The sequence below is a fragment of the Streptomyces sp. NPDC052773 genome, from assembly GCF_044547145.1.
In the GTDB taxonomy this organism is placed as follows: Bacteria; Actinomycetota; Actinomycetes; order Streptomycetales; family Streptomycetaceae; genus Streptomyces.
The window spans coordinates 1-55,885 of record NZ_JBITZX010000002.1 but is presented as its reverse complement, the minus strand read 5'-3'; the positions used below and the strand labels follow the sequence as shown (position 1 = coordinate 55,885).

Annotated in this window: 56 protein-coding genes and 2 tRNA genes (1 of these 58 cut by a window edge); 35 read left to right on the top strand and 23 right to left on the bottom strand. The window is 73.5% G+C overall.

The window, feature by feature from the left end; translation table 11 throughout:
* On the top strand, positions 1-60 hold the 3' end of the coding sequence (locus ACIG0D_RS05405; protein ID WP_399796415.1) for an MFS transporter. The gene continues 1,185 nt to the left of window position 1, outside the view; the window shows 60 of its 1,245 coding nt (coding positions 1,186-1,245); its start codon lies beyond the left edge, outside the window; it ends in the stop codon at positions 58-60.
* 51 nt (positions 61-111) lie between these two features.
* Here ACIG0D_RS05405 and ACIG0D_RS05400 read toward each other — a convergent pair whose 3' ends face one another.
* Entirely contained in the window at positions 112-846 is a 735-nt protein-coding gene (locus tag ACIG0D_RS05400) for an ArsR/SmtB family transcription factor (protein WP_399796414.1), read from the bottom strand.
* A 65-nt stretch (positions 847-911) separates the two neighbouring features.
* Between ACIG0D_RS05400 and ACIG0D_RS05395 the strand changes: the two genes are divergently transcribed.
* The gene (locus ACIG0D_RS05395) at positions 912-1,619 is read left to right on the top strand and encodes a flavin reductase family protein (protein ID WP_399796413.1); all 708 of its coding nucleotides are present in this window, start codon (positions 912-914) and stop codon (positions 1,617-1,619) included.
* Positions 1,620-1,735: 116 nt separating this feature from the next.
* Positions 1,736-3,427: an adenosine deaminase gene (locus tag ACIG0D_RS05390; protein WP_399796412.1), complete on the top strand. Its 1,692-nt coding sequence runs from the start codon at positions 1,736-1,738 to the stop codon at positions 3,425-3,427.
* 87 nt (positions 3,428-3,514) lie between these two features.
* On the opposite strand, the gene ACIG0D_RS05385 is transcribed toward ACIG0D_RS05390, so the two are convergent.
* Positions 3,515-4,357, bottom strand: coding sequence for a hypothetical protein (locus ACIG0D_RS05385; protein WP_399796411.1), 843 nt, complete (start codon positions 4,355-4,357; stop codon positions 3,515-3,517).
* A gap of 587 nt (positions 4,358-4,944) precedes the next feature.
* Between ACIG0D_RS05385 and ACIG0D_RS05380 the strand changes: the two genes are divergently transcribed.
* From ACIG0D_RS05380 to ACIG0D_RS05300, 17 genes are all read left to right on the top strand, one after another.
* Complete coding sequence (locus tag ACIG0D_RS05380; protein WP_399796410.1) at positions 4,945-6,741, top strand: sensor histidine kinase; 1,797 nt, start codon at positions 4,945-4,947, stop codon at positions 6,739-6,741.
* Between the two features lie 276 nt (positions 6,742-7,017).
* Positions 7,018-7,452, top strand: coding sequence for a roadblock/LC7 domain-containing protein (locus tag ACIG0D_RS05375; protein WP_399796409.1), 435 nt, complete (start codon positions 7,018-7,020; stop codon positions 7,450-7,452).
* Complete coding sequence (locus tag ACIG0D_RS05370; RefSeq protein ID WP_365762866.1) at positions 7,449-7,823, top strand: DUF742 domain-containing protein; 375 nt, start codon at positions 7,449-7,451, stop codon at positions 7,821-7,823. Before ACIG0D_RS05375 ends, ACIG0D_RS05370 begins: the two co-directional genes overlap by 4 nt.
* Entirely contained in the window at positions 7,801-8,532 is a 732-nt protein-coding gene (locus ACIG0D_RS05365; RefSeq protein WP_399796408.1) for a GTP-binding protein, read from the top strand. The genes ACIG0D_RS05370 and ACIG0D_RS05365 overlap by 23 nt, the downstream gene beginning before the upstream one ends.
* Before the next feature lie 67 nt (positions 8,533-8,599).
* Positions 8,600-9,160 carry a GAF domain-containing protein gene (locus tag ACIG0D_RS05360; protein WP_399796407.1) on the top strand — a complete coding sequence of 187 codons (561 nt, stop codon included), beginning with the start codon at positions 8,600-8,602 and terminating at the stop codon, positions 9,158-9,160.
* 165 nt (positions 9,161-9,325) lie between these two features.
* Positions 9,326-10,354 carry an L-threonine 3-dehydrogenase gene (gene tdh / locus ACIG0D_RS05355; protein ID WP_399796406.1) on the top strand — a complete coding sequence of 343 codons (1,029 nt, stop codon included), beginning with the start codon at positions 9,326-9,328 and terminating at the stop codon, positions 10,352-10,354.
* Positions 10,355-10,382: 28 nt separating this feature from the next.
* A complete protein-coding gene (locus ACIG0D_RS05350) occupies positions 10,383-11,576 on the top strand; it encodes a glycine C-acetyltransferase (RefSeq protein WP_166003510.1) in 1,194 nt (397 codons plus the stop codon).
* A gap of 95 nt (positions 11,577-11,671) precedes the next feature.
* Entirely contained in the window at positions 11,672-12,574 is a 903-nt protein-coding gene (locus tag ACIG0D_RS05345) for a LysR family transcriptional regulator (protein WP_399796405.1), read from the top strand.
* 36 nt (positions 12,575-12,610) lie between these two features.
* On the top strand, positions 12,611-13,984 hold the full coding sequence (locus ACIG0D_RS05340; RefSeq protein ID WP_399796404.1) for a B12-binding domain-containing radical SAM protein: 1,374 nt from the start codon (positions 12,611-12,613) through the stop codon (positions 13,982-13,984).
* Between the two features lie 46 nt (positions 13,985-14,030).
* Positions 14,031-14,594 (top strand): helix-turn-helix domain-containing protein, encoded by a 564-nt coding sequence (locus tag ACIG0D_RS05335; protein WP_399796403.1) that lies wholly within the window; start codon positions 14,031-14,033, stop codon positions 14,592-14,594.
* On the top strand, positions 14,591-15,112 hold the full coding sequence (locus ACIG0D_RS05330; RefSeq protein WP_399796402.1) for a GNAT family N-acetyltransferase: 522 nt from the start codon (positions 14,591-14,593) through the stop codon (positions 15,110-15,112). Before ACIG0D_RS05335 ends, ACIG0D_RS05330 begins: the two co-directional genes overlap by 4 nt.
* A 30-nt stretch (positions 15,113-15,142) precedes the next feature.
* Positions 15,143-15,502 (top strand): MmcQ/YjbR family DNA-binding protein, encoded by a 360-nt coding sequence (locus ACIG0D_RS05325; RefSeq protein ID WP_399796401.1) that lies wholly within the window; start codon positions 15,143-15,145, stop codon positions 15,500-15,502.
* A 250-nt stretch (positions 15,503-15,752) separates the two neighbouring features.
* Positions 15,753-17,006, top strand: a complete 1,254-nt coding sequence (locus tag ACIG0D_RS05320) for an MFS transporter (RefSeq protein WP_399797051.1) — start codon at positions 15,753-15,755, stop codon at positions 17,004-17,006.
* A gap of 93 nt (positions 17,007-17,099) precedes the next feature.
* A tRNA-Pro gene (locus tag ACIG0D_RS05315) sits at positions 17,100-17,173 on the top strand.
* 192 nt (positions 17,174-17,365) lie between these two features.
* Positions 17,366-17,686: a hypothetical protein gene (locus ACIG0D_RS05310; RefSeq protein WP_399796400.1), complete on the top strand. Its 321-nt coding sequence runs from the start codon at positions 17,366-17,368 to the stop codon at positions 17,684-17,686.
* A gap of 148 nt (positions 17,687-17,834) precedes the next feature.
* Positions 17,835-18,482, top strand: a complete 648-nt coding sequence (locus ACIG0D_RS05305; protein ID WP_399796399.1) for a hypothetical protein — start codon at positions 17,835-17,837, stop codon at positions 18,480-18,482.
* A 103-nt stretch (positions 18,483-18,585) separates the two neighbouring features.
* Positions 18,586-19,170, top strand: a complete 585-nt coding sequence (locus tag ACIG0D_RS05300) for a sigma factor (protein ID WP_399796398.1) — start codon at positions 18,586-18,588, stop codon at positions 19,168-19,170.
* 368 nt (positions 19,171-19,538) lie between these two features.
* On the opposite strand, the gene ACIG0D_RS05295 is transcribed toward ACIG0D_RS05300, so the two are convergent.
* The 5 genes from ACIG0D_RS05295 to ACIG0D_RS05275 form a co-directional block, all read right to left on the bottom strand.
* The gene (locus ACIG0D_RS05295) at positions 19,539-20,711 is read right to left on the bottom strand and encodes a GTP-binding protein (RefSeq protein WP_399796397.1); all 1,173 of its coding nucleotides are present in this window, start codon (positions 20,709-20,711) and stop codon (positions 19,539-19,541) included.
* A 6-nt stretch (positions 20,712-20,717) separates the two neighbouring features.
* A complete protein-coding gene (rpmF, locus tag ACIG0D_RS05290; RefSeq protein ID WP_399796396.1) occupies positions 20,718-20,888 on the bottom strand; it encodes a 50S ribosomal protein L32 in 171 nt (56 codons plus the stop codon).
* An 85-nt stretch (positions 20,889-20,973) separates the two neighbouring features.
* On the bottom strand, positions 20,974-21,393 hold the full coding sequence (locus ACIG0D_RS05285) for a (2Fe-2S) ferredoxin domain-containing protein (protein WP_399796395.1): 420 nt from the start codon (positions 21,391-21,393) through the stop codon (positions 20,974-20,976).
* A complete protein-coding gene (locus ACIG0D_RS05280; RefSeq protein WP_166005456.1) occupies positions 21,390-21,917 on the bottom strand; it encodes an NUDIX hydrolase family protein in 528 nt (175 codons plus the stop codon). The genes ACIG0D_RS05285 and ACIG0D_RS05280 overlap by 4 nt, the downstream gene beginning before the upstream one ends.
* Before the next feature lie 124 nt (positions 21,918-22,041).
* Positions 22,042-22,854, bottom strand: coding sequence for an SAM-dependent methyltransferase (locus ACIG0D_RS05275; protein WP_399796394.1), 813 nt, complete (start codon positions 22,852-22,854; stop codon positions 22,042-22,044).
* Positions 22,855-23,117: 263 nt separating this feature from the next.
* On the opposite strand from ACIG0D_RS05275, the gene ACIG0D_RS05270 reads away from it, so the two are divergent.
* Positions 23,118-23,996, top strand: coding sequence for a Cof-type HAD-IIB family hydrolase (locus tag ACIG0D_RS05270; protein WP_399796393.1), 879 nt, complete (start codon positions 23,118-23,120; stop codon positions 23,994-23,996).
* A gap of 527 nt (positions 23,997-24,523) precedes the next feature.
* Entirely contained in the window at positions 24,524-25,483 is a 960-nt protein-coding gene (locus ACIG0D_RS05265) for a Dyp-type peroxidase (RefSeq protein ID WP_399796392.1), read from the top strand.
* Between the two features lie 47 nt (positions 25,484-25,530).
* On the opposite strand, the gene ACIG0D_RS05260 is transcribed toward ACIG0D_RS05265, so the two are convergent.
* The 6 genes from ACIG0D_RS05260 to ACIG0D_RS05235 all read right to left on the bottom strand — a co-directional run bounded on the left by ACIG0D_RS05260 (position 25,531) and on the right by ACIG0D_RS05235 (position 30,843).
* Complete coding sequence (locus ACIG0D_RS05260) at positions 25,531-26,997, bottom strand: serine/threonine-protein kinase (RefSeq protein ID WP_399796391.1); 1,467 nt, start codon at positions 26,995-26,997, stop codon at positions 25,531-25,533.
* 310 nt (positions 26,998-27,307) lie between these two features.
* Positions 27,308-28,120, bottom strand: a complete 813-nt coding sequence (locus tag ACIG0D_RS05255) for an SAM-dependent methyltransferase (RefSeq protein WP_399796390.1) — start codon at positions 28,118-28,120, stop codon at positions 27,308-27,310.
* 62 nt (positions 28,121-28,182) lie between these two features.
* A complete protein-coding gene (locus tag ACIG0D_RS05250) occupies positions 28,183-28,830 on the bottom strand; it encodes an endonuclease (RefSeq protein ID WP_399796389.1) in 648 nt (215 codons plus the stop codon).
* Positions 28,827-29,159: a DUF3140 domain-containing protein gene (locus tag ACIG0D_RS05245; protein ID WP_399796388.1), complete on the bottom strand. Its 333-nt coding sequence runs from the start codon at positions 29,157-29,159 to the stop codon at positions 28,827-28,829. The genes ACIG0D_RS05250 and ACIG0D_RS05245 overlap by 4 nt, the downstream gene beginning before the upstream one ends.
* 35 nt (positions 29,160-29,194) lie before the next feature.
* Positions 29,195-29,677 (bottom strand): Dps family protein, encoded by a 483-nt coding sequence (locus ACIG0D_RS05240; RefSeq protein WP_399796387.1) that lies wholly within the window; start codon positions 29,675-29,677, stop codon positions 29,195-29,197.
* Positions 29,678-30,021: 344 nt separating this feature from the next.
* Positions 30,022-30,843 carry a lysophospholipase gene (locus tag ACIG0D_RS05235; protein ID WP_399796386.1) on the bottom strand — a complete coding sequence of 274 codons (822 nt, stop codon included), beginning with the start codon at positions 30,841-30,843 and terminating at the stop codon, positions 30,022-30,024.
* Between the two features lie 173 nt (positions 30,844-31,016).
* Between ACIG0D_RS05235 and ACIG0D_RS05230 the strand changes: the two genes are divergently transcribed.
* The 3 genes from ACIG0D_RS05230 (at position 31,017) to ACIG0D_RS05220 (ending at position 34,749) form a co-directional block, all read left to right on the top strand.
* Positions 31,017-32,204: a thiolase family protein gene (locus ACIG0D_RS05230; RefSeq protein WP_399796385.1), complete on the top strand. Its 1,188-nt coding sequence runs from the start codon at positions 31,017-31,019 to the stop codon at positions 32,202-32,204.
* 104 nt (positions 32,205-32,308) lie between these two features.
* On the top strand, positions 32,309-33,814 hold the full coding sequence (locus ACIG0D_RS05225) for a long-chain fatty acid--CoA ligase (RefSeq protein WP_399796384.1): 1,506 nt from the start codon (positions 32,309-32,311) through the stop codon (positions 33,812-33,814).
* 164 nt (positions 33,815-33,978) lie between these two features.
* A complete protein-coding gene (locus ACIG0D_RS05220) occupies positions 33,979-34,749 on the top strand; it encodes a sulfite exporter TauE/SafE family protein (RefSeq protein WP_399796383.1) in 771 nt (256 codons plus the stop codon).
* A 30-nt stretch (positions 34,750-34,779) separates the two neighbouring features.
* On the opposite strand, the gene ACIG0D_RS05215 is transcribed toward ACIG0D_RS05220, so the two are convergent.
* Together ACIG0D_RS05215 and ACIG0D_RS05210 are read right to left on the bottom strand one after the other, a co-directional pair.
* Positions 34,780-35,628, bottom strand: coding sequence for an HAD-IIA family hydrolase (locus ACIG0D_RS05215; protein WP_399796382.1), 849 nt, complete (start codon positions 35,626-35,628; stop codon positions 34,780-34,782).
* 64 nt (positions 35,629-35,692) lie between these two features.
* Positions 35,693-36,121 (bottom strand): MarR family winged helix-turn-helix transcriptional regulator, encoded by a 429-nt coding sequence (locus ACIG0D_RS05210; RefSeq protein WP_399796381.1) that lies wholly within the window; start codon positions 36,119-36,121, stop codon positions 35,693-35,695.
* Between the two features lie 116 nt (positions 36,122-36,237).
* Here ACIG0D_RS05210 and ACIG0D_RS05205 point away from each other — a divergent pair, with 116 nt between their 5' ends.
* Positions 36,238-37,227: an MBL fold metallo-hydrolase gene (locus ACIG0D_RS05205; protein WP_399796380.1), complete on the top strand. Its 990-nt coding sequence runs from the start codon at positions 36,238-36,240 to the stop codon at positions 37,225-37,227.
* Positions 37,228-37,239: 12 nt separating this feature from the next.
* On the opposite strand, the gene ACIG0D_RS05200 is transcribed toward ACIG0D_RS05205, so the two are convergent.
* Complete coding sequence (locus ACIG0D_RS05200) at positions 37,240-37,713, bottom strand: DUF6174 domain-containing protein (RefSeq protein WP_399796379.1); 474 nt, start codon at positions 37,711-37,713, stop codon at positions 37,240-37,242.
* 174 nt (positions 37,714-37,887) lie between these two features.
* Between ACIG0D_RS05200 and ACIG0D_RS05195 the strand changes: the two genes are divergently transcribed.
* Entirely contained in the window at positions 37,888-38,649 is a 762-nt protein-coding gene (locus tag ACIG0D_RS05195; protein WP_399796378.1) for a cobalt-precorrin-6A reductase, read from the top strand.
* A 7-nt stretch (positions 38,650-38,656) separates the two neighbouring features.
* On the opposite strand, the gene ACIG0D_RS05190 is transcribed toward ACIG0D_RS05195, so the two are convergent.
* The 3 genes from ACIG0D_RS05190 to ACIG0D_RS05180 all read right to left on the bottom strand — a co-directional run bounded on the left by ACIG0D_RS05190 (position 38,657) and on the right by ACIG0D_RS05180 (position 40,475).
* A complete protein-coding gene (locus ACIG0D_RS05190) occupies positions 38,657-38,797 on the bottom strand; it encodes a hypothetical protein (protein ID WP_399797109.1) in 141 nt (46 codons plus the stop codon).
* Between the two features lie 238 nt (positions 38,798-39,035).
* On the bottom strand, positions 39,036-39,809 hold the full coding sequence (cobF, locus tag ACIG0D_RS05185) for a precorrin-6A synthase (deacetylating) (protein ID WP_399796377.1): 774 nt from the start codon (positions 39,807-39,809) through the stop codon (positions 39,036-39,038).
* 42 nt (positions 39,810-39,851) lie between these two features.
* On the bottom strand, positions 39,852-40,475 hold the full coding sequence (locus ACIG0D_RS05180; RefSeq protein ID WP_399796376.1) for a DUF309 domain-containing protein: 624 nt from the start codon (positions 40,473-40,475) through the stop codon (positions 39,852-39,854).
* A gap of 98 nt (positions 40,476-40,573) precedes the next feature.
* Between ACIG0D_RS05180 and ACIG0D_RS05175 the strand changes: the two genes are divergently transcribed.
* From ACIG0D_RS05175 to ACIG0D_RS05140, 8 genes are all read left to right on the top strand, one after another.
* Positions 40,574-40,647 (top strand) — tRNA-Pro (locus tag ACIG0D_RS05175).
* Positions 40,648-41,481: 834 nt separating this feature from the next.
* Positions 41,482-41,955: a hypothetical protein gene (locus ACIG0D_RS05170; RefSeq protein ID WP_399796375.1), complete on the top strand. Its 474-nt coding sequence runs from the start codon at positions 41,482-41,484 to the stop codon at positions 41,953-41,955.
* A 287-nt stretch (positions 41,956-42,242) separates the two neighbouring features.
* Positions 42,243-43,505 (top strand): CynX/NimT family MFS transporter, encoded by a 1,263-nt coding sequence (locus tag ACIG0D_RS05165; RefSeq protein WP_399796374.1) that lies wholly within the window; start codon positions 42,243-42,245, stop codon positions 43,503-43,505.
* Between the two features lie 187 nt (positions 43,506-43,692).
* Positions 43,693-44,934 (top strand): aminotransferase class III-fold pyridoxal phosphate-dependent enzyme, encoded by a 1,242-nt coding sequence (locus tag ACIG0D_RS05160; RefSeq protein WP_399796373.1) that lies wholly within the window; start codon positions 43,693-43,695, stop codon positions 44,932-44,934.
* Positions 44,931-46,313: an aspartate aminotransferase family protein gene (locus ACIG0D_RS05155; RefSeq protein WP_399796372.1), complete on the top strand. Its 1,383-nt coding sequence runs from the start codon at positions 44,931-44,933 to the stop codon at positions 46,311-46,313. The genes ACIG0D_RS05160 and ACIG0D_RS05155 overlap by 4 nt, the downstream gene beginning before the upstream one ends.
* Positions 46,314-46,337: 24 nt before the next feature.
* Positions 46,338-46,976, top strand: coding sequence for a thermostable hemolysin (locus ACIG0D_RS05150; RefSeq protein WP_399796371.1), 639 nt, complete (start codon positions 46,338-46,340; stop codon positions 46,974-46,976).
* Complete coding sequence (locus ACIG0D_RS05145) at positions 46,963-48,564, top strand: AMP-binding protein (protein ID WP_399796370.1); 1,602 nt, start codon at positions 46,963-46,965, stop codon at positions 48,562-48,564. The genes ACIG0D_RS05150 and ACIG0D_RS05145 overlap by 14 nt, the downstream gene beginning before the upstream one ends.
* Before the next feature lie 109 nt (positions 48,565-48,673).
* Entirely contained in the window at positions 48,674-49,591 is a 918-nt protein-coding gene (locus ACIG0D_RS05140) for a TauD/TfdA family dioxygenase (protein WP_399796369.1), read from the top strand.
* A gap of 77 nt (positions 49,592-49,668) precedes the next feature.
* Here ACIG0D_RS05140 and ACIG0D_RS05135 read toward each other — a convergent pair whose 3' ends face one another.
* From ACIG0D_RS05135 to ACIG0D_RS05120, 4 genes are all read right to left on the bottom strand, one after another.
* Positions 49,669-51,249, bottom strand: a complete 1,581-nt coding sequence (locus tag ACIG0D_RS05135) for a carboxylesterase/lipase family protein (protein WP_399796368.1) — start codon at positions 51,247-51,249, stop codon at positions 49,669-49,671.
* Between the two features lie 31 nt (positions 51,250-51,280).
* Positions 51,281-54,343 carry an ATP-binding protein gene (locus ACIG0D_RS05130; RefSeq protein WP_399796367.1) on the bottom strand — a complete coding sequence of 1,021 codons (3,063 nt, stop codon included), beginning with the start codon at positions 54,341-54,343 and terminating at the stop codon, positions 51,281-51,283.
* A gap of 76 nt (positions 54,344-54,419) precedes the next feature.
* The gene (locus ACIG0D_RS05125; protein ID WP_399796366.1) at positions 54,420-55,169 is read right to left on the bottom strand and encodes a FadR/GntR family transcriptional regulator; all 750 of its coding nucleotides are present in this window, start codon (positions 55,167-55,169) and stop codon (positions 54,420-54,422) included.
* Between the two features lie 78 nt (positions 55,170-55,247).
* The coding region (locus tag ACIG0D_RS05120) for a 3-dehydroquinate synthase family protein (RefSeq protein WP_399796365.1) at positions 55,248-55,885 on the bottom strand (638 nt) is incomplete at its 5' end.

Sequence of the window (55,885 nt, the reverse complement as noted above, 5' to 3'; positions counted from 1 at the left end):
GAAGCCGGCGTGGCTGACACCGGGGAGTCCGGGGCGGTGAGCGGGCGCGGGCCTTCGTAACGGTCGTCCCGGCCCAAGTGTCGTACGGCCGTAACGGTCGTCGCGGCGGCCTCAGTCCCCCACGCCCAGCGCCTCGTCCGGCACGCCCAAGCGGACGCGGAACGCCTCGCGGCCCTCCTCCGTCAGCCGTACGACGCGGGAGCCCTCGGCCGGAACCAGCCAGGACCGGTCGAGGGCGTGGCGGAACATCCCGGCGGCCACCGCGCCCGCCAGGTGCAGGCGGCGCTCGGTCCAGTCCAGGCAGGTCCGCACATGCGGGGTGGTACCGCCGGAGACGCCCAGGTCCGCGAGCCAGGCGATGCCGGACGGGGTGAGGGACGGGCCGAACTCCCAGTCCAGGAAACCCCCTTCGGTCATCGCGTCGGTGAGTGCCACGGACAGGGCGCCGCCGAGGTGGTCGTAGCAGACCCGGGCGAACGCCACGGCGCGGTGCCGGCGGGCGGCGGCGAGCGAGCGGATGGGCACGTGGGTGTGCGGGGCCCGGGCAGCCAGGGCCTCGATCATCTCGGCGATGCCGGGGTCCGCCAGCCGCACATGGCGGTGCCGGCCCGCGCGTTCCTCGGTCAGGAGGCCGCCGGCCACGAGCCGGTTGAGGTGGCTGGTGGCCGTGGAGGGCGCGACTCCGGCGAGCCGTCCCAGTTCCGTCGCCGTCCAGGCGCGGCCGTCGAGCAGCGCGAGGCAGAAGGCGGCACGGGTCCGGTCGGCGAGCAGCGCGGCGAGAGCGGCGAGGTCCGGTTCCCGGGCGTCGGGGGCGGGCTCTCGGGGGTGGGTGTCGGGGCTGGTCACTCCGCCATTGTCCGCCGACGACACTTCGACGGCCGGCGAAACGTCCGGCACCTAGCGTCTGCGGCATGACGACCGACATCCACCGGACCCTTCATCAGGCTCAGGCTCAGACGCAGACCGGCACCCATCGCGTGATCCGGCCCAGCATCCTCTACTTCGGCACCCCTGTCGTCCTGCTGACCACGGAGAACGACGACGGCACGGCCAACCTCGCCCCCATCTCCTCCGCGTGGGCGCTGGGGCAGTACGTCGTGCTGGGCCTCGGCAGTGAGAGCCGGACCGTGCGCAACCTCGCCGAGCGGCCCGAGCTGGTGATCAACGTCGCCTCGCCGGAGCTGTGGGAGCGGGTCGAGCGCCTGGCGCCGCTCACCGGGGCGCACCCGGTGCCGGAGAGCAAGCGGGCGGTGTACCGCTACGAGCCCGACAAGTTCGCCGCGGCCGGGCTCACCCCCGTCGACTCCCATCTCGTGACGCCGCCGCGGGTCGCCGAGTGCGGTCTGCAACTGGAGGCGCGGATAAGGGCGTTGAATCCCGGCGGAGAGGGCCTCTTCCACGCCGTCGAGTGCGAAGTGCTGCGCGTCCACGCCGACGAACGCGTCATCGTGCCCGGCACCCACCACATCGACCCCGCGCTCTGGAGCCCTCTCATCTACAACTTCCGCCACTACCACGGCCTCACCCCGGAGCTGGGCCACGGCTTCCGCTCGGAGACCCCGCGGAAGCGTTCCACCGCCGAGGTGGCGCCCAACTCCTCTGTGTGTTCGTCGGATTGACGCCAGTTCGCGACACGGCGGCCCGATGTTGCGGCGGTCCTCCGGTCGGGTGGCATCGCCGTACGACTCGACCGGAAACGGCCCCCGGCCGGCCGCCGGCTCGCGATCATGCGGCGATGACTGCCGAACATCACCGCCCCACCCGCCCCCGCCGGTTGCCGCTAGTGGCCGGTCTGGGCGCGCTGGGCCTGCTGCCGCTGCTGTCCGCGCTGCCCGCCTCGGCACAGCCCGCCGAGGCCCGCACCGCCGACCGCACCACCACCCTCCGCACAGCCACCGCCACGGGCCACACCGCCGCCACGGGCCACACCGTCTCCGTCGGCGGCCCCGGCTCCGCGCGCATCGTCACCACCGGCGAGGCCCGCACCGACGTCTATCTGCGCACGATCCGCGAGAACCCGCGGGCCCTGCGCGAGTTCTTCGAGCGCCTGCCCAAGGGCGGCGAGCTGCACAACCACCTCTCCGGTGCGGTCCGGACCGAGTACCTGATCGAGCTGGCCGCCGAGGACGGCCTGTGCATCGACACGGCGACGACGACCGCCGTACCCCCGCCCTGCGGACCGGGCACCCGGCCCGCCGCGGACGCCCGCACGGACCGGGCCTACCACGACACGATCCTGCGCGCCTGGTCCATGCAGGACTTCCCGGCGGACGGCAACGGCCACGACCACTTCTTCGCCACCTTCGGCAAGTTCGGCGAGGTGACCTGGCGGCACTCCGGCAAACTCCTCGCCCAGGTCGCCGACGATGTGGTCCGCCACAACCAGTTCTACCTGGAGACCATGACCACCCCCGCCTCCGAGGGCGCCAAGCGGCTCGCCGCGGAGGTCGGCTGGAACGACGACCTCGCCGTCCTGCACCGCGCGCTGACCTCGGACGGCAGGCTGGACAAGCTGGTGGCCGAGGCCCGCAAGGAGGCCGACTCCGCCACCGCCGAGTTCCGCGCAGAGGCCCGCTGCGACACCGACCGCCCCCGCCCGGCCTGCAAGCTGCCGGTGCGCTGGATCTCCCAGGTGTCCCGCAACAGCGCGCGGGAGCGCGTCTTCGTCCAGATGGCCCTCGCGATGCGGCTCGCCGAGCGCGACCCGCGGTTCGTCGCCGTCAACCTCGTCCAGCCCGAGGACGGGGAGACCTCGCTGCGCGACTACCGCCTGCACATGCGCATGCTGGCCTTCCTGCGCGACACGTACCCACGCGCCCATGTCACCCTGCACGCGGGCGAGTTGTGGCCGGGACTGGTCAAGCCCGAGGACCTGAAGTTCCACATCAAGGAGGCGGTGAACGTCGCCGGCGCCGAACGGGTCGGCCACGGCGTCGACCTGGTCCACGAGGACGACTGGCAGGGCACGGCGCGCACCATGGCGGCCCGCGAGGTCGCCGTCGAGGTGCCGTTCACCAGCAACGCCCAGATCCTCGGCGTCAAGGGCGCCGACCATCCGTTCCAGACGTACCGGGCGTACGGCGTACCCGTCGTGCTCGCCACCGACGACCCCGGGGTCTCCCGGATCGACATCAGCCACGAGTACCGGTACGCCGCCGCGAGCTACGGCCTGTCCTACCCGCAGCTGAAGGACCTGGCGCGGGCGTCCCTCGAGTACGCCTTCCTGCCCGGCGACAGCCTGTGGCGCGGCAACCCGACCGCGCAGGGCTACCGCGCCGTCGACGCCTGCCGCGGCGAGCGCCCCGGCACGACCAGGCCCGGCCACGCCTGCCGTCAGCTGCTGGAGAGCAGCCCCAAGGCGGCCGTCCAGTGGCGCCAGGAAGCCGCCTTCGCCGCCTTCGAGTCCGACTTCCGCCCCGGCCGCTGAACCGCGGCCGGTAAACCGGGCCGGTGAGCCGCGGCCGGTCACCTCCGGCCGCTGACCCTGAGGCCGGCCCCCACCAGGGCAGCCCGTCTACGCCCCCTCCCGCCCCTCCCGCCCCGGCTGCCACGGGGCACCGGGGCGGGACTCGTACCGCACGCTGTGGAAGCGCCCGGCCTCCTCCAGCCCCGCCGGATCGCCGCCGAGCGCCCGCACCGCCTCGATCGCGTACCGCCGCTCCCGCTCGTCCGTGAACCGCCGCTGCGGATAGGTGCGGGAGGTGTCGGACGTGGTGCGCAGCCCGCGGTCGGCGAGCGCGCGGACGACGGGTTCGTACGACACGGTCCGCAGCACGAACGCGCTCACCCACACCGGACGCCGCGCCCCGTCCAGCAGGCGGGCGAAGGTCCGCTCCGTGATGTAGCTGCCGCCGCCGGTGAGCGTGATCAGGCCGACGTCGGCGAGCGCGCGGGCCAGGTCCGGGCCGGGCGGGGACTGCTCCAGGTCATCGCTGAAGGCGGCGTCCAGCAGGCCCACCTCACGGGCGTAGCCCACCGCGGGTGCCGAGACGTCCAGGCCGTACACCGGCAGCGCGTCGGGGCGGCGCCGCTCGGCGTAGAACCGCTTGTCCCAGGCGGCCAGCTCGGCCGTCGACATCTCCCGCACCGCCGGGGACGCGTAGCGCTGGTACAGCTCGGCCAGGGTCACGTCGTGGTTGAGCAGCGCCGCGTTGATGCCGTAGGAGCAGCACAGGTCCAGCACCGCCGGAACGCCGGGCAGGCCGTCGTCGAGCGCGGCCCGCTCGGCGGCCACCCGCCGGAAGACCGGCTGGGCGTGGTGCGGGATCTCGTACTCCAACGGGCCCAGCCGCGTGAAGTACGCCCGCGGATCCGCCTGGCCGTAGATGTCGTCGAAGCGTGCCTTCCCACTCGCCATCACGTGCCGGCTCTCGCTAGTAGGACACCGTTGCGTCTGCTGTGGCTGCTGCTGCCTCTGCTGTATCTCCTGCGTCTCCCATGATGTCCCCGACCGGCGCCCGGTGCGTCCTGAAGGAATTCCGCGCGTGCGTTCACCCGCGGTGGTCCGTGACGCTGTGTGATGCTCACCCCCAGGCCTTCGCCTCCCGCTCCCGGGGCGGGGTGAGGGGGCGGGCGGTGGTGAACGGCCCGGCGACCGGTTGCGCGCCCGGGAGGGGTGGGGCCGGAGCGGGGAAGGGGGCACCGACCCCTGGTCCGATGTCGACTGCTCCTGGCCAGGTCCGATCGACCTTCTTCGAATGGTGATCGGTCCGGTCAGGGCCTTATCGGTCTGTCGTACGAGGCCTCATACCAGAGCGGGACGCTTTGCGAGGGACTTTGTCAACTGCCCACCGCACATGATGCGTTGGCGACTACTGTGAGTGTCCGTCGGGCGACGCAGGGCCGCTTCTCCGGTCCCGCCGACCGGCATCTCCATGGCGCATGCCCGCAGCACGCGACACCGCGCTTCCGGGCCCCGACCGACGGACCAGTACGAGGACACCGATGTCACACCTCCGCGCACCGGCCGCACGCGCAGACCGCCGTGAAGGCGGACGGCACGGACGACCGGTCGCCCGCACTGCCCCCGCACTGCCCGAGGCCCACATACGGTCCCAGTTGCTGCGCCTGGCGGTCCTGCCGCCCGTCGCGGTCGCCCTCGGCGGCTGCGCGGCCGTGCTGTTCACCGTGCGCTCCACCGGCGTGCGCACCAGCCACACCCTGTGGGCCGTCCTCGCCGGAGCGGTCTGCGTGGCGCTCGCGGGCATCGTGATCGCCGCCGTCGCCGCCGGGCGCGCCGCCCGGACCGTGCACGAGCGCGTCGGCGCGCTGCGCCGCGCCAGCGCCCGCCGGGAGGCCGATCTGCGCTCCCTCGTCGAGGGACTGCGGCGCGGCGAGACACCGCCCCGCCGCACACCGCGCGAGGTGCCACCCGACGACGCCGACGACTTCGACCTGCTCGCCGCCGACCTCGCCCGCGCGCACGACGGGGCCGTCACCGCCGTCGTCCAGGCCGCGCAGCTGTCCAGCCAGACCCGCAGCGAGCAGAAGCTGGAGGTCTTCGTCAATCTCGCCCGTCGGCTCCAGTCGCTGGTGCACCGCGAGATCGCCATCCTCGACGAACTCGAGAACGACATCGAGGACCCCGACCTCCTCAAGAGCCTCTTCCACGTCGACCACCTAGCCACCCGGATCCGGCGCCACGCCGAGAACCTGGCCGTGCTCGGCGGCGCCGTCTCGCGCCGGCAGTGGAGCAACCCGGTCTCCATGACCGAGGTGCTGCGCTCGGCGACCGCCGAGGTGGAGCAGTACTCACGCGTCAAGATCGTCCCGCCGATCGACGGCACCCTGCGCGGGCACGCCGTCGCGGACGTGATCCACCTGCTGGCCGAACTCATCGAGAACGCCACCGTGTTCTCCGCCCCGCAGACCCAGGTGCTGCTGCGCGCCAGCCTCGTCACCTCGGGGCTCGCCGTCGAGGTCGAGGACCGTGGCCTCGGCATGCCGGTCACCGAGCAGGACCGGATGAACGCCCTGCTCTCCGACCCCGACCAGGTCAACGTCGCCCGCCTGCTCGCGGACGGCCGTATCGGGCTCTACGTCGTCTCCCAGCTCGCCCGCCGGCACGGCATCGGCGTGCGGCTGCAGAGCAACATCTACGGCGGGGTGCAGGCCGTGCTCGTCGTGCCGCAGGAACTGCTCGGGGCGACGGCGACGGAAGCGACGGCGGCCGGGACGGAGACGGCGGCGGCCCCGGGTGCGGGTGCGGGTGCGAGTACGGGTACGGCGGCGCCCGCCGGGTCCGCTTCCGGCATGGGCGTGGGGAGTGGCACGGATTCGCTGGTCGCCGGACCCTCCCAGACCGGCCGGTCCGCGCAGGCGGCCCCGGGGTCCCCTTCCGCCCCCCACCGCGTCACCCCCGCCCCCGCACCCCTGCCCCTGCGCGGCGGGCGCGAGGAGCGGCCGAACCCCGCCGAGGCCGTGCCCGGTATCCGGCCGGAGGACCAGGCGCTGGTGAACGAGCGGGAGGGCGCGCCGCCGGTGCCGCGGCGGGACGGAGTCGTACGGGGCACCATGGGCAAACCCCAGCTGCCCCGGCGCCGCGCCCAGGAGCACATCGTCCCGCAGCTGCGCGGCGGCCCCGCCCCCCGCCAGGACGACGACCGGCACGTCGGCCACGACCCCGGCCTGATGGCGGCCTTCCAGCGGGGCATCGGCCTCGCCGAGGCCCAGCAGAGCCTGGAACCGGCGGACATCGCCACCGCCCGGCCCCGGCACGACGGGAGCGCACCGCCCCGATGACCCCGCCCGCCGTCCACGCCACCCCGGCCGCCCCGTGGCCAGTGCCGTCCCGGAGACCCCGGTGGGCCGGGAGACCGCGGAGACCCCGGTGAGCCCGGAGACCCAGAGACCCAGAGACCTGTGAGCCCGAAGACCCCAGAGACCCCGGCCGGCCCGGTGGGCCCGGACACCCCCGTGGCCCCCGCCGCCCCCAAGACCACCACGACCCCCCGCACCACCCCCACCCCGCCTCCCGGCGCTTCCCCGTACCTTCGTATTCCAAGGAGTCGATCCACCATGGCGAGCGATGCCCCCACCGGCCATGTATCCGATCTCGACTGGCTGATGAGCGGCCTCGTGCAGCGCGTCCCGCACACCACCAGCGCGGTCCTCCTGTCCTGCGACGGACTCGTGAAGTCCGTCCACGGCCTCGATCCCGACAGCGCCGACCACATGGCGGCGCTGGCCTCCGGCCTGTACTCCCTCGGCCGCAGCGCCGGGGTCCGCTTCGGCGACGGCGGCGACGTCCGGCAGGTCGTCGTCGAGCTCGACTCGACCCTGCTGTTCGTCACCACCGCCGGCTCCGGCACCTGCCTCGCCGTGCTCGCCGGCCGCGAGGCCGACGCGGCCGTCCTGGGCTACGAGATGGCGATGCTGGTCAAGAGCGTGCGCCCGTACCTGGTGACCGCGCCCCGGCAGCAGGCCGTCGAACCCACGGCGATGAGGCCTTGAGCGCGGCGGTCGGCGACGGGCCCTGGCTCGACGACGCGGCCGGACGGCTGGTGCGCCCGTTCGCGGTCAGCAACGGCCGCACCCGCCCCACCGTCCAGCTCGACCTGATGTCGCAGGTGATGGCCACCGGGGCGACCCCCCTCGGCTACCTCGGCCCGGAACACGCGCAGGTCCTCGACCTGAGCCACGCACCCGTCTCGGTCGCCGAGGTAGCCGCCCACCTGAAGCTGCCGGCGGCGGTCACCAAAGTGCTGCTGGCGGACCTCCTCGACTGCGGGGCGCTCACCACCAAGCCCCCCGCCTACCACCACACCCCGACGGACCGGGCCCTTCTGGAGGCAGTGCTCGATGGACTACGACGACAGCTCTGAGTACGACGAGTACGACGACCGCGGCACCAGGCGTGAACGCGGTGCCGGACACGACCGCGGCGCCGGGTACGACCACGACGGCGCCGGGTACGACCACGACGGCGCCGGGGGCGACGACGGCGCCGACCCCTTTCCCACCGCGCTGAAGATCCTGGTCGCGGGCGGGTTCGGGGTCGGCAAGACCACGTTCGTCGGCGCCGTCAGCGAGATCGCGCCGCTGAGCACCGAGGAACTCCTCACCACCGTCGGCGTCGGAACCGACAACCTCGACGGCGTCGAGAACAAGTTGGAGACGACCGTCGCCATGGACTTCGGCCGGATCACCCTCGACTCCCACCATGTGCTGTACCTGTTCGGCACCCCCGGTCAGGAACGGTTCTGGTTCATGTGGGACGAGCTGTCCGAGGGCGCGCTCGGCGCGGTCATCCTCGCCGACACCCGCCGCCTGGAGCAGTGCTTCGCGGCCGTCGACTTCTTCGAGGAGCGCGGCCTCGCCTTCATCGTCGCCATCAACGAGTTCGACGGCGCCCACCGCTACGACCCCGAGGAGGTACGGGCCGCCATCGACCTCGACCCCGGGATCCCCATCGTCCGCTGCGACGCGCGGATCTCCGCCTCCGGCGTCCAGACGCTGCTGACCCTGGTCCGGCATCTGATCGCCCAGACACCACCCGCCGTCCCCGCGCCCAGCCACGGCGCCCACCGGTGACACCGTACCCATCGCCCCACCGCACGGAGCCGCACATGACATCCGCCCACAGCGACGGAGCCCGGCCATGAGCTACCAGCCGCCGCGCCCGGCCGGTCGTCTGCTGCTCACCCCCGAGGACCGGGAGGCCCCCGCCCGCACCCGGCGGCTGCGCGGCCTCGGCCTCGGACAGCGTCCGGAGCCCGCCCTCGACGACTACGCCGCCCGCCTCGCCGCCCACACCGCGTCGCCGTACGCCATGGTGAACTTCCTCGACGAGGAGGGGCAGTTCTACGCCGGACTGCACACCCCGGGGACCGGACCGGCCCTGCCCGACGGCGGCACCCGGCCGGTGATCGGCCGCCGGCTGCCGCGCGACCACGGCTTCTGCCCGCACGTCGTGGTGCGGCGCAAGGCGCTGGTCCTGGAGGACGTGTGCGACTACCCGCGGTTCGCGGGCAACCCGGTCGTCGACGAGTTCGGCATCCGCTCCTATCTCGGCGCCCCGCTCATCGACACCACCGGCATGGTGCTCGGCACCGTGTCCGTCGCCGACACCACGCCGCGCCCCTGGGGGCGGCCCGGCCTGGAGACCATCAAGGCGACCGCCGCGGACCTCAGCACACGCCTGGAGGGCGGCACGCGTTGACCCCTCCGGGGGGTGTGAAGGAAAGCTGTGGCGCCGTTTAAGAAAACCTCGATGGACCGGGGGCATCCTCGTACGGCAGATTGCCAGGAGATTTCCACCCCTCTCCCCGTCGCGGGCCGCTTCGGCGTGCCCGCGGCCGGGATCTCACCCTCAGGAGCCGTAGCGTTGAAGGCGCTGGTCAAGGAGAAGGCGGAGCCAGGGCTCTGGCTGGCGGACGTCCCGGAGCCCGCCGTCGGCCCCGGTGACGTGCTGATCAAGGTGCTGCGCACCGGTATCTGCGGCACCGACCTGCACATCCGGTCCTGGGACGGCTGGGCGCAGCAGGCGATCCGTACCCCGCTGGTGGTCGGACACGAGTTCGTCGGCGAGGTCGTGGAGACCGGCCGGGACGTCACCGACATCAAGGCGGGCGACCGGGTCAGCGGCGAGGGCCACCTGGTGTGCGGCAAGTGCCGCAACTGCCTGGCCGGGCGCCGCCATCTGTGCCGGGCGACGGTCGGCCTCGGCGTCGGCCGCGACGGGGCGTTCGCCGAGTACGTGGCGCTGCCCGCGTCCAACGTGTGGGTGCACCGGGTGCCCGTGGACCTCGACATCGCGGCGATCTTCGACCCGTTCGGCAACGCCGTGCACACGGCGCTGTCGTTCCCGCTGGTCGGCGAGGACGTACTGATCACCGGCGCCGGTCCGATCGGTCTGATGGCCGCGGCCGTCGCCCGGCACGCCGGCGCCCGCAACGTGATGATCACCGACGTCAGCGAGGAGCGCCTGGAGCTGGCCCGCAAGCTCGGCGCGACCCTCGCGCTGAACGTCTCCGAGGCGAGCATCGCCGACGGCCAGCGCGAGCTGGGCCTGCGCGAGGGCTTCGACGTCGGCCTGGAGATGTCCGGCCGCCCCGAGGCGATGCGCGACATGATCGCCAACCTGACGCACGGCGGCCGGATCGCCATGCTCGGCCTGCCGTCCGAGGAGTTCCCGGTCGACTGGTCCCGGATCGTCACCTCGATGATCACCATCAAGGGCATCTACGGCCGGGAGATGTTCGAGACCTGGTACGCGATGTCGGTGCTGCTCGAAGGCGGCCTCGACCTCGCCCCCGTGATCACCGGCCGGTACGGCTACCGCGACTTCGAGGCGGCGTTCGCCGACGCGGCGAGCGGCCGCGGCGGCAAGGTCATCCTCGACTGGACTGCGTAACCCCTCGCAGCTTTTAGGAGCTTCTTCCATGTTCGACTCCGTGCGCGACGACCTGCGCGCCACCCTCGACGAGATCCGCGCCGCCGGCCTGCACAAGCCCGAGCGGGTCATCGGCACCCCGCAGTCCGCCACCGTGAACGTGACGGCGGGCGGCCGTCCCGGCGAGGTCCTCAACTTCTGCGCCAACAACTACCTCGGTCTCGCCGACCACCCCGAGGTCATCGCCGCCGCCCACGAGGCCCTGGACCGCTGGGGCTACGGCATGGCGTCCGTGCGCTTCATCTGCGGCACGCAGGAGGTGCACAAGGAGCTGGAGGCGCGGCTGTCTGCGTTCCTCGGCCAGGAGGACACGATCCTGTACTCCTCCTGCTTCGACGCCAACGGCGGTGTCTTCGAGACGCTGCTCGGCCCCGAGGACGCGGTGATCTCCGACGCCCTCAACCACGCCTCCATCATCGACGGCATCCGCCTGTCCAAGGCCCGCCGCTTCCGGTACGCCAACCGCGACCTGGAGGACCTGGAGCGCCAGCTGAAGGAGGCGTCCGACGCGCGCCGCCGGCTCATCGTCACCGACGGCGTCTTCTCCATGGACGGCTATGTCGCGCCGCTGCGAGAGATCTGCGACCTCGCCGACCGCTACGACGCGATGGTCATGGTCGACGACTCGCACGCCGTCGGCTTCGTCGGCCCCGGCGGGCGCGGCACCCCCGAGCTGCACGGCGTGATGGACCGCGTCGACATCATCACCGGCACCCTCGGCAAGGCGCTCGGCGGCGCCTCCGGCGGTTATGTCGCCGCGCGCGCCGAGATTGTCGCTCTGCTGCGCCAGCGGTCCCGCCCCTACCTCTTCTCCAACACCCTCGCCCCGGTGATCGCCGCCGCCTCCCTGAAGGTCCTCGACCTGCTGGAGTCGGCCGACGACCTGCGGGTGCGGCTCGCCGAGAACACCGCGCTGTTCCGCCGCCGGATGACCGAGGAGGGGTTCGACATCCTCCCCGGCGACCACCCCATCGCGCCGGTGATGATCGGCGACGCGGCCGAGGCGGGCCGGATGGCCGAGCTGCTGCTGGAGCGCGGCGTGTACGTGATCGGCTTCTCCTACCCGGTGGTCCCGCAGGGCCAGGCCCGCATCCGCGTGCAGCTGTCCGCCGCGCACTCCACCGAGGACGTGAACCGGGCCGTGGACGCCTTCGTCGCCGCGCGGGCGGAGCTGGCGGGCTGACCGGATCGGCTCGGGCCGGTCACCCGGCCCGGTCGGGGGGCCCGGTCTCCGGACCAGGTCCGGGCCCGGTCTCCTGACCTGAGAGAATCGGTGCCGTGATCGAAGCGCGGCGGCTGCACATCCTCCGTGCGGTGGCCGACCACCGCACGGTGACGGCGGCTGCCGCCGCGCTGTATCTCACCCCGTCGGCGGTCTCCCAGCAGCTGACGGCGCTGGAGCAGGAGACCGGCCACCGGCTGGTGGAGCGGAGCGCGAAGGGCGTACGGCTCACCCCGGCCGGCGAGATCCTGCTCAGCCACACCAACATCGTCCTCGCCCAGCTGGAGCGGGCCGAGGCCGAGCTGGCCGCGTACGGTTCGGGCGCCGCGGGCACGGTCACCGTGGCCGCCTTCGCGACCGGCATCGCGCAGGTCGTCGCGCCCGCCGTGGCCCGCCTCGCCGACACCTCGCCCGGCATCCGCATCCGCGTCCAGGACGCCGAGGGCGACGCCAGCCTGCCCATGGTGCTGGACCGGCAGGTCGACGTGGCGGTGGCGGTCGAGTACCGCGGGGCGCCGCCCGCCGACGACCCCCGGCTGACCCACGTACCGCTGTACGCGGAGCCCTTCGACGCGGTCGTGCCCCTGACGCACCGGCTGGCGGACGTCACCGAGGTGCCGCTCGCAGAGCTGGCCAAGGACCCCTGGATCGGCCCGTACCCCGGCAACCCCTGCCACGACGTGGTCGTCCTGGCCTGCGAGAGCGCCGGTTTCCAGCCACGCCTGGAGCACTCCTCCGACGACTTCCGCGCCGTGGTGGCGCTCGCCTCGGCCGACGCGGGCGTGGCCCTCGTCCCGCGCTCGGCACTGCGCGGCATGGACCTGACCGGCGTGGTCGTGCGCCCCGTCGACGGTGTGGCGCCCACCCGCCGGGTCTTCGCCGCCGTACGCCGGGGCGCGGAGGAGCACCCACTGATCCGCCCCGTGCTGGACGCGCTGCGCGAGGCCGCGGAAGGCTAGGGAACCGGCCACCCGTCGAACGCAGTCTCGGTCGGCATGCGCGTGACGATGATCCTCCCGGCCCTCACCGAGGCGACGAGCCCGCTGTTCCGGCCCATCAAGTACTCGCTGTTCCCGCCCCTGGGCCTGGCCACCCTCGCCGGGTACCTCGACCCCGACGACGAGGTCACCCTCCACGACGAACACGTGGAACGCCTCGACCTGGAATCCCTGCCGACCCCCGACCTGCTGGTCGTCCAGCCGTACATCACCTCCGCCCGGCGGTCCTACGAGATAGCCGACCACTTCCGCGCCCGGGGTGTGCACGTGGCCATGGGCGGACTGCACGTGACCTCGCTGCCCGAGGAGGCCGCGGCGCACGCCGACACCATCTTCACCGGCCCCGGCGAGGACACCTGGCCGCTGTTCCTGAAGGACTTCCGCGACGGCGTCCCGGCCCGCCGCTACGACTCCACGCGGCGCACCCTCGCCGGGCTGCCTCCGGTGCGCCGGGACCTGATCAAGCGGCACCTGTACCTCGTCCCCAACTCGATCGTGGTCTCCCGCGGCTGCCCGCACCACTGCGACTTCTGCTACAAGGACGCCTTCTTCGAGGGCGGCAAGTCCTTCTACACCCAGGCCGTCGACGACGCCCTGGCCGAGATCGACCGGCTGCCCGGCCGCCACCTGTACTTCCTCGACGACCATCTGCTCGGCAACCGGCGGTTCGCCGAGGCCCTGTTCGACGGCATGAAAGGGATGGGCCGGCTGTGGCAGGCGGCCGGCACGGTCGGCTCGGTGCTCAAGCCGGACCTGCTGGAGAGGGCGGTGGAGGCCGGACTGCGCAGCCTGTTCGTCGGCTTCGAGACCGTCAACGACGCCAACCTCGCCGAGCGGCGCAAGAACCAGAACATCGGCACCGACTACGACGCGGCCGTGCGGCGCCTGCACGACGCCGGGGTCATGGTCAACGCCAGCTTCGTCTTCGGCCTGGACCAGGACGGGCCGGACGTCTTCGACCGCACCGTGGAGTGGGCGGTGCGGCAGGGCATCGAGACGGCGACCTTCCACATCATGACGCCGTATCCGTCGACCGGCCTGTGGAAGCAACTGGAGTCGGAAGGCCGCATCATGCACCGCGACTGGGACCTCTACGACACCCGCCACGTCGTCTACCGGCCCAGGCGCATGACACCACGCCAGCTGGAGGACGGCTACTGGCGGGCCTACCGCGACTTCTACCGCTGGTCCAGCATCTGGCGGGGCTCGGCGGCCCAGCCGGGCCCGCACGAGCGGCTGCGGCACCTGGCGTACGCGGGCGGCTGGAAGAAGTTCGAACCCGCCTGGGACCTGCTCATCCGGTCGAAGCGCGTGGTGCGGGCGCTCCCGGCGCTGGAGCGGACCCTCGCGGCGTTCGGCGGACGCGAGTGAGGAAGCCGTAACCTGCCTGTCTCATATGCGGGATAGCGTCCAGGATATGAGAGAAGCAGAGGTGGACCGCCGACTGGGGGACCGGCTGGCGGAGTTGCGGGCGGAGCGGGGCTGGTCCCTGGGAGAGCTGGCCGAGCGCAGCGGGGTCAGCCGCTCGACGCTCTCGCGGGCCGAGCGCGCCGAGATCAGCCCCACCGCCGCCATGCTGAACCGCCTGTGCGCGGTCTACGGGCGGACCATGTCCCAGCTGCTCAGCGAGGTGGAGGCGGAGCCCACCCCGGTGGTGCGCGCCGCCGACCAGCAGCTCTGGGAGGACAGCGCCGCCGGGTTCGTACGGCGCTCGGTGTCGCCGCCGCACGCCGGGCTGCGCGGCGAACTCGTCGAGGGCCGACTCGCCCCCGGCGCCGACCTGGCCTACGACCGGCCGCCCGTCCCGGGTCTGGAGCAGCACATCTGGGTGCTGGAAGGGGAGTTGGAGGTGACCGTGCAGGACCTGACCCACGCCCTCGGGACCGGCGACTGCCTGCGGCTGCGGGTGTGGGGGACCACCCGCTTCCGGTGCCCCGGGACGCGGCCCGCCCGCTATGTCCTGGCGGTGGTCCTGCCGTGAAGGTGACCCGTCTGGGCGGCGCGGAGGTGCGCGCTCACGCCGAGGGCTTGGCGGCACTGCTGGCCGACACCGTGGCCGGCGGCGCGTCGGTCGGGTTCCTCGCGCCGATGGACGCCGGCGAGGCACTCGCCTGGTGGCACGAGCGTGCCGTGGCCGTGGCGTCGGGGCAGGCGGCGGTGTGGGCCGCGGGCGACGGCGACCGGATCCTCGGCACGGTGAGCCTCGCCTTCCCGGACAAGCCCAACAGCCGGCACCGCGCCGAGGTCGTCAAGCTGATGGTCCACCGGGAGGCCCGTGGCCGCGGCCTCGGGCGCGCCCTGCTCGCCACCGCGGAGCAGGCCGCCGCGGCGGCGGGCATCACGCTGCTGCACCTGGACACCGAGACCGGAAGCCCGGCGGAACACCTGTACCGGTCCGCGGGCTGGACCAGGGTCGGCGTGATCCCCGACTACGCGGCCGACCCGGCCGGAGTGCTGCGCGGCACGACGATCTACTACAAGCACCTCGGCGCCCGTTGACTGTCAGTGGGGGGCGCTACGGTGCGTCCCATGCAGGAAGCCGAAGACGTACGCCGTGTCGCCCTGTCCCTGCCGGACACGACGGAGAAGATCGCCTGGAGCATGCCCACGTTCCGGGTGGCGGGCAAGATGTTCGCCACGCTGCCCGAGGACGAGACCTCCATGGCGGTGCGCTGCCCCAAGGAGGAGCGCGACGAACTGGTGCTCTCCGAGCCGGACAAGTTCTGGATCGCCGACCACGAGGCGCAGTTCGCCTGGGTGCGGGTGCGGCTCGCCGCGCTGGAGGACGAGGCGGAGCTGCGGGACATCCTCGCCGACTCCTGGCGGCAGGCCGCACCCTCCCGACTCCTCGACGCCTACCCGGAGTTGGGGGTCCCGGCGGGGGACTGAAAATGCCTTGGGCGGGAGCGGGCGCCATGGCATGATCCCCGGCTTGAGTGGGGGCCGGGAAGGAGAACCGCCAGTGACGTCCGGGACGCCGTCGGGTGGGGAGAGCACGGCCGAGGAAGGCGCGGGCTCGGAAGCCGCGGGCACGGAAGCCGCGGGCAGAGGAGGCACGGCCGAGGGAAGCGCCGGCAAGGGAGGCGCGGGCAAGGACGGCGGGCGCGGCGCCGCGCGGGAACGCGAACCGGACCGGCCGCTGTGGTCACGGGACTTCGGACTGTTCTTCCTCGCCCGCGCCGTCGCCCGGCTCGGGGACACCATGCTGCCGGTGGCCCTCGCCGCAGGCCTGCTCCAGCACGGGTACGGGGCGGGAGCGGTCGGCCTCGCGATGGCCGCGACCGCCGCCACCTTCGCCGGACTCGTCGTCTTCGCCGGGGTGATCGCCGACCGGTTCGCCACCCGCACCCTGATGATCTGGGCCGACATCGTCCGGCTCGGCACCCAGGCCCTGGCCGCCGCGCTGTTCTTCGCGGACCACGTGGTGCTCTGGGAGATCTGCGCGATCGGCCTGGTCAACGGCGCCGCGGGCGCCCTCTTCCAGCCCGGCGTCGCCAGCATGGTGCCCCGCCTCGCCACCGACGTCCAGGGCGCCAACGGCGCGATCCGCGTCGCCGAGTCCGTCGCCCAGCTGGCCGGGCCCGCCGTCGCCGGGCTCCTCGTCGGCTTCGCCACCCCCGGCGGGGTGTTCGCCGCCCACGCCGCCACCTACGCGATCAGCGCCGGGTGCCTCGTACTGCTGCGCCTGCCCCCACTCGCACCGGACAGCCGCCCCACCGGCCACGCCGCGGCCGGCTTCCGCGCCGACCTCATCGAGGGCTGGCACGAGTTCCGCTCGCGGACCTGGCTGTGGGGCGTGATCGCCGTCTGGTGCCTCTACATGATCGCCGTATGGGGGCCGACCGGCCCGCTGGTGGCCGCCGAGGTGGTGCGCGAGCACGGCCCGCGCGCCTACGGCCTGGTCAACTCCGCCCTCGGCGCCGGCACCGTCGTCGGCGGGCTGGTCGCCCTGCGGCTGCGCCCCCGCCGGATGCTGCGCGCCGGCGCCCTCGCCCTGATCGGCTTCGCCGCGTTCCCGCTCTCCGTCGGCCTCGGGCTGTCCGTGCCCGCCATGGCGGCCGGGGCGGCCGTCGCGGGGGCCGGGCTGTCGTTCTGGGGCGTGATGTGGGCGACCAGCGTGCAGACCCAGGTCTCGCCGGACGTCCTCAACCGCATCCACGCCTACGACGTGGCCGGCTCGCTCGCGATGATGCCGGTCGGCCAGGCCCTGGCCGGCCCGGCCGCCGCCGTCCTCGGCGCCGAGCAGGTGCTGCTGGTCTCCGGGGTGACCAGCTTCGTCGTCGTCGGCACGCTGCTCGCCGTCCCTGCGATCCGCGGTCTGGTCCGCGTCGACACCCCGCCGGGACCGCGCGCGCCCGCGCCCGGCACGGCGGCCCTGGTCCGCCCCGAGTAGCCCTCCGGCGAAAAGGGGTGCGCGACCACGGACCCGAGTGCGGTATTGTTTCTCTGCGCGTTCGGCCAGGGGAAACCCCAGGTCAGACGGCACCGGGACGTGGCGCAGCTTGGTAGCGCACTTGACTGGGGGTCAAGGGGTCGCAGGTTCAAATCCTGTCGTCCCGACGGTGCGAAGGGTCTTCGCGGGTGAGAGCCCGCGGAGGCCCTTACGCGTGTTCCAGGCCCCCCTGAGGGCGTCCGGGGTGGTCGGCGTGTTCCCGCAGGACGTACGCCCTGATCGTCTCCGGCAGGTGGTAGCGGGACCGCCGGGGTCGTCCGTGAGCACCACCAGCCACACCGAGGGCGCGGACCCCGGCCGTGGCCAGCTCCAGGGCCGGCGGCAGCCCGTCCAGCCGGCGGCAGGTCGCGGCGACGGCCGCGGCGCTGTCCGGATCGAGCCGGAAGCCCGTCCCCGCCAATCTCTACGAGGCGGTGCTCAAGCAGTTCACCCTGCGCGGCCTGCTGGTCGTCGACCATCTGGACCGGCTCCCGGACTACGCCGCCCGGGCGGCCCGCTGGCTCGCCGACGGCACGCTGCGCACCCGGGAGACGGTGGTGACGGGCATCGAGCACGCCCCCGAGGCGTTCCTGGGCGCGCGGAGCGGAGCCAACACCGGCAAGATGCTCGTCCGCCTCTGAGCCCGCAGCCTCTGCCCCAGCCTCTGTCGCCTGTCTCTGACTCCTCGGCCGCGGAGTCCCGGCGGTGAGCCCGGCCGTCGAGTCCCGGGCCGCCGATTTCCGTACGCACGAGTGGGGATCGAGCCCCGGATGGGAGGATGGGGCCGTCATGACGGCAGGGTGGGGTGCGCGCACGGTGCGGGCCGCGGTGTTCGCGGCCGTCTGCGTGCTGCTCGCCGCCCTGGGACACGTCCTGATGTCCGGCCGGCACGTGCCCGGCTGGACGCTGGCCGGCGGGCTCGCGGTCACCGGCGCCGTCGGCTGGGGGCTGGCCGGGCGGGAGCGAGGACTGCCGTTGATCACGGCCGTCGTGGTCACGGCCCAGACCGCGCTGCACTCGGCGTTCTCGTACGCCCAGTCGGGAACCCCGGACACCGGCCACACCGCCCACATGGCCCATATGACCCCTACATCGGGCCACATCGTGCATATGGCGGATATGGGGGACATGGGGCGCTCGATGGTGGCCGACCCGGCCCCCGCCGGAGCCTCGTCCGGCATGCTCGCCGCCCACCTCCTCGCCGCGCTGCTGTGCGGCCTGTGGCTCGCCCACGGCGAGCGCGCCGCCTTCCGTATCCTGCGCGCCGTCGCCGGCTGGCTCGCGGCGCCGCTGCGACTGCCGCTCCGGCTGCTCGTCGTCGCGCCTCCGCCCCGCCCGCGCCTGCGCCGGCGCCGCTCGGACCGGTCGCCGCGCCGGCTCCTCCTCGTCCACGCGATCACCTCCCGGGGTCCGCCCGTGGGGACCGCTGTCGCCTGACGACAGCCGGTTTCCCGGGGCCGCCCGTGTGCGCCCCGGGCCCCGGCCGTACGCCCGCGCAGGGCCGTACGGCCGCTTCCCCACGTGACGAGAAGGACACCAGGTGATCACTTCTGCCCTGCCCACTGCCCTGCCCGCGCCTGAACGCGCCGACGAGTCGATAACCGCGTGGGCGCTCGCCGCCCGCGGCGGTGACCCGGACGCCGTCGACCGGTTCGTCCGCGCCCTGCACCGTGACGTCCTGCGGTACGTCGCCCACCTCTGCGGCGACCCCCAGGCGGCCGACGATCTGGCCCAGGACACGTTCCTGCGGGCGCTCGGCAGTCTGCACCGCTTCGAGGGGCGGTCCTCGGCGCGCTCCTGGCTGCTGGCCATCGCCCGCCGGGCCGTAGTCGACAGCTACCGCCACGCCGGCAGCCGGCCGCGGCCGTGCGACGCCGTGGACTGGCGGGTGGCGGTGGAGCGGGCGCAGCCGTGCGGGCTGCCGGGCTTCGACGACGGGGTCGCCCTGCTGGACCTGCTGGCGGCGCTGCCCGACGAGCGGCGGGAGGCGTTCGTCCTCACCCAGCTGCTCGGACTGCCGTACGCCGAGGCGGCCCGGATCGGCGGCTGCCCGATCGGCACTCTGCGCTCACGGGTCGCCCGGGCGCGCGCCACGCTGATCGACCTCCTCGCGGCGGCGGCCTGAGACGAAGGGAGGGTGCCCGCGGGCCTCGGGCACCCTCCCCTCGGGCTGTGCGCCCGGCGGCCTCCGGGCTGACGGCCCGGCGCGGGTGTGGTCGGTGGGGCGGGCCAGGGTGGCGTGGAGGCCGTGACCTCCGTCCCCGCCCGCCAGGCGGCCGAGACGGGGGCCGTGACCTCCGTCCCCGCCCGCCAGGCGGCCGAGGCGGTCGCTCGTCCGTCCCTACGCGCGCTCACCGCGATCGGGCGGACGGTCCGGCCCAGCGGGTCGTCGGACAGGCCGTGCTGTGACGGGCACGCACGAGCGTATCCGTGCGGACCGGACGGACCGGACCGGGCGGTGCCGTGGCTGCGTCCACCGCCCGGTCCGGATTCTCAGTGTTCCCCGACGAGTTCGGGGTGCTCGAGCGCGCAGGCCTCGTCGATGCCGTGGGCCGTCCAGGCGGGGAACGGGTCCTCGGCGGGCAGCGGCTCGTCGGCGCGCAGCAGACACGTGGACAGGTCCGCGTGCAGCGACGCCGCGTCGAGCCCGGTGCCGATGAAGACCAGCTCCTGCGCGTGGGGCGCCTCGTGGTCGCGGGCCGCGGACGGTTCGAAGCGGGCGACGGACCCCGCCTGCGACCACAGGCCGGTCACGTGCGGGCGGGTGGCCAGGGTGAAGAAGCCCTTGGAGCGCAGGATCCGCCCGTGGGCGCCGCTGTCCATCCGCTCGGTGACGAACGTCCACAACCGCCCGGGGTGGAAGGGGAGTTCGGAGCGGAACACGGTCGAGGAGATGCCGTACTCCTCGGTCTCCGGAACGTGGTCGCCGTTGAGTTCGCGGACCCAGCCCGGCGCCTGCTGGGCGCGCTCCAGGTCGAACAGGCCCGTGTCGAGCACCTGGCGGAGGTCCACCCGCCCGTGTGTGGCCGGGACGATCCGGGCCGCCGGGTTGAGCCGGGTGAGGGCCGCGCGCAGGCGGTCGGCGGTGGCGGCGTCCACCAGGTCCAGCTTGTTCAGCACGATCACGTCGGCGAACTCGACCTGGTCGATGAGCAGATCGCTCACCGTGCGCTCGTCGTCCTCGTACGGCGCGAGGCCCCGCTCGGCCAGTTCGTCACCGCTGTCCAGCTCGGACAGGAAGTTGGCCGCGTCGACCACGGTGACCATGGTGTCCAGCCGGGCCAGGTCGCCGAGGGTGGCGCCGTCGTCGCGGGCGAAGGCGAACGTGGCGGCCACGGGCATGGGTTCGGAGATGCCGGACGACTCGATCAGCAGATGGTCGAAGCGCCCCTCGCGGGCCAGCCGGTCGACCTCCTCCAGCAGATCGTCCCGCAGGGTGCAGCAGATGCAGCCGTTGGTCATCTCGACCAGCCGCTCCTCGGTCCGCGACAGCGCGGCATCGCCGCCGCGGACCAGCGCCGCGTCGATGTTGATCTCGCTCATGTCGTTGACGATCACGGCGACGCGCAGCCCCTCGCGGTTCGCGAGGACATGGTTGAGGAGCGTGGTCTTGCCCGCCCCGAGGAACCCGGACAGGACGGTGACGGGCAGTCGGTCGTACGGCATCGGGGGTCAGCCCTCGGGGCGCAGCAGCCCGCGCTCGTACGCCCGGACCAGGTGCTGCGGCACGAGGTGGCGGATGCCGTCGACGGTGACGGGGACCAGGTTCGGCGTGCTCGCCTTCCACTGGGCGCGGCGGTGGCGGGTGTTGCTGCGGGACATCTTCCGCTTGGGAACGGCCATGGGAGTCCTTCCTGGGTCGGTGAACCAGGCAGCACGCTACATGAAAATGGATCCCATTACGAAAAGGGGTCCGCGGTTCATTCCCTCAGCGGCGGCGGCTGCGCACCTTCCCCTCCCGTGGCGCCGGGATGAACTGCAGCTCCAGCGTGGCCGGCGGCTTCGCCACTCCGGGGCCGCCCGCCGCCGCCCACGCCAGCAGCTCCTCCGTGGAGTCGTCGTCCATGGCGAACCCCACCCAGACCGCGCGGCCCCCGGCCCGCCGCCCCGCGCCGGAGGGCTGGACGACGATGACGTTCGCCTGGTCGCAGGGGCCGAGGCAGTCCGTCGTACGGACGGTGAACCGGCCGCCGGAGTCCGCGGCGGCGGCCCGCAGCCGCTCCAGCTGCCAGGCGTGGTCGGTGCCGGGATGCTTGCGCGCGTTGCCGCAGCAGCAGCCCCGGCACACGACGAGCGTGCAGGGGCGCGGGGCGAAGCGCAGGGTGCCGCCGCTGCCCGTCGTGCTCAAAGCGCCAGGCCCACGTGGGCGAGGGCCTGCTTGAGCAGGACGCCGTGCCCGCCCGGCATCTCGCTCTGCACCGCCTCCGAGGCGGCCTCCTGGGGGCTGAACCAGACGAGGTCGAGGGCGTCCTGGCGCGGCCGGCAGTCGCCGGTGACCGGGACGACGTAGGCGAGGGAGACCGCGTGCTGGCGCGGGTCGTGGTACGGGGTGACGCCCTGGGTCGGGAAGTACTCGGCGACCGTGAAGGGCTGGAGCGAGGCCGGGACCCGGGGCAGGGCGACCGGGCCGAGGTCCTTCTCCAGATGGCGCAGCAGGGCGTCGCGGACCCGCTCGTGGTGCAGCACCCGGCCGGAGACCAGGGTGCGGCTGACCGTGCCGTCCGGACCGATGCGCAGCAGCAGGCCGATGCTGGTGACCTCGCCGCTGTCGTCCACGCGGACCGGCACCGCCTCGACGTACAGGATCGGCATGCGCGCGCGGGCCAGTTCGAGCTCGTCGGGTGTCAGCCAGCCGGGCGTGGTTTCGGTCATGTCAGACATTGCTTGATCATACTTTCGTGTGTCGTCGGAAAACCGTTTCGGCGCACACGCGCCCGGCCGGCCTCCGGGTGGAGGCGGGGCCTGCCCACCGGGGCCCGGGGCCCTGGGCGCGGGGTCAGGGTTTGACGGCCACGGCGCCGAACTGCGGGACCACCACGGGCCACGGGTTCTCCGGGCGCCACTGCGAGCACGACACCAGCCCCGGCTCCAGGAACTCCAGCCCCTCGAAGAAGGAGGCGATGTCGGTGCGACCGCGGGCGGTGATCGGCGGGGTGGCGTTCTCGTTCCAGAACTTCATGGCCGGGATCTGGCCCTCGCCGCCCAGGTCGGGCTCGAAGGTGGGGTGGGTCAGCACCAGGAAGCTGCCGGACGGCACCGCCGCCATGATCCGGCGCACGATGTCCCGCGCCGTGTCGGTGTCGAGGACGAAGTTCAGGATGCCCAGCATCATCACCGCGACCGGCAGGCTCAGGTCCAGGGTGCGGGCGGCGCGCTCCAGGATGGCGTCCGGGTCGTGCACGTCGGCGTCGATGTAGTCGGTGGCGCCGTCCGGGGTACCGGTCAGCAGGGTGCGGGCGTGGATCAGCACGATCGGGTCGTTGTCGACGTACACGATCCGCGAGTCGGGGGCGATCCGCTGGGCGATCTCGTGGGTGTTGTCCGCGGTGGGCAGTCCGGTGCCGATGTCCAGGAACTGCCGCACCCCGCGCTCCGCGGCCAGGAACCGCACGGCCCGGCCCAGGAACTCCCGGTCGGCGCGGGCGATGTCCCGGATCACGGGGAACATCCCGGCCACGTGATCGCCGACCTGGTGGTCGACCTCGTAGTTGTCCTTGCCGCCGATCCAGTAGTTCCAGACCCGGGCGTTGTGCGCCACACCCGTGTTCAGGCGTGCCGCTCCCTCCGCCGGGGTGGGGGTCTCGCTCACGTCGTGTCCTCTCCTCGCCCATGCCGCGGTCTTCCGCCATTGTGCCGCGTTCATGATCAGCGCGTCCGGGAAACCGGGGGAGCGTCGTCCGGGAGGCCGAGGGGGCGTCGTTCGGGAGGCCGAGGGGGCGTCCGGGGGAGAGGCCAGGAGGCCGGGTGGGCGTCCGGAGGGGCGACGCGTGCGCCCGGACGGGTGAAGTTGCCCGGGTAGGGTTGACAGTCGTCCACGGAACGACAAAGGGCTGCCGTCGCAGGAAGCAGGACATGCCGTACTCCCATTCCCCCCTCCCCACCCCCGCCGACACCCCGCTCGCCCCCGCCGACATCCGGCTCGTGGTCACCGACATGGACGGCACCCTCCTGGACGACGACAAGCGGCCCCCGGCCGGGCTGTGGGAGACGCTGGAGCAGCTGCGCGAGCGCGGGGTGCTGTTCAGCCCGGCCAGCGGCCGGCAGTACGCCACCCTGGCGCGGGAGTTCGCCCGGGCCGCGCAGGGCATGGTGTTCATCGCCGAGAACGGCACGTATGTGGTGCGCGACGGGGTTGAGCTCAGCTCCGACCCGCTGGCGCCGGACGTCGTCGCCCGGATCGTCGCGGCGGTGCGGCGGCTGTCCGCCGACGGCGTGGACGTCGGGGCCGTCGTCTGCGGCAAGCGGTCCGCCTACGTCGAGCGCACCGACGAGCCCTTCCTCGCCGAGGTGCGCCGGTACTACGTCGAGAACCGGACCGTCGAGGACGTCACCGCCGTCGACGACGACATCCTGAAGGTGGCCCTCTACGACTTCGGCCCCGCCGAACGCACCACCGCGCCCGCCCTCGCCCCGTTCGCCGAGACCCACCAGGTCGTGGTCTCCGGCGAGCACTGGGTCGACGTCATGAACCGCACCGCCGACAAGGGCGCCGCCGTCCGCGCCCTCCAGCGGGAACTGGGCATCACGCCAGCCCAGACCATGGTCTTCGGGGACTACCTCAACGACCTGGAGATGATGGACGCCGCCGAGTGGTCCTTCGCCATGGCCAACGCCCACCCCGAGGTCATCCGCCGGGCCCGCCACCTCGCCCCCTCCAACAACGAGGACGGCGTCCTGCGCACCGTCCGGCGGATGCTCGGCCTGCCGGGGCCGGACGGCCGCGTCGGGTGAGACTGGCGGCGCCGGACCGCCGTGTCGGTGAGGTCGGTGTCGTGGGGGGTGTCCGGACCGCCGTGTCGGTGAGGTCGGTGTCGTGGGGGGTGTCCGGGCTGCCGTGTCGGGTGAGGTCGGTGTCGTGGGGGGTGTCCGGGCTGCCGTGTCGGGTGAGGCCGGTGTCGTGGGGGGGGTGTCCGGGCTGCCGTGTCGGGTGAGGCCGGTGTCGTGGGGGATGTCGGGCCGCCGTGTCGGGTGAGGGCGGTGTGCCGTGGCTGGCGTCCGGGCCGCCGTGTCGGGTGAGGCCGGTGTCGTAGGTGGCGCCCGGACCGCCGCGTCGGGGCAGGCCGGTGCCGTGGGCTCGCCCGGGCCGCCGCGTCGGGCGAGGTCCGGCCACCCCGGCTGAAACCGTGCCCCCGGCCGGCGCCGCACCGTGCCCCCCGTGCCCGCGTCGTGCGCCGTGTCACCCCCCGGGGCGGGCCGGGCATGGTGACGGGTGCCGACCGGCCACCGTGGCCGTGGCGTCACGTCGAAGAGGGGGAGCCATGTCGTCCTCGGTTCCGTCGGTTCCAACGCCCCGCGGCCGGCCGCAGCCCGTGCTCGGCCCGCCCGCCCGCGCCGCGTTCTTCCTGGTCGTCACCGTCGACCCCGGCGGGGAGAGCGCCGCCCGCGAGGTGCTGGCCGCGCTCCCCGGGTGGGAGCGGGCACTCGCCTTCCCGCACCCCGACGCGGGCCTGTCCTGTGCCGCGGGCATCGGCGCCCAGGCCTGGGACCGGCTCTACGGCACGCCGCGCCCCGCCGGCCTGCACCCGTTCCGCGCGCTGGCCGGACCCCGCCACCACGCCGTCTCCACCCCCGGCGACCTGCTCTTCCACATCCGCGCCGCGCGCCCCGACCTGTGTTTCGCGCTGACCGCCGAGATCATGAAGGGGCTGTGCGGCGCGGTCACCGTCCAGGACGAGGTGCAGGCGTTCGCCCACTACGACGCCCGCAACCTGCTCGGCTTCGTCGACGGCACCGAGAACCCGGTCGGCGCGGACGCGGCCGAGGCCGCGCTGATCGGCGACGAGGAGCCCGAGTTCCGGGGCGGCTCCTACGCGATCGTGCAGAAGTACCTGCACGACATGGCGGCCTGGGAGGCGCTGACGACGGAGGAGCAGGAGCGGGTGATGGGCCGGGCCAAGGCGACCGGCCTCGAACTGGACGCGCCCGGTTCCCACAAGGAGGTCAACACCGTGCTCGGCCCGGACGGCACCGAGCAGCGCATCCTGCGCGCCGCCATGCCGTTCGGCCGCCCGGGGCGGGGCGAGTTCGGCACGTACTTCATCGCCTACGCCCGCGACCCGCAGCTCACCGAGACCATGCTGCGCCGCATGTTCGTCGGCACGCCCGCCGGTGGCCCCGACCCCCTGCTGGACTTCTCCCGCGCGGTCACCGGCACGCTGTTCTTCGTGCCCTCGGCCGACCTGCTCCGGGACCTCTCCGAGGACGGAAAGCCCCGCTGACCGGTCAGTCCGCGTCGTCCCGCCGTCAGTCGTCCCCGCCCACGCCGCTAGTCGTCCCCGCCCTCGTCGCCGTCGTCCTCGGCGGGTGCCGGGCCGCCCGCCTCGGGCGGCGGCGCCGATACGGTGGGCGTCGGAGCGGCGGCGGTGGGCGTCTGGGCGGTGGCCGGGGTCGCCGCGGCCTCGCCGCCCGCGGCCGGTGTCCCGGCGGCCGGGACCTGGCCCTGGCCCGGGTCGCCCGCGGCCGGGACCTGGCCCTGGGAGCCCGGGACCTGCTCCTGCGGATCCCCGGCCGGAGCCTGACCCTGCCCCTGCGTCGCGTCCGGGGCGGTCGCCGCGGGGTCGGCGGACGTGGACGGGTCCGTGCGGGAACTCTCGGTGTCGCTGTCATCGGGCGAGAACAGCAGCATCCCGGTGACCATCGCGGCCAGGAACAGGCCCACGCCGGCGGCACCCGCCGCGACCTTCCGCCGGTTCCCGGAGGCCGGGCGGCGGCGGGAGCCCGGGCCGGAGGTGGACGGCAGCATGTACGTCGTCGCGGGACCGGTCTCACCGAGCGGGCGCGGCCGGGGCTGCGCGGGCGGCTGGTGGCGCGTGGCCGACTGCCGGCGCGTGCCCGGCTGTGCCTCGGGGCGCTGCTCCGGCGTGGGCAGCGCCGGTCCCGCCGGGGGCAGTCCGGGTCCGGCCGCGGGCAGCGGCTCGGGGCGGCCCTGCCAGGCGCCCGAGGCGAACCACTCCGCGACCTGCTCGGCGGTGGGCCGGTGTTCGGGCTGCTTGGCCAGCAGGCCGAGCAGATAGCTCTCGAAGGCGGGCGGCAGCTGGGCCCCGAGCTGCCGGGGCGGCGTGGGCGTGGCGTCGAGGTGCTGATGGAGGATGGCGATGGCGCTGTCGGCCTGGAACGGCGGGGTGCCGGTGAGGAGTTGGTACAGCACACAGCCCAGCGAGTAGACGTCGCTGGGCGGTCCCGCGGGCTTGCCCAGCGCGCGCTCCGGCGCGATGTACAGGCTGGTGCCGACGATCTGACCGGTCGCGGTGAGCGCGGCGGCCGGGTCGTCCATGAAGCGGGCGATGCCGAAGTCACCGATCTTCAGGGTGCCGTCGGCGTCCAGCAGCAGGTTGGCGGGCTTGATGTCCCGGTGCACGATGCCCTGCTGGTGGGCGGCGGCGAGCCCGGCGGCGGCCTCCGCGGCGATCCGGGCGACCCGTTCGGCGGGCTGCGGGCCGGAACGGGCGAGCAGCCCGGCGAGGCTGTCGCCCTCGACCAGCTCCATCACCAGGAAGAGCTTGTTCTCGTACGTGCCGAAGTCCAGGACACCGACCACATGGGGGTGGTGGAGCCGGCCGGCGGTCTGCGCCTCCAGCCGGAACCGCGAGGCGGCGGTGGTGTCGGAGTCCTGGGGCAGCAGCAGCTTGACGGCCACCGGTCTGCCGAGCGTGTCGTCGTACGCCCGCCAGACCTCTCCCATCGCGCCGCGTCCGATCGCGTCCTGCAGCCGGTACCGGCCCGCTATGAGCACCTGTGCTTCGTCCTCGTCCTGAGTGAGTCGACCGCCGCGGGCCGAACTCACCGCGCGGGTGCGGGTGATGTGGGGGGAGCGCCGCGGCTGCCACAGCGTACCGGCAGCGCGGGCCGTTGATCACCGTGGGCACTTCGCCGCGGGTGAGTAGCGGGCACGGGGCCGACGTCGGGTGATGTGCACCGGTGCCCGTCAGACCCACCTCGCCCGGCTCGGCCGAACCCCGGGGACCCGGGCCCAGGATGGCCGGAATCAAACCTTGCGGCCGACGTCAGACCTTGCGGCCGATGATCGAACCTTGCGGCCGACCTCAGACCTTGCGGCCGACCGCGCCGTACAGCGACACCGGTCCGCGGCCCAGGTCCGACTCGCCCTCCGCCAGCTCGGGCCGCCAGTCGGCGACCGACACGATGCCCGGGGCCAGCAGTTCCAGGCCCGTGAAGAAGCGGGCTGTTTCGTCGCGCGAGCGGGCGACCAGGGTCATGCCGCCCGCCGTGTACGCCGCGATGCCGCGCCGTACGTTCTCCGGCTCGAAGTCGGCGGTCATCGCCGACAGCACCAGGCAACTGCCCGGCGCCAGCGCCCCGACGAGGGTGTCCACCAGCTCGTAGGCGCCGTCCTCGTCCGCGACGAAGTGCAGCAGCGCGATCAGGGACAGGGCGACGGGCCGGTCGAAGTCCAGGACCTGGGCGGCCTGTTCGAGGATGCGCCGCGGGTCGCGCGCGTCCGCCTGGACGTAGTCCGTGGCGCCCTCGGGGGTGCCGCGCAGCAGGGCCTCGGCGTGCGCGAGGACGATCGGGTCGTTGTCGACGTAGACCACCCGGGACTCCGGGGCCGCCGACTGGGCGATCTGGTGGAGGTTCGGTTCGGTCGGGATGCCGGAGCCGATGTCGAGGAACTGCCGAATGCACTCTTGGCGGACCAGCAGCCGGGTGGCCCGCTGCATGAACCAGCGGTTGGCGCGGGCGGCCCGCGGGGCGCCGTCGTCGATCGCCATGATCTGCCGGCCGAGTTCCTCGTCGACCGGGTAGTTGTCCTTGCCGCCGAGGTACCAGTCGTACACCCGGGCCGGATGGGGCCGTGTCGTGTCGATCCGCCGTACGGGCGGCTCGGTCCCCGTCACGCGCTGCTCCTCCGCTCGGCGAACCCCCGCGGCTGACGAGGGCTGCGAGCAGTCTGACATGATCACGCGGCGCGGCGGAGCGTGTCTTCGGCCACCTCCTTCTCCAGCGCTGCCCGCACCAACGCGGCGGCCAGGACGGCCGGTTCGGTGTCACCGGCCGCCTTCAGCAGCCGGTCACGGTCCTCCGGCAGCCCCAGCCGCCGTGCCCCGGACAGTGCTTTGTCGTCGACGTACGGCGCCACTTCGGGCCAGACCCGCTGCACCTCCCGCAGGAAGATGTCCGCGCCGGCCGGGCCCAGTCCGGGCACCTCCTGGAGCAGCCGCCGCAGCGCGCCGAGATCGCCGTCCGCCTCCTCGCGCAGCCGGCGCAGGTCGCCGCCCCAGCGCTCGGTCAGCAGCCGCGCGCCGTCGCCGAGCATCGTCGCGGTGCGCTCGTCGTAGCGCCGGTAGCCGCCCTGGCCGAGGGCGTCCACCCGGCGCTGCCATCCGGCCTCGGTCATCCGGCGCGGATCGCGCATCCCCGCCTCGTGCAGGGCGCGGGCCGCCGCCACCGCGACCGAGGCCCGGATCCGGGCGCTGAGCAGCACGGACAGGACGAGCAGCCGGTACAGCGGCTGGGGCGTGTTCCGCAGCCGGATGCCCGCCTCCTCGGCGTACGTCCGGCCGTGCGCGCGCGTCAGTTCGCGCACCACGCGCCGCTGGTCGGTCACGGCTTGAGGGGGTCGTGCCCGATCGACATCAGCGCGTGGCGGCGGCTGGTCCGCTCGGGCTCCGGTTCGTTCGCCATGTCCGTCTGCCCGGACACCATCTCCACGACCTTGGACATCACCCGGACGTCCTCGTCGGTGAGATCGGTGCGCCGCTTGCGCAGGATGGCGAGCACCTGCTGCCCGAGCGGGGGACCCGCCTGGTCCGGCAGCGGCTCGGTCAGCTCGCCGGCGTCACGGGTCCGCAGCCAGGAGTCCAGCTCCTGGGAGGTCATGTTCACGACGCGGTGGAAGTCCTCCCACAGCGCGCCCAGTTCGGGGGAATCCGCCATGGCCTGCCCCTTTCCATGTGGTGCGTACGCGGGGGTCAGTCCTCGCGCGGGAAGTTCTCGGCGTCGAACATCCAGCGCTGCTTCTCCAGATCGGCCGTGATGGCGATCAGCAGATCCTGGGTGACCGGATCCGGGCGGTCGGTCGCCTCGATGCGCTCCCGCAGGCGTCCGATCGCCGCCTCCAGCGTCTCCACCAGCACCTGGACCACCTCGCCGTCGCGCACCCAGCCTTCCTTCGGGCTGGGCAGCGTGAACCGGGCGGCGATGGTCTCCGGCCGGCCGTCCGGCGGCACGCCCAGCGCGGCGCACCGCTCCGCGACCGTGTCCGAGTGGGCGCGGGCGGTCGCGACGACCTCGTCGAGCTGGAGGTGGATCGAGCGGAAGCGGGGACCCACGATGTTCCAGTGCGCCTGCTTCCCGATCAGTGACAGCCCGAGCAGGTCCACCAAGGTCTCCTGGAGCGCGTCACAGGCGACCCGGCGGGCGTCCTCGGGCAGTGTGCTCTTCACGACGGTCATGGGGCGCTTCTCCTTCTCACCTCGTCCGAGGGTGTGCGGAACGTACGGAGCGGCGCGGCACGCTCACTGCCGCGGGTGCCGCCCACGCGTCCGGGACCGGTCCGCCGCGTGGCGCGGACACTCCGCGCCGACCGCGCGGCGGGCGCGGACGCGTGGGGCGGTCGCGGTCTCGCGCGGCGCCGGAGCCGGGGTGCCCACGGAACGCAGCGTCTCCGGGGCCTCGCCGGCGCGGGCCGCTCGTCGCAACCACTCCATGCGGGCGCGGGTGCCCCACGCGTACCGCTGCAAACGCGAGGTGTCTCAGGCGGTGAGAGGGGGTTCCGGGGCGTGACGGCCCTTTTCGGTCAGCCTCCGAGGACCCGGTCGACGAACGCTTTCACCTCCGCGAACGCCTCCGCGCGGTTCGTCTCGTGGAACACCTCGTGCCGCGCGCCCGGGAAGATCCGCTCGGTCGTCGCCCCGCCGCTCAGCCGCTCCACACCCGTCCGGCTGCCCACGAGCGGCACCAGCCGGTCGTCGCCGCCGTGCAGCCACAGCAGCGGCAGCGGGCTCACGTCACCGCCCTCGGCGACATCCTCCAGGGTCCGGACGAACGCCCGCAGCGTCGGCCGTTTCATCGGCCCGTGCCACACCAGCGGGTCCGCCGCGTACGCCGCCGCGACCGCCGGGTCCCGGGAGAGCGCGGCGGGGCTGATCGGGATGTCCGGGATCTCGCCGTGCGCCGCCTCGTGGGCGAGCAGCCGCGCGGGGGTCTCCCAGGTGCCGATCACCGGCCCGGACAGCACGAGAGCGGCGAGGCCGGCGCCGTACCGCTGGGCGTACCGGGCGGCTATGAGCCCGCCCATGGAGTGGCCGATCATCACCATCGGTACGTCCGGATGCGCGGACCGGGCCAGCCGCGCCACGGTGTGCACATCGCCGACCACGTCCTCGAAGTCCTCGATCACCACCCGCTCGCCCGCCGACCGGCCGTGGCCGATGTGGTCGGGCCCGAACACGGCGGCGCCGTGCGCGGTCAGCACGCCGGCCAGCTCGGCGTACCGGCCGATGTGCTCGCCGTAGCCGTGCACGACGAGGGCGGTGTACCGGGGGCGGGGGTGGGGCCACTCGCGGACGGCGAGCGCGCCCCGGGTCCCGGTGAGGACGTGCTCGCGGGTGTCGGTCATGGCTCCTCCGGACGCGTCGGGGGTGGGTGGGCGTGGAAGGTTCCGGGGGATCTTCCCAGGGAGCGGTGCGGAGGTCTATAGTCCAAAACTAGCAGTGCTAATTAATTGGGCGCTCCACATCGCCCCCGGTGCTGCCCCTGTTCTGCTGAGCGATGACGGTCAGGAGTCCACTCGTGCGTCCCGTCCACTTCGCGGCCGCCCGCCGCACCCCCATCGGCAAGCTGCGCGGAGCCCTGTCCTCGGTACGGCCCGACGACCTCGCCGCCACCGTGATCCGCGGCCTGATCGCCGGCGTGCCCGCGCTGGACCCGGCCCGCATCGACGACGTCTACTGGGGCGCCGCCAACCAGGCCGGCGAGGACAACCGCAACGTCGCCCGCATGGCCGCCCTCCTCGCCGGGCTGCCCGACTCGGTGCCCGGCGCCACGGTCAACCGGCTGTGCGCCTCCGGCCTGGAGGCCGTCACCACCGCCGCCCGCACCATCGCCGCGGGCGAGGCCGACATCGTGCTCGCGGGCGGCTCCGAGTCCATGAGCCGCGCCCCCTTCGTCCTGCCCCGCCCCGACGAGGCGCTGCCCCACCGCATCGAGACCGCCGACACCCGGCTCGGCTGGCGCCTGGTCAACCCGGCGATGCGGGACCTGCACGGACTGCTGTCCATGGGCGAGACCGCCGAGGAGGTCGCCGCGCGGTACGGCATCGACCGCGAACGCCAGGACGAGTTCGCCCTGCGCAGCCACCAGCGGGCCGCCCTCGCCCGCAAGAACGGCCACTTCGACGACGAACTCCTGCCCGTCACCCGCCCCGACGGCGTCGTCGTCGACAGCGACGAGTGCGTCCGCGAGGACACCTCCCTCGAGAAGCTGTCCCGCCTCAAGCCGGTCTTCCGCGACGGCGGCACGGTCACCGCCGGGAACGCCTCGCCGATGAACGACGGCGCCGCCGGACTGCTGCTGGTCAGCGAGGAGGCCCTGAACGAACTGGGCCTGGAATCCCTCGGCCGCTACGTCGCCGGAGGCTCGGCGGGGGTCCACCCCGACGTCATGGGGATCGGCCCGGTCCCCGCCACCCGCAAGGTCCTCGCCCGGGCCGGCTGGGACATCGGCGACGTCCAGGAGGCCGAGTTCAACGAGGCGTTCGCCGCGCAGGCCCTCGCCTGCGTCGACCAGCTCGGCATCGACCCCGAGCTGGTCAACCCCACCGGCGGCGCCATCGCCCTCGGCCACCCGCTCGGCTGCTCCGGCGCCCGCATCCTGACCACCCTGCTCCACCGCATGCGCCGCACCGGGGCCACGCGCGGGCTGGCGACCATGTGCGTGGGCGTGGGGCAGGGGAGCGCGGTGCTGGTCGAACGGCACTGACCGCACTCCGACGGGCACCGAGCCGCAGCCCGGGCGGACACCACGGGGGCGCCCGAGCCGGGCATCCGGAACCAGAGCCGCAACGAAACGGAGCAACCCTCTCCATGGCAACCCTGTCCCTCGCGAGCATCCTCGCCGAGAACGCGCGCCGCCGGCCTGCCAAGACCGCCCTCGTCGAAGGCGATCTGCGCCTCACCTTCGCCGAGGTCTGGCAGCGGGCCCTCGCCCGGGCCGGTGCCCTCGCCGGACTCGGCGTACGGCCCGGGGACCGGGTCGCCCTGATGGCGCCCAACGTGGCCGAGTTCCCGACGGCGTACTACGCCATCGCCGCGGCCGGCGGCGTCGTCGTCCCCGTCCATCTGCTGCTGTCGCCCCGCGAGGTCGAGCACGTGCTGAGGGACAGCGGCGCCACCCTGCTGCTGTGCCATCCGGCGCAGGCCGAGACGGGCGGCGCCGCGGCACGGGCCGCCGGGGTGCGGGTCGTGGTGCTCGGCGAGGAGTTCGACAAACTCGCCGCGGACGCCGAGCCGCTGCCGTCGTACGTCACCCGCGACGCCGACGACCCGGCCGTCGTCTTCTACACCAGCGGCACCACCGGTGTCCCCAAGGGTGCCGTGCTCAGCCACCTCAACCTGGTGATGAACGCGACCGTCAACGCCTTCGACGCCAACGACATCCGCCCCGACGACATCGCGCTCGGCGCGCTGCCGCTGTTCCACGCCTTCGGCCAGACGGTCTCCCTCAACTCCACCTGGCGGGCCGGGGCCACGCTCGTCCTGATGCCGCGCTTCGACGCGGCGGGCGCGATCGAGCTGATGGTGCGGGAGAAGGTCGACACCTTCCACGGGGTGCCCACCATGTACGTCGCCCTCGTCGCCGCGGCGGCCGAGGCGGCGGCCCTGCCAGAGCTGAGGGTGTGCATCTCGGGCGGCGCCTCGCTGCCGGTGGCGGTCCTGGAACGGTTCGAGGAGGCCTTCGGCGTGCCGGTGTACGAGGGCTACGGCCTGTCGGAGACCTCGCCGACGGCGACCGTGAACCAGCCGGTGTTCGGCACCCGCGCGGGCACCATCGGACACCCGCTGTGGGGCGTCGACGTGGAGATCGCGCGCGCCGACGTCGAGGACCGGATCGAGCTGTTGCCCGCGGACGAGCTGGGCGAGGTGGTCATCCGCGGCCACAACGTCTTCTCCGGCTATCTCGGCCGCCCCGAGGCCACCGCCGAGGTCATGGTCGACGGCTGGTTCCGCACCGGCGACCTCGGCACCAGGGACGCGGACGGCTTCCTGCGCATCGTCGACCGCAAGAAGGACGTCATCATCCGCGGCGGCTACAACGTCTACCCGCGCGAGGTCGAGGAGGTCCTGATGCGCCACCCGGGCATCGCCCAGGTCGCGGTCATCGGCCTGCCCGACGAGCTGCACGGCGAGGAGATCTGCGCCGTGGTCGTCCCCGCGCAGGGCGCCGCGCCCGACGCGGAGGCCATCACCGCCTGGTCGAAGGAGCGCCTGGGCCGCCACAAGTACCCGCGGCGCGTGGAGTTCACGGACGTACTGCCGCTGGGGCCGAGCATGAAGGTCCTGAAGCGGGAGCTGCGGACGCGGTACGCCTAGCGGCGGGGGACTGCGGGCAGCAGCACGGTCAGCGGCGGACGCGGGGAGCGGGCGCGGGCGGGGCGCCGTGCGCGCGGGCGTGCGGCCCGGCTGCGGGCGCCCGGTGTCATCAGGCGAGACAGCGCTTACCGGGTCGGATGCGTGCGCATAGCATCGGTGCCCGCATGGACACGATGACCCTCTGGCACCTCACCGGCTGGGAGTTCGCCGCACTCGCCCTCGCGGCGCTGCTCGTCGGCTTCTCCAAGACCGCGGTGAGCGGCGCCAACACGATCAGCCTCGCCGTCTTCGCGGCGGTGCTGCCCGCCCGCGCCTCCACCGGCGTACTCCTGCCGCTGCTCATCGCCGGGGACCTGCTCGCCGTCCTCACCTACCGCCGCCACGCCCACTGGCCCACCCTCTGGCGGCTGTTCCCCGCGGTCGCGGCCGGAGTCGTCGTCGGCACGGTGTTCCTGATGTGGGCCGACGACGAGATCATGCGCACCTCGATCGGGGCGACCCTGCTGCTCATGGCCGCGCTGACCGTGTGGCGACGGCGTACGGCGGACCGGGCGGCGGAGCCGGACTCGGTCACCCGCGCGGGCCGGATCAAGGCCCGCGCGTACGGCGTGCTCGGCGGCTTCACGACCATGGTCGCCAACGCGGGCGGACCGGTGATGGCGATGTACCTGCTGTCGGCGGGCTTCCGCAAACTGGGCTTCCTGGGCACGTCCGCGTTCTTCTTCCTGATCGTGAACGTCTCCAAGGTGCCCTTCAGCGCGGGCCTCGGCCTGATCGACGGCTCCTCGCTGCTCCTCGACGCGGCCCTGGTGCCGTTCGTCGTACCCGGCGCGCTGCTCGGCAAGTGGGCCGTCGGCCGGATCAACCAGCGCCTCTTCGAACAGCTGGTGATCGCCGCGACGGTCCTGGGCGCCCTGCAACTCCTGCTGCGCTGAGGCTCGTACGGGACGGCAGGCCCCGCCCGCCTACGCCCCCGGCTCGCCGGAGCCGGAGCCGGAGCCGGACCCCGCCCCGCCTCGCGCCCCGCGCAGCCCCAGCAGCGCCGGCAGGTCCGCGAACGAGTCGACGACATGATCGGGTTCACCGCTCGCCGACCGATGCGTCTCGGGCAGGTACTTCCCGGTCCGCACCAGCACGCCCGTGAGACCGGCCCGCTGCGCGGCGAGGACGTCCGACTCGATGTCGTCCCCCACCATGACCGCCTCGCCCGGCCCGGCGCCGAGCCGCCGCAGCGCCGCCGTGAAGAACGCCGGCGACGGCTTCCCGGTCACCTCCGCCTCGGTACGGGCGGCCTGCTCCAGCCCGGCCAGGAACGCTCCCGAGTCCAGCCGGAGCCCTTCGGCGGTACGCCAGTACAGATTGCGGTGCATGGCCACGAGCCGTGCCCCGCGCTGCAGATACCCGAAGGCCCGGTCGAGCGCCTCGTACCCGAACTCGGGACCGGCGCCGCCGACGAGCACGACGTCCACGTCCCCGGGACCGCCCGCCTCGCCGACCAGGCTCACGCCCTCCAGATCCGCCGTGATGTCCCCGCTGTTGAGCAGATGGCAGCGGGCGCCCGGGAACCGCTCGGCGAGATACGCGGCCGTCACGGCGGGCGCGGTGAGGATGTCCTCGGCGGTCACCGGGAACCCCGCGTCCGCGAGCGTCTCGGCGATCGACGCGCGGGTCCGGGACGTCGTGTTGGTCACCAGCGCGAAGGGCAGCCCCGCGGCGCGGATCTCCCGCAGCGCCTCCACCGCCCCCGGCAGCGGCTGCCAGGAGACGGTCAGGACGCCGTCGATGTCGATGAGGACGGCACGCACCGGGTCCATGACAGGACGATAACCGAACCGCGCGGGGTCGGCCGGGCCGTCGGCACCGGGGGAAACGTATGACTCAGGTACGCGTCAAGGCCTGTTTGAGCAGGTCCTGAAGAGTGCGCTGCTGCTCGGGGGTGAGCGCGCCCAGCGGGGAGTCCTGGACGAGGAGTTCGAGGAGCCGCTCGCGGAGGGCGGCGCCCTCCGGGGTGAGGACGAGGTGCTTGGCGCGGCGGTCGGTGGGGTGCGCGCGGCGCTCGACCAGGCCCTGCTTCTCCAGCTTGTCGATGACGAAGGTGGCGTTGGAAGGCTCGCAGCTCATGCGGTCGGCGAGCTCTCGCATGGTCATCGGCCCGGTCATCTCCCGCAGGGCGGTCGCCTGGGCGGCGGTGAGGCCCAGGGTGACGGCGCGCTCGCGTACGTGGTCGGCGATCTGCTGGGCCAGCCCGTTCACCAGACCGCACAGCTCGCGCTCGGCGATGGCATGCGGTTCCCGAGACGTCGTCATGGGCTCATGCTAGCAATTTCATCAATCCAGAATAATTACAGCTTGAATGTTTCTAGCTTTATGCTTATGGTCCTCGGTGTCATCGACGCCCGACACCGGAGCAAGGGGGAGGAACCATGGCTGAGTCCTTGGTCGACCGTGACGGACGGACGAATGAGGCGGGGCGATCGGAGAGGTCCGCGAGGTCGGAGAGATGGGAACGGCCGGAGGGGCCGGAGTGGTCGGCGCGGCTGCGGCGGCCGGGGGAGATCCGCTCGCTGTGGCTCGGGGACACCAAGGTCTCGTACGTGCCGGACGGCGATGTGCGGCTCCGCCCGCGCGAGCTGCTGCTGGGTTCGGACGACGCGGTGTGGGCCGCCCACCCGGAGTACCTGGACGACTCGGGCCACCTGGTGGCGAGCATCGGTGCCCTCCTGGTGGAGCGTGGCGACCGCGCGCTGCTCATCGACGCGGGGTTCGGGCCGCGGCGGCTGCCGGCGGCCCCGGACGGACCGCGCGGCGAGATCCACGGGGGAGCGCTCCTGGACCATCTGGCCCGGCTCGGCCGCCGGCCCGAGGACATCGAGGCGGTGGCCTTCACCCACCTCCACATCGACCACATCGGATGGGCGAGTCATCCGTTGCCGGGCTCCGGCCGGCCGGCCTTCTCCGCCGCCGACCATCTGGTCTCCGCGCCGGAATGGGCCCAGTACGCGCCGTCGGCGGGGCAGGGCGCGACCGAGGAGATCGCCGCCCTGGCACCGCGCCTGCGCACCGTGACGGACGATCAGGAGATCTTCCCGGACGTGCGCGTCCGGATCACCGGCGGGCACACGGCCGGACACACCGAGTACGTCATCACCTCCGGCGGACGGCGCCTGATCGCCTTCGGTGATGCCCTGCACTCGCCGATCCAGGCGGACCACCCCGAGTGGATCTCCGCCTTCGACGACCACGACCCGGCCCGCGCCGCCGACCACCGCCACCGCCTCGTCGCCGAGCTGGCGGCCCCCGACACCATCGGCTTCGGCGTCCACTTCGCCGACGTGGTGTTCGGGCGGGTCCGCCGGGACGGGGACGGCCCGGCGTGGCACCCCGTCGACCCGACCGAACCTCTGGACGCCTGAGTCTTCCGAGGACTACCCGCGGGGCTCGTAATCGCTGATCACGTACAGCGCCTCGTCGTCCAGGGCGTTCGCGTCCCAGTCCAGGGAGACGCGGACCGGATGTCCGTCGGCGGCGAACTCCGCCTCCGCCGTGTCCGCGTTCTCCTTACGGGCCCGTTCCAGCTCGCGCAGCAGCTCGCCGAGGGTGGGCACTTCGTCCGGCAGCCGCTCCACCGCCCGGCGCGCGCTGTCGTCCAGGCCGGAGGCGGCGGTCACCTCGCCGTCCCGCACGGTCACCCGGAACCTGCCCAGCAGCGACCGTTCCCCCTCACTCGACTCCAGGGTGTAGGAGTAGGCGGCCGGTTCCCTCCAGTCGGTACCGGAGCCCGCCCGGGCAGCCGGGTAGGGCGAGGCCTCGCCCGCGCAGGCGGCGGTCACCGTCATCAGTGCGCCGGCCAGCAGGGCGGCGGCGAGCCCCGTACGCGCGGTACGGCGAAGAGAGGTCAACGCAGGGTCCTTTCGACGAAACGGCCGTCTGATCACTCCCACGGCTACGACTACGACGCGGCCGGACCCCCGCACGTTCGATCCACGCGCGTTCGATCCACGCGGGGGCCGGACCCGCACGTTCGATCCACGCGGCCGAACCCACCCCGTCACCCGTTCGATACGCTCCACCCCATGCCCCGCCACATCCTGATCCTCGGCGGCACCACCGAGGCCCGTCACCTCGCCGCCGAGCTGGCGGAGCGCCCCGGCACGCGGGTGACCACCTCGCTGGCGGGGCGGGTGTCCCGGCCGGGCGCGGTCGCCGGAGAGGTCCGCGTCGGCGGCTTCGGCGGAGCCGACGGCCTCGCCGACTGGCTGCGCGCCCACGCCGTGGACGCCGTCGTCGACGCCACCCACCCCTTCGCCGCCACGATCACCGCTCACGCGGCGCGCGCGACGGCCGCGACCGGACGGCCGCTGGTGGTGCTGCGCCGGCCCGGCTGGCGCCCGGGCCCCCTCGACCGCTGGCACTCGGTCGCCTCCCTGACCGCGGCCGCCGACCTGCTGCCGAGCCTGGGCCGCCGGGTCCTCCTCACCACCGGCCGCATGGACCTCGCCGCCTTCGCGCACCTGGACCGGCTGCACTTCGTCGTACGGTCGGTGGAACCCGCCGAACCGCCGATGCCGCCGGACATGACACAGGTGCTGGCACGCGGCCCGTTCACCGTCGCCGACGAGCTGGCGCTGCTGCGCGAGCACCGCGTCGACGTCCTGGTGACCAAGGACAGCGGGGGAGACGCGACCGCCGCCAAGCTCACGGCGGCCCGCGACCTCGGGCTGCCCGTCGTGGTCGTACGGCGCCCACCGCTGCCCGCAGGCGTGGTCGCCGTCCCCGGCGTACCGGAGGCCCTTGCCCGGCTGGGCCTCGGGTGCGCCGGGTCGGGCGACGCCTGAGCCTCCTTCAGCGCGCCCCGGTCAGCGCCGGCTGACGTGGGCGGTTCGTCAGCTCGTTGCTCAGGTCCTCGACCAGCAGCCGCTTGGCGATCGCGTCGACCGCGGCCCGCAGATCCGCGCCCGCCGGGCGGCCGATGTCCGCCTGCACCCGGACGGCAGCTCGTGCACGCCCTCCGGGCTGGTCGCCGCCCGGGTGACGGTCTCCGGGTCCGCGCCGCCCGTCCGTACGGCCGCCGCGATGCCGTCCCGCAGGTTGGGCTCCTGCGCGCATGCGGGAGCGGTCTGCTCGGGTGCCGTGCCGTCGGCCGCCTCGGCGCGCCCTTTTCGGCGCAGCGCGGCGCACTGCGCCGAGGGGCGGAGGGGCTGAGCGAGGACCGGCCTCTCCGTCAGCTCCGTCCCGGATCGCGCCGCAGCAGATACGTATCCATGATCCAGCCCTTGCGCTCCCGGGCCTCGGCGCGCAGCCGCTCGATGCGCGGCGCGGCCTCGGCGATCGGCCCGGAGACGGTGATCTCGTCCGGGGTGCCGAGGTAGGCGCCCCAGTAGATGTGGATGTCCTGGTCGGCGTACTTCCGGAAGGCCTGGTGGGCGTCCAGCATCACCACGACGTCGTCCACGCCCTCCGGGAACCCCTCGGCGAGCCGCCGCCCGGTGGTGATCTGCACGGAACCGGCCACCCGGTTCAGCCCGGTGCGATGCCGCGCGACCAGAGAGGAGACACTGCTGATGCCGGGCACGACGTCGTACTCGAACGCCACCACTCCCCGCCCCAGCACCTCCTCCAGAATGCCCAGCGTGCTGTCGTACAGCGACGGGTCGCCCCACACCAGGAACGCGCCGGTCTCGTCCTCGCCCAGCTCGTCGCGGATGAGCCGCTCGTAGATCCCGGCGCGGGCGCTGCGCCAGTCGCCCACGGCCGGGGAGTAGTCCGCGCCGCCCGCACGGCGGTCCCGCTCCGGGTCGCGCGCCTCGACCACGCGATACGTCCCCTCCGGTATGTGCGTCTCCAGCATGTCCCGGCGCAACCGGGTGAGGTCCGACTTCACCTCGCCCTTGTCGAGCAGGAAGAACACATCCGTGCCGCGCAGCGCCCGGACCGCCTGGAGGGTCAGCTGCTCGGGGTCGCCCGCGCCGATACCGATGACATGAATCTTTCGCACGCCCCGAGTCTGCCGTACGCCCCCGGCAGCGCCACCGTGGGGTCACGTTCCGTACAGCCGGGGGGCCCGTGCCCGCGCGTCCACCACCGCGGCCCCGCCGGCCCCGATCCCGTCCGCGCCGTCCGCCCCGGCCCCGACGACCTCCGCCAGCTCCCGGGCCCACGCCACGACGCCCGCGAGATCCATGCCGTACGGCTCCGGCCGCCCGGACACCGCCGCCCACTCCTCGACCGCGTCCGCGCCGCGCCGCAGCAGCCGCGCCCCGCCGGCCGCGTTGCCGCGGGCCGCGTGCGTGAGCCCCACGGCGAGCTGGGCCAGCCCCCGCCACAGCGCGCGTTCCTCGTCCGGCCCCGATTTCCAGGCGTCCTCGAACACCTCGTGCGCGTGGAACGGCTTCCCCGCGTCCAGCAGCGCCTGCGCCTCGGCCACGGTCTCCTCGGGCGTCCGCACGACCCCCTCGGGCTGCCGCTCCACCCCCTCCGCCCCGTACGGCAACGGCCTCCCCAGCCCGTCCCGGGGCCGAGCGTTCCGCGCCCGCCCCTGCGCGTCCCGGTCCCGCGCGCCCGTCCGCCCCTGCGCGTCCCGGTCCCGCGCGCCCGGCCGCGCCTCCGCGTCCCGGTCCCGCCCGGCCTGCGACGTGCTGCTTTCGTGTCCCGTTCCACCCATACGACGATTGTCCCCGCCCGGCCCCCCTTCGGCGCCGCCGGGCCCGTGGGGTAAAGTGCTGTCCGCGCGATCACGCGGATCCCCGCGGGACAGCGCATCGGGACGTGGCGCAGCTTGGTAGCGCACTTGACTGGGGGTCAAGGGGTCGCAGGTTCAAATCCTGTCGTCCCGACTGCATGGAGGACTGTGTAGTCGCAGGTCAGGGCCTTGGATCACATCATGTGAGACAGGGCCCTCGATCATTTCCGGGCTTTGGTCTCTGCAGAAGACGTGTCTAGCTCTCGTCAGCACACATCACCTGATGCTCAAGATCCAGTTGCCGCGCCTGCATCGCAGGAGCAGCCTGGTGCTCAGGAAGAGGTGAAGGCAGACGACTCTCTCGCAGCCTGTGACCCAGCCGAGCGATCGGCAGTCAATCCCCGCTCGGTTGCCGAGGTTTCGCATACCCGGGAGAGCCAAGAGGTGGGTCCGGGGGTTCTGTCGCAACCAGAGGATCGACCGGCCCAGGCGTGCCCGCTGGCGTATAGCCGCCAATGCGCGCATGGATCGCATCAGGCTCCAGGCAGAAGAAGCGTTGCGTGCATGCAAGTGTGGAGAAACTGAACGCTGTTGGCGGCGAGCCCTGTACAGATCCATACTTCGCAACGCGATGCAAGTGCGCCTGGTGACGCGAACAAGGACGTGGAACAAGCCGTGGCGGCGCTCGGGATACATGGAGTTTGTGCAGACAACGATCCATGAGGCCGAAGTGTCGCTAGCCCAGATCCTCACACGGAAGCAGTTCTGGGCCGAGCTGCCGAGAATTCAGCGCTCCATAGATGACTATCTTCCCGAAGAAGACCCGCGGCGACGGTGGGTGGATGACTGGCTCAACAAGCGGACGAAGCACTCCAAGCGGCGTACTTATTGGATGTGGCCACACGAGCGCGCACGGCTTATATCAGCACTACGGTGGTCGTACTACGTATGCAGCATCAACCGTGGCCGTCTTCGAACCTTCCAACGGATGCTGACCTACGCTGCTTTGCTCCTGGTGACAGTGCTGATCGCGCTTGCTCTGGTCCGGGCTTTTGCGTGGCCGCGGGGCGGTGGGAGCCTTATTTGCTTCAAGGGTGAGCAGCATGTGTGCCCAACGATCACTGGCCAATCCGGATCCACTGACTTTGCTTTGGTGGAAGTTTCCGGCGCCCTGGGTGGCCTCATAGCGACTGTATTCACTATCGCACGTAGTCGCAAGACGTTGGATCCTTATGGGCTTCACGCCGCCCAAGGATTTTTGAAAATGGCGGCCGGTGGGCTCACCGCGCTGCTGGGCGTAGCGCTGTTGAGTGCCAGCAAGGTCGTCCAGGTGACAGATCCGATCCAAATCCTCGTTTTCGCGGTTGTGTTCGGCTACTCTCAAGAGCTGTTCACGCACCTCATATCCAGCAAGGAAGAAGCGCTACTGAAAAGCGCACTCCCTGTCGCAGGGGCGAAATAACCCATCCTTGCCTGTCGACGCACGACCATGGCGACTCCGTCGCATCACGCCGTCGAAACCGATCGGACGTTCACGTCTTACAGGATCGTGTCCGCGGCGGACGTCTCCGACGTGCCTACCAGCACCCGGGCGCCGGGATCACGTACTTACGGGATGCCCGCACCGTACACGTATTCACGGGATGGGCGGGTCCCGGAGCGTCGCGATGATCGTTGAGTCGGCAATGAGAGAGCGCTGTCAGGACAGGCGCTGTCACACCCTCGCCAGCGGGGGAAGGAAGAAGTTCGTTGACTCAACAATCAAGCTCCGTACCGGATCTCGCGCCGGTCCTCCCGGCGCCCGGGGCGCGTGTCGCGCGGAAGGCCGGGCTGATCGCCGGGATCATTCTCGTCTCCCTCAATCTCCGGCCGGCGATCACGAGTCTGGGACCGCTGCTTCCGCAGATCGAGGAGGATCTGCGGCTCTCGGGCACCGGCGCGGGGCTGCTGACCATGCTGCCGGTGCTGTGTCTGGGCGTGTTCGCGGGGCTGGGGCCGGCGTTGCGGCACCGGTTCGGCGAGGACCGGGTGCTGCTGGGGTGTCTGCCGGTGCTGCTGGCGGGAATCCTGGTGCGGCTGCTGGAGCCCACGGCGCTGCTGTACGCCGGGACCGTGGTGATCGGCGGTGCCATCGCCGTGGCGAATGTCGTGCTGCCCAGTCTGATCAAGCGTGAGTTCCCGGACCGGGTCCCGCTGATGATGGCCACGTACACGATGGCGCTCACCTTCGGCGGTGCCGCCGCGGCCGGTGCGGTGATCCCGCTGGAGGACGTCGTCGATACCGACTGGCGTGGGTCGTTGGGCCTGCTCGCCGTGCCCGTCGTGGTGGGGATCGTCGCCTGGTTGCCGTTCGGGATGCGGCGGGTCGCCGCAACCGAGGGACGGCGGGCTTCCGTCGGGCCCCTGCTGCGGGACCGGCTCGCCTGGCTCGTCACCGCGTTCGTCGGCCTGGAGGCCCTGCTCGCCTATGTGATCTTCGGGTGGCTGCCCGCCATCTGCGTCGACCGCGGGATGAGCGAGGAAGCCGCCGGATACATGATGTCGGCGATCACCTTCCTCCAGGCCGCCGGGTCCATGGTCGTCCCGTTCTTCGTCGACCGGGGCGGGCGCGGGCAGCGCGGGTTCTGCGTGGTCGTAGCGCTCGGCACCGCGGTGGGGCTGATCGGTGTGGTCGTCGCGCCCATGTGGACGATCTGGCTGTGGGCGCTGGTCCTCGGCATCATCGGCGGTGCCGCGTTCAGCCTGGCGCTGACCCTCATCGGGCTGCGCGCCGGGGACGGCGACAGCGCCGCCGGGCTGTCCAGCATGTCGCAGGGCGTCGGCTACGCGCTCGCCGCGGCCGGGCCGTTCGGGGTCGGCGCGCTGCACCAGCTGTCCGGCGGCTGGGGCGTTCCCCTGGCGGTGCTCGTCGGGCTCTGCGTCCTCATGGCCGTGATCGGGCTCGGCGCGGGGCGGGACGCGACGCTCTCCCTCTCCTCTTCGACCTCCCCCTCCTCTTCGACGAAGGGCTGATCACACTCCGAAGAGCCTCGACCAGGCGCCGCCGTTCGCCTGCCCTCCGTCTCGTATCCGTACGTCGTACGTCGTACCTGCACGTCTTCACACCCCTGAGACCGTTCCGGCCGCGCAGCACGCCACCCGACCCGGCGACGCGTGCTGCCCGGCACCCGCTTGGTAACCATCCGATGGGAAAGAGAAGATGACATCTGCAGTTTCGTCCGATGTGGGCGTGGCCGGCCCGGCCGATCCCGTGGCCGTCGTCCACCGGCATCTGATCCGGGACGCGTCACCCGGGGCGCCCCCCGAGCGGCCGGTGCCCGTGGTGGCCCGGCAGCAGGGGGCCCGGATCGAGACCCGGGACGGCAGGGTGGTGCTGGACGCCGCGAGCGGCGGGTTCGGCGGCGCTCACCCGCGGGTCCGGGCCGCCATCGCGGACCAGGCCCGCCGGGTCGCGCTCTCCAGCCGCATCCTGGTCAGCCGCCCGCTGGCCGGTGCGGTGGCGGCGCTCGCGGAGTTCTGTCCGGGGCCGCTGTCCGTGTCGTACCTGTGCAACAGCGGTGACGAGGCGCTGGACTCGGCGTTCAAGCTGGCCAAGGGCACCCACCCGGACCGCCCGTACGCGCTCGGCATCCGCGGTGAGGACTTCGGCGCGCTCAGCCACGGGCGTGCGCTGGGCCGGGGGAGTGCCGTGCTGCCGGGCGCGCCGCTGCGGCCCCGCACGGTCTCGGCGGACGCGCCGGAGGAACTGCTGGAGCGGGTCGACGAGTCGGTGGCGGCCGTGGTGATCGCCCCGGCGGCGCCCGGGCGGCCACTGCGCCGGCTGTCCCACGACTGGTGGGTGGCGCTGCGGGAGCGCTGCCACCGCACCGGCACACTGCTCGTCCTCGACGAACGCCGCACCGCCCCGGCACGGCTCGGCCGCCCGCTCGGCACCAGCGCGCTCGGCGTCTTCCCGGACGTCCTCGTCATGGGCGAGACGCTGGGCGCCGACGCCGTGCCCGTGGGCGTCTCGGTGATGACCCGCGCCGCCTACGACCGGGTCTACGGCCGCCGCAATCCCAGCCTGCACGGCTCCACCTTCGGCGCGAACCCGCTCTCCGCCACGGCCGTCAGCGCCGTACTCGACGCCGTGATCAGCGATGATCTCGCCGCCCGTCAGCGGGAGTTCGAGCAGGCGGCGCTCCGGCTGCGTGAGGAACTGTCCGGTGCCGTCGACCTGCACGCGGACGGCTCCCTGCTGTGGGTGCGCACCCCGGACCCGGCCGCCGCCCGCACGCTCGCCGCCGAACTGGCCGCCCGGGACGTCCTCGTCCGCGAGCCGGCCGGTGAACTGGTCACCCTCACCCCGCCGCTGACCGCCGACCGGGAGGACACCGACCAGATCCTGCAACGGCTCGCCGAGGCGCTGAAGTCGCTCGACACCCAGGAGGCCGGACGATGAGCTCCGCGACGGCGGTGGCCGCCATGGACCGCCAGCAGGTCCTCACCACGCTCGGCCGCCACTGGAACCCCACCGCCGCGCTGATGATGGCCGCGGCCGGGCGGCAGCTGGAGTCGCACGCCCGCGGCACCGAGGTGTTCGCGGAGGACGGCTCCCGCGCCCTGGACTTCGCCGGAAGCTACGGCGTCTTCCTCGTCGGCCACCAGAACGACGCCGTCCGCTCCGCCGTCCTCGACGCCCTGGAGACCGCGCCGGCCCTGGTGCCGGGCACCGTCCACCCCGCGATCGCCGACCTGTTCGGACTGCTGACCGAGATATTGCCCGCCGGGCTCACCGAGTTCTCGCTGGGCTGCTCCGGCGCCGAGATCTCCGAGATCGCCCTGCGCGCGGCCTACCTGGCCAACCCCGGCCGACGCAAGATCGTCATCGTGGAGGGCGGCTACCACGGCAAGACCCTCGGCGCCCTCACCGTCCTCGGCCAGCACGAGCACCGGGACGACTTCACGCCCGCCGACGAGGACCTGGTCATCGTCCCGCCGGGCGACGCCAGGGCCGTACGGGAAGCCCTGAAGGGGCGCGACGTCGCCGCCGTGTACGTCGAACCGGTGCTCGGCGGGGCCTATCTGCGGGTGCCGCCCGCCGGCTTCCTGCCCGAGGTGGCGCGGGCCTGCCGGGACACCGGCACCCTGCTCGTCGCCGACGAGATCCAGACCGGGTTCGGGCGGACCGGGAGGATGTTCGCCGTCGAACACTCCGGTGTCGAGCCCGACATCATGCTCCTGTCCAAGGCGCTGACCGGCGGCTTCGTTCCCGTCGCGGTGGTCGCCATGACCGAGGAGGTGCTGGCGCGGGCCCGCCGGTCCCCGCAGTGGTACCCCGGTGTCCTCGACGGTACGGCCGTCTCCGCGCTGTCCATGGCCGCCGCCGCGGCCACCATCCGCGAGGTGCGGGACAGGAACCTGCCCGAGCGGGCCGAGACCGTCGGCCGGGCGCTGCGCGAAGGACTGAGGCGGGCGGTGCGCAAGCATCCGCGGCACCTCGTCGACGCCCCCGGCATCGGGCTGATGACCGGACTGCGCACCCGCAACCCGTCCGTGGAGAACCTGATCTCCATGCAGATGGCGGCCCGGGGCATCCACCTCGGCCACTCCCTCAACGAGCAGATGGACCAGCCCGTCCTGCGCTTCTATCCGCCGCTGACGGTGTCGGAGGCCGACATCGAACGCGTCCTGACCGCGCTGGAGGAGTCGCTGACGTGGCTGGACCGGCGGCCGGCCTGGCTGATGCGCCGCATCACCTGGCTGCTGCGCCGCCAGTACCGGCTGCCGCCGCCGCTGGTGCTGAAGCTGATGCACTCCGACCTCGAAGTGAACTGGTGACCGGGCCGACAGGGGGGTTTCGACATGGAGATAGCCATCGCGGAGTCCGGCACGTCCGAGTGGTTCGAGGCGCGGACGTTCGCCCAGAACAGCTACCGCAAGGTGTACGGGGCGACGACCGAGCCGCGTCCCGATCGCTTCGTGACGGTCCGTGAGAGTCCCGGCGGTCCGATCGTCGCCTGCGCGGGGCTGACCGGGCCGCGCCCCGAGGGGTTCTTCTCGGAGAACTACCTCGGGGACGCGGTGGAGCGTGTCCTGGCGTCGGTCGTGGAGGTGGCCCCCGAGCGCGGCGAGGTGGTCGAGGTGGGCCCGCTCGCGGGCTCCGGCGGCGCCGGCGGCGAGTTGATCCGGCTGCTGCCGGTCATCGCCTGGTGTCAGGGGAAACGTTTCATCCTAGCCACGGTCACCGACAAGGTGGAGCGGTCCATGGCGGGCGCGGGTGTGCCGTTCCTGCCGCTGCGGCAGGCCACCACCGACTGGATGGACGACGCCGAGCGGGCCGGCTGGGGCACGTACTACGACCGGTCGCCCACCACCGGCGTGGTCCCGCTGGACAGCATCGGACGCCTGATCAACAGCCTGACCGGCCGCTACAACTTCGTCGAACTCGCCGTGCGGACCCTCGTCGGCACGGCCCAGGAGGTGTCCGGTGCACACGCTTGAGAAGAGCCTGACATCCCTGGCCGAGGACGACCGCCCGCTGGTCGACGTCCTCGCCCCCGACGGGTCGGTGGCCCGCTCCTACTCCTACCGCCGGATCGTCGCCGCCGCCGCGGCCGTCGCCGCCGACCTGCGCGCGTACCCCGTCCGGCCGCGCGACGCCCGCCCCGACGGCGACCCCACCGACCCCGCGCAGCTCCAGGTGGGCGTGGTCACCGCCAACGGGCCCGAGTTCCTCGTCGCGGACTTCGCGATCCTCGGCGCGGGCGGCGCCGAGGTGGTGGTGCCGCTCGCGTTCACCGCCGAACAGGCGGCCTCCCTGCTCGCGGACATCGATGTCTGCCTCGCCGACGCGGCGGGCGTGGCACGGCTGACGGAGTGGGGGCTGGAGCAGGTGCTGCCCCCCGACGCGCAGCTACGGGTGCTCGACATCGACCGGGAGCCGTCCGGCACGGATCCCCTCTTCCCGGCACCGACCTCCCCCGAGGCGGACGCCGGCGAACGGCTCTGCAAGATCATCCACACCTCCGGCACCACCTCGCGCCCCAAGGGCGTCTGCATCCGCGAGGCCGCCCTCGAGGAACTGATCCGCTCGCTGCGCACCGCGATGCCGGACGGCGCCTACCGCCGCTATCTCTCCCTGGTCCCGATGAGCCTGCTCATCGAACAGGTCACCGCCGTCTACCTGGTGGTGTGCGACGGCGGCACGCTCGTCCTGCTGCCGCCCGAGGTCCCGCTCGTCGGCACCTCCTCGTTCGCCCCGCGGGCGGTACTGCCGCACATCCGCGCCGCGCAGCCGACCGCGCTCGTCGTCACCCCCGCGCTCGCCGAGGCCATGCTGACCGCCGCCGAAGCGGCCCGCGCCGACCGGCGCGACCCCGTCGCCGCACTGTTCGGGAGGCAGGAGGCCCCGCTGGTGTGCTGCGGCGGCGCCCCCGTCGACGTGGACACCCTGCGCCGCCTCGACGCCCACGGGATCGCCGTCTACGAGGGCTACGGGCTGAGCGAGAACAGCTCCGTCGTCAGCTGGAACACGCCCGGCGCCCGCAGGCTCGGCAGCGTCGGCGCCCCCCTCGCCCATGTGCGGGTGCGCACCGCCCCCGACGGTGAACTGCTGGTGAAGAGCACGTCGTTGTTCGCGGGCTACAAGGGCGGCGGCGACCCGTCCGGGTGCGAGGTCGACGAGGACGGCTGGCTGCACACCGGGGACCTCGCCGACATCGAGGACGGCTACATCTGGATCAAGGGCCGCAAGAAGAGCGTCATCATCACCGCGGCGGGCCGCAACGTGGCACCCGAGTGGGTCGAGGCCCAGTACCGCTCCCACCCCGCCGTGCTGGCCGTCGCGGTCGTCGGCGACGGGCTGCCCGCCCTGCACGGCCTGTTCCTCGTCGACCCGCGCGCCTCCCTCGACACCGTACGCGCCGAACTCGACGCCCTCGGCCGCGACCGGCTCTCCGACGTCGAACGCGTCGAAGTCGCCCACCTCGTCCCCGCGGACGAGACCCTGCACGCCGAGTTCTTCACCGTCACCGGCCGGCCCCGCCGCTCCGCCGTCCTCTCGGCGGTCACGGCCGGCCGCTTCGACTGAACGACCCCCGCACTACCCCCGCCGCGCCGCTCCCGGCGACCGGCGCGGCAGCGCACATCCGGCAGCTCCCCCTGTTGTGGCACGTTTCCCGGCTTTCAGAGGAGAAACCATGATCGACCATGCGCGTGTGACCTCCTACGGCTCCGGCACCGGACTGCTGCTGACCCCGGCCGAGCCCGGCACGACCCTCGGCAAGCTGCGGCCCGGGCAGGTGATCGGGGCGCTGCGGGAGGCGGGCTTCCTGCTGCTGCGCGGGTTCCGGCCGGATCTGGAGGAGTTCTCGGCGTTCGTCGGGGCGCACTCGGAGCGGGTCACGCTCGACCCCGCGCGGACCTTCCACGGCGGGTCCACGGCGCAGAAGGTGGACGCCGGGTACGACGCGGTCGGGCTGCACCTGGAGAACGGCAACAGCCCGTTCGCGCCCACGCTCACCTGGTTCTTCTGCGAGAAGGCCGCCTCGTCCGGCTCGCAGACCACGGTATGCGACGGCTACCGGGTGTGGGACGCCCTCAGCGAGGAGGCCCGCGGCATGTTCCGGGAGCAGGAGGTCGTCTACAGCCGCCGGGTGGAGGAGGCCAAGTGGAAGGCGTTCGCCGCGTTCCACCTCGGCACCTCCGACGCGGCCTCGGTCACCGTGGACCAGCTGCGCGAGCTGGCCGCCGGACCCGGCGAGACCATCATCGACCTGCTCGAGGACGGCTCCATCCACTACGCCTACCGGGTCCCCGCCGCGCACGGCACCCTCTTCGGCGAGCGCCTGGCCTTCGCCAACAGCATCCTCGGCCCCTCCAACCACTACGAGAAACCGCGCATCACCTTCGCCGACGGCCGCGACATCCCCGTCCACATCCTCAAGGAGGTGGAGAGCGTCACCGAGGAGCTGACCGAGGAACTGGACTGGGCCGACGGCGACGTCGCGCTGATCGACAACACCCGGGTCATGCACGGCCGCCGCGCCATCACCGACCCGGAGCGCACCATCTACAACGCCCAGAGCGACCTGGACCGGGTCCTGCTGACCGTCTGACGACGCCCACGTCGGCCGTCCCGGTGAGGTACGGGTGCCGTCGGGGAGTTCCCCCCGGCGGCACCTTCTTCATGCCGTCAGCTCCACAAGCGCCGCCTGCCCGGTTCCGTCAGCGAGTCCAGCAGCTCCCCGTCCCGCTCGCCGCCCACCACCCGGACCACAGGGTCCTCGCCCCGGCACGCCCGCCAGTCGGCCGCCGGGACACCGGACCGTACGAACTCGCCCCACAGACTCCGCACCCGCGCCCGCAGCGCGGCCATCTCCTCCTGGTCCGCGTCGGCGAAGACCGGGGCGCGGCGGGCCTCCGCGCGGCCCAGCAGGAACGGGATCTCCACGCAGTGGCAGGCGCGCAGGGCCGCGTTGCGGCCGGGGACCTGCCAGTCGAACCGGAACAGCCGTACGGTCGCGCCCCACGCGTCGGCGAGGTCGGCGAACCGCTGCGTGGGCGCGGTGAAGAACGCGTCGGTCTTCAGCTCCTCGAAGGCGACCGGCGGCGTCGCGCCGGAGGTGTAGTGCCGCAGCGCCTCCCCGGCGCGGGCGCCGAACACCGCGGCGAACTCCGCCGCGACCTCGTCCGGCGTCATCTCCGCCGTCGCCGGGTCCTTGCCGTACCACAGGGCGCACTCGTGGCGCGTGACGCCCATGAGGAGGTCCAGGCCGTCCCCGGGCGGTGAGTGGCGCAGGGCGCGCGGCAGATCGTCCGGGACGACCGTGCCGTCGGCGACGAGCTGGAACGGCGGCCGGACGTCCCCGCGCGGCCGGGGCCGGGTGAGGACGTGCCGCTGGGCGAGGAGCAGCCGTTCGGCGGACACGGACCGGGCGTCCTCGCCGTCCAGCGCGGCGAGGAGGTCGTCGGCGGTGCGCGCCGCCTCCTCGCGGGTCAGCGGCGGCATGCCGAGGGGCGCGCTGTGCAGCGCCGCCCGGCGGAACAACGGGCGTACCACGGGCAGTGCGAGGAGCGCCGCGAGGGACTGGCCGCCGGCCGACTGGCCGATCACGGTGATCTCGCCGGGATCGCCGCCGAAGGCGTGGATCTCCCGCTTCACCCAGCTCAGCGCCGCGATCTGGTCGAGGAGCCCGGCGTTGGTGACATGCGTCGTCCCCGGCGCCGTACGGAAGGACAGGGAGGTGCCCGTGCCCTCCACGGCGGCCGGTTCCGCCCACGACGGGGCGAGGAAACCGAGGGCGCCGAGGCGGTAGTTGACCAGGACGACGACGATGCCCTCCTGCGCCGCAAGCTCCGCGCCGTCGTAGCGGGGCAGGTCCGCGCCGCCGGTGAGGAAGCTGCCCCCGGGCAGCCACACCAGCACGGGGCGCGGGCCGTCCCCGGTCGTGGGGGCCCAGATGTTCACCGTCAGACAGGCCTCCGTCTGCGGCGAGCCGACCGGGTCGCCCATCAACGCCGCGAACGGAGAGGGGAGTTGCGGCGGGACCGTGCCCATGGGGCCGTCCGCGCGCAGGGGTTCGGTCCAGCCGGGGTGGGGGCGGGGCGGGGCGAAGCGGTCCGGGCCCACGGGCGGGGCCGCGTACGGCACTCCGCGGTACGCCGCCACGCTGTGGCCCGGTCCCTCCAGCCGGCCGACGACGGGGCCCTCCGACACCTCCGTCCCGACCGTCTCGATCCGGGTGGTCACCGGGGCGGCGTCAGCAGCGCGCATGGCTCCTCTGTCTCCTGTCGGTTGGGTGGCGTCACTTCGAGGTGGGCGCCGGGACCTGCCCGGACGGGCTGTGCGCCAGCACGTAACGGGCCAGCTCCACCCGCCGCGACACGCCCAACTTGGCGAACGCGCGGCGCAGATGGGAGTCCACCGTGTGCGCGGACACCGCGAGCCGCTGAGCGGTCTCCCGGTTGGTCAGCCCCTCGGCGACCAGCCGGACGACCCGCACCTCGGACGGGGTGAGGCTGTCCCAGTCACCGGCCGTGCCGTCCACCGGTTGCGGCGCGGACCGCGACCCGGGCCGCGGCCCGGGTCGCGATCCCGAACCGGGCATCTCCCGGCTGCCACCGGGCACCTGCCGGCCGCCACCGGGTACCTCCCGGGCGGTGCTCGGCGCTTCCCGGCCGCCACCAGGCACCTGCCGGCCGCCACCGGCCACCCGTCGCCCGTCATCGGGCACCCGCCGACCGCCCCCGGCCGCCTCCCCGGCACCGCCGCCGGGCACGTCCCGTACGAGCCCGCCGGGCGCGAACCGGGTACGGCGCCGCACGCGCTCCGCGCCCAGCCCCGCCCCGGCGGCCACGTAGATGCGCTGCGCCTCCAGGAGCATCTCGGTCGCGCGCAGCGGCTCGCCCTGCGCCCGGGTGGCGTCGGCCGCGTCCTCCAGCGCGGAGGCCAGCGCCAGCGGGTGGGAGCCGGAGCGGAAGGCCCGTACGGCCCGGTGCAGCGGGGCGGCGAGCCCGCGGTACAGGCCCTGGGCGTGCAGGGCGGCCCCGGTCAGCGGGGTGAGGGCGGGGTTGCGCCGGGCGAGCCGGCGGGCCAGGTCGACGGCCTCCGCCGCCTGCTCGTGGGCGCCGGCCCGCAGCGCGATCCGCACCAGGTGCGGCAGGGCCAGCGGATCGGCGGCGAGGAACCAGGCGTGCCGCCCCGGATCGGCCCACACGTCCGCCAGCCGCCGTACGGCCGCCTCCGGGTCGCCCGACGCGTCGAGGTGCCACGCGGCGGCGAACGCGGCGAAACCGCCGAGGAGACCGGACGGCGCGCCCGTCGGCGGCTCCAGATGCGCGGCGGCCCGCTCCAGGTCCCCGCGCACGGTCGCCACCACCACCAGCAGAGCGCCGAGCGCCGCACGCGTGCCGGGGTCCGCGAACCGCTCGCAGGCCTCCACACCGGCCCGCGCCTCCTGCTCGGCGTCCTCCAGCCGCCCGCAGTGCCACAGCTGCACGGCCCGCGCGAGGTGCCAGCGGGGGGCCGCCCACACCCAGCCCTGCTCACCGGTCTCGTCCCGCCAGGCCTTCAGCACCTCGGCGGCGTCGAGCGGGCGCCCGGCCGCGCTGATGATCAGCGCCGGCACCGCCCGCTCCCAGCCGAAGCCGCGCTCCGTGCCGTGCGGCCCGGCCGCGACCGCCTCCTCGGCCAGCCGCAGCGCCCCGGTGACGTCACCGGCGCGCTGGGCGCACAGCGCGAGCAGCGCCGTGCCCTGGGTGGCGGAGGCCGCGTCCCCGCTCCGCCGGGCCGCACCGACGGCGGACCGGGCGAGAGCGGCGGCGCGGGCGGTGTCGGCCCCGGAGTACGCCAGCAGACAGCGGGACTCCAGCAGCGTGAACCAGGCCCGGCGGCGGACGGGCGGAGGGCTGCCCTTCGCCACCCGCCGCAACTGCCGCAGCGCGTCGTGCGGATGACCCAGCCGCAGCAGCACCTCCACCAGCTCCGCGAACGCCACGGCCTCCACGTCGGTCTCCCAGCCGGCCGCGTCGAGCGCCGTGTCGAGCAGCCGCTGCGCCGGGCCGGTCTGCCCGGCGGCCAGCAGCAGCCGTACCGCCGTCCGCACCGGCCCGGCCGCGACCGGCTCGTACCGGCGGAGCTGGGCCACCAGCGCCCCGGGCAGCTCCTCCCGCTCCCGGGACGGCACGTCCTCGTGCCGGAGCAGCCACTCCAGCTGGGCCACGCCCTGCTCCAGGTCCTCCGGGGCGCCGGAGAGGATCAGATGACCGACGCTGCCCGCGCAGGGCCGGGCCTCCGCCGCGCACAGGCGCGCCGCCTCCGCGTGCAGCGCGCGCCGCACCGGGCCGAGCAGACTGCCGTGCAGGGCCCGGTGGACCAGCGGGGCACGGAAGCGGAACGCGGTGCCGTCGTCCGCGAGCAGGCCCGCCGCCGTGGCCTCCTGCGCGGCCGTCGCCAGCTCCATCGTCGACCTGCCGGTCAGCGCCGCCGCGTCCGGCAGCGAGAACCGCCGCCCCAGCACCGCGCCGACCTGTAACAGCTCCCGCGTCTGCTGGGAGATCCCGGACAGCACCGGGGCGGTCGCCCGCGACAGGTCGGCCGGCGGATGCCCGCCCAGCACCCGCACCTCGCCGTCCCCGGTCCGGATCCGTCCCTCCTCGCGCAGCAGGTGCACCAGGCGCTCGATGAGGGACGGGTTGCCGCCCGCCGCGGCCACCACCCGCCGGACGTCCTCGGGCCGTGCCGCGCCCAGCAGTCCGGCCGCCAGCTCCCCGGCCGCCGACTCGTCCAGCGCGGACAGCGTCACCACCTCGGCGTGCGCGGCGAGCAGCCGGTCCAGGGCGTCCCGGGTGGGCCGTACGACGGGAAAGTCGGCGTAGGCCGCCAGCCACAGCACCGGCAGCTCGGTGAGCCGGGGCAGCAGGGTCTCCAGGGCGGCGAGGGTCAGCTGGTCCGCCCACTGCAGATCGTCCAGGACGATCACCAGCGGACGGTCGGCCGCCCGCCGCTCGATCAGCCGGTGCAGCAGTTCGATCAGCCGGCTCCAGTGCGTCGGCCGGTCGGCGAACGCGGCCAGCGACTCCGCCTGTACGGCGCTGACCACCGGGCGCGGCCCGGTGCTCAGCGCGGTGAGCAGCGGGGCCATCGCGGAGTGCTGGTCGAGCCGGGCGAGCCGGGCCGTCGCCACGGTCATCCCGCGCCGCGCGGCCTGCTCGGCGGCGGTGCGCAGCAGCAGGGACTTGCCCGACCCGGACGGTCCGTGGAACACCAGCAGGGCGCCTCTGCCCGCCGCCGTCGTGTCCAGCGCGCGGCGCACGGCCGCCCGTTCCCGCTCACGCCCGACGAGTCGCTGGTCCCCGGGTGCCGGCATGGAGTGCCTCCTCCCTGTCTCGCCGCCTCACACGTGCCCGCCATCGCCGCCGCGGCCGCTGCCGCGGCGCGAGCGGTCAGCCGCCGGGCCGCGCGCGGCCCCGGCCACGCGGAACCGCCGCCGGCTCCGGTCGGCCGGCGCGCACCGCCAGCAGCCCTTCCAGGGCGTGCAGACTCGTCTGGACGACATGCCGTGCCGCCGCGGCGGCACCCTCGGAATCCCGGTCCTCGATGGCCTGGACGAGCGCCTCGTGGGCCTCGATGCCGCACTCCAGGTGCGTGTCCTCACCGGCGAACAGGTCCAGGCTCTCCTGGAGCCGCCCGACGAAGAACCGGTAGCACTCGGCGAGCGTCACGTTGTGTGCCGCCTCCACGACGGCCAGGTGCAGCGCGGCGTCCCGCCGGCCGAACTCCGCGTCGTCCCGCCCGGCCGCCTCCCGCCGCGCCGCGAGCAGCTCCCAGAGCCGCGCCATGTCCTGCGGCGTACGGCGCCGGGCCGCCGAGTGGGCCGCCTGCACGTCGAAGCACAGCTGCACCTCGAACACATCGCGTACGTCGGCGAGTTCGATGCTCTGGAGCATGGGCGCCGGGTCGGAGACGGACCGCACGAAGACGCCCTTGCCGCGCTGCGCCTCCAGCATCCCGGTGTGCACCAGCGCGCTGATGGCCTCCCGGATCGTGGGCCTGCTCACGCCGAGTTCGGCCGCCAGCTCCGTCTCCGAAGGGATGCGCGAACCGATCGGCCAGGCGCCGTCGGCCAGCTCCTTGTGGAGCAGCGCGATGACCTCGCGGGCCGTCGAGGGCCGGGCGATCGGGCGCAGAGCCATAGGGCAGTCCCCTCGGTGAAGTCCTTGGTTGTCTGACAACTGACGTCAGGCTAGCCAGCGCCGTCAGACACCACAAGTTCAGCTCCGGCCAAGGGGGTTGGCGATCGCGCCATATGCGGCGAGGAGGGTGTCCGTGTCGGGCCCCTCCAGGACGGTCGGTTTGGCGAGGCCGTCGAGCACGATGAAGCGCAGCAGGTCCCCTCGTGTCTTCTTGTCGACCTTCATGGCCCGGAGGAGGTGGGGCCACTGGTCGCGGCGGTAGTGCAGGGGTAGTCCGACTGAGGCGAGTACGGTGCGGTGGCGGTCGGCGGTGGCGTCGTCCAAGTGGCCGGTGAGCCGCCCGAGTTCGGCGGCGAAGTGCATACCGACGGCGATCGCCTCTCCGTGGCGCCAGGTGTAGTGCTCGTTCTTCTCGATGGCGTGGCCGAGGGTGTGGCCGTAGTTCAGGATCTCCCGCAGCCCGGTCTCCTTCAGATCCGAGGAGACGACTTCGGCCTTGACCCGGACGGAGCGTTCGATGAGTTCGGCGGTGTGGGGGCCGGCCGGGGTGCGGGCGCCCTCGGGGTCGGCCTCGATCAGGTCGAGGATGACCGGGTCGGCGATGAACCCGGCCTTGACGATCTCCGCGAGCCCGGAGACGTAGTCGTGCACCGGGAGGGAGTCCAGCGCGGCCAGGTCGCACAGGACGCCGGCCGGGGGGTGGAAGGAGCCGACGA

Excerpts from the sequence above, each read along its gene's own strand:
- ACIG0D_RS05395 (WP_399796413.1), top strand. The coding sequence starts at position 912 with ATGACGACCGACATCCACCGGACCCTTCATCAGGCTCAGGCTCAGACG.
- ACIG0D_RS05390 (WP_399796412.1), top strand. The coding sequence starts at position 1,736 with ATGACTGCCGAACATCACCGCCCCACCCGCCCCCGCCGGTTGCCGCTA.
- ACIG0D_RS05385 (WP_399796411.1), bottom strand. The coding sequence starts at position 4,357 with ATGGCGAGTGGGAAGGCACGCTTCGACGACATCTACGGCCAGGCGGAT.
- ACIG0D_RS05380 (WP_399796410.1), top strand. The coding sequence starts at position 4,945 with ATGTCACACCTCCGCGCACCGGCCGCACGCGCAGACCGCCGTGAAGGC.
- ACIG0D_RS05375 (WP_399796409.1), top strand. The coding sequence starts at position 7,018 with ATGGCGAGCGATGCCCCCACCGGCCATGTATCCGATCTCGACTGGCTG.
- ACIG0D_RS05365 (WP_399796408.1), top strand. The coding sequence starts at position 7,801 with ATGGACTACGACGACAGCTCTGAGTACGACGAGTACGACGACCGCGGC.
- ACIG0D_RS05360 (WP_399796407.1), top strand. The coding sequence starts at position 8,600 with ATGAGCTACCAGCCGCCGCGCCCGGCCGGTCGTCTGCTGCTCACCCCC.
- ACIG0D_RS05350 (WP_166003510.1), top strand. The coding sequence starts at position 10,383 with ATGTTCGACTCCGTGCGCGACGACCTGCGCGCCACCCTCGACGAGATC.
- ACIG0D_RS05340 (WP_399796404.1), top strand. The coding sequence starts at position 12,611 with ATGCGCGTGACGATGATCCTCCCGGCCCTCACCGAGGCGACGAGCCCG.
- ACIG0D_RS05335 (WP_399796403.1), top strand. The coding sequence starts at position 14,031 with ATGAGAGAAGCAGAGGTGGACCGCCGACTGGGGGACCGGCTGGCGGAG.
- ACIG0D_RS05325 (WP_399796401.1), top strand. The coding sequence starts at position 15,143 with ATGCAGGAAGCCGAAGACGTACGCCGTGTCGCCCTGTCCCTGCCGGAC.
- ACIG0D_RS05305 (WP_399796399.1), top strand. The coding sequence starts at position 17,835 with ATGACGGCAGGGTGGGGTGCGCGCACGGTGCGGGCCGCGGTGTTCGCG.
- ACIG0D_RS05295 (WP_399796397.1), bottom strand. The coding sequence starts at position 20,711 with ATGCCGTACGACCGACTGCCCGTCACCGTCCTGTCCGGGTTCCTCGGG.
- rpmF (WP_399796396.1), bottom strand. The coding sequence starts at position 20,888 with ATGGCCGTTCCCAAGCGGAAGATGTCCCGCAGCAACACCCGCCACCGC.
- ACIG0D_RS05280 (WP_166005456.1), bottom strand. The coding sequence starts at position 21,917 with ATGACCGAAACCACGCCCGGCTGGCTGACACCCGACGAGCTCGAACTG.
- ACIG0D_RS05270 (WP_399796393.1), top strand. The coding sequence starts at position 23,118 with ATGCCGTACTCCCATTCCCCCCTCCCCACCCCCGCCGACACCCCGCTC.
- ACIG0D_RS05265 (WP_399796392.1), top strand. The coding sequence starts at position 24,524 with ATGTCGTCCTCGGTTCCGTCGGTTCCAACGCCCCGCGGCCGGCCGCAG.
- ACIG0D_RS05245 (WP_399796388.1), bottom strand. The coding sequence starts at position 29,159 with ATGGCGGATTCCCCCGAACTGGGCGCGCTGTGGGAGGACTTCCACCGC.
- ACIG0D_RS05240 (WP_399796387.1), bottom strand. The coding sequence starts at position 29,677 with ATGACCGTCGTGAAGAGCACACTGCCCGAGGACGCCCGCCGGGTCGCC.
- ACIG0D_RS05235 (WP_399796386.1), bottom strand. The coding sequence starts at position 30,843 with ATGACCGACACCCGCGAGCACGTCCTCACCGGGACCCGGGGCGCGCTC.
- ACIG0D_RS05225 (WP_399796384.1), top strand. The coding sequence starts at position 32,309 with ATGGCAACCCTGTCCCTCGCGAGCATCCTCGCCGAGAACGCGCGCCGC.
- ACIG0D_RS05220 (WP_399796383.1), top strand. The coding sequence starts at position 33,979 with ATGGACACGATGACCCTCTGGCACCTCACCGGCTGGGAGTTCGCCGCA.
- ACIG0D_RS05215 (WP_399796382.1), bottom strand. The coding sequence starts at position 35,628 with ATGGACCCGGTGCGTGCCGTCCTCATCGACATCGACGGCGTCCTGACC.
- ACIG0D_RS05210 (WP_399796381.1), bottom strand. The coding sequence starts at position 36,121 with ATGACGACGTCTCGGGAACCGCATGCCATCGCCGAGCGCGAGCTGTGC.
- ACIG0D_RS05205 (WP_399796380.1), top strand. The coding sequence starts at position 36,238 with ATGGCTGAGTCCTTGGTCGACCGTGACGGACGGACGAATGAGGCGGGG.
- ACIG0D_RS05195 (WP_399796378.1), top strand. The coding sequence starts at position 37,888 with ATGCCCCGCCACATCCTGATCCTCGGCGGCACCACCGAGGCCCGTCAC.
- ACIG0D_RS05180 (WP_399796376.1), bottom strand. The coding sequence starts at position 40,475 with ATGGGTGGAACGGGACACGAAAGCAGCACGTCGCAGGCCGGGCGGGAC.
- ACIG0D_RS05170 (WP_399796375.1), top strand. The coding sequence starts at position 41,482 with ATGCTGACCTACGCTGCTTTGCTCCTGGTGACAGTGCTGATCGCGCTT.
- ACIG0D_RS05160 (WP_399796373.1), top strand. The coding sequence starts at position 43,693 with ATGACATCTGCAGTTTCGTCCGATGTGGGCGTGGCCGGCCCGGCCGAT.
- ACIG0D_RS05155 (WP_399796372.1), top strand. The coding sequence starts at position 44,931 with ATGAGCTCCGCGACGGCGGTGGCCGCCATGGACCGCCAGCAGGTCCTC.
- ACIG0D_RS05150 (WP_399796371.1), top strand. The coding sequence starts at position 46,338 with ATGGAGATAGCCATCGCGGAGTCCGGCACGTCCGAGTGGTTCGAGGCG.
- ACIG0D_RS05140 (WP_399796369.1), top strand. The coding sequence starts at position 48,674 with ATGATCGACCATGCGCGTGTGACCTCCTACGGCTCCGGCACCGGACTG.
- ACIG0D_RS05135 (WP_399796368.1), bottom strand. The coding sequence starts at position 51,249 with ATGCGCGCTGCTGACGCCGCCCCGGTGACCACCCGGATCGAGACGGTC.
- ACIG0D_RS05130 (WP_399796367.1), bottom strand. The coding sequence starts at position 54,343 with ATGCCGGCACCCGGGGACCAGCGACTCGTCGGGCGTGAGCGGGAACGG.
- ACIG0D_RS05125 (WP_399796366.1), bottom strand. The coding sequence starts at position 55,169 with ATGGCTCTGCGCCCGATCGCCCGGCCCTCGACGGCCCGCGAGGTCATC.